The organism is Photobacterium sp. AWH4_225 (assembly GCF_056158405.1).
Genome location: NZ_JBSWTF010000001.1, coordinates 2,997,476 through 3,055,146, shown reverse-complemented (window position 1 = coordinate 3,055,146; position 57,671 = coordinate 2,997,476). Strand labels below are relative to the sequence as shown.

General features: G+C 43.2%; 48 protein-coding genes and 2 pseudogenes (2 of these 50 running past the window's edge). 41 read left to right on the top strand and 9 right to left on the bottom strand.

Annotated elements, in window-relative coordinates; genetic code table 11:
* The 21 genes from ACXAD4_RS14145 to ACXAD4_RS14045 form a co-directional block, all read left to right on the top strand.
* Window positions 1-905, top strand: the 3' portion of a protein-coding gene (locus ACXAD4_RS14145; RefSeq protein WP_475242284.1) for a glycosyltransferase family 4 protein. It extends 214 nt beyond the left edge of the window; 905 of the gene's 1,119 nt are visible here — the last part of the coding sequence; its start codon lies off the left edge, out of view; its stop codon occupies window positions 903-905.
* A gap of 8 nt (window positions 906-913) precedes the next feature.
* Window positions 914-2,020: a GDP-mannose 4,6-dehydratase gene (gmd, locus tag ACXAD4_RS14140; RefSeq protein ID WP_475242283.1), complete on the top strand. Its 1,107-nt coding sequence runs from the start codon at window positions 914-916 to the stop codon at window positions 2,018-2,020.
* A gap of 16 nt (window positions 2,021-2,036) precedes the next feature.
* Window positions 2,037-2,996, top strand: a complete 960-nt coding sequence (gene fcl / locus ACXAD4_RS14135) for a GDP-L-fucose synthase (protein WP_475242796.1) — start codon at window positions 2,037-2,039, stop codon at window positions 2,994-2,996.
* 9 nt (window positions 2,997-3,005) lie between these two features.
* Window positions 3,006-3,461, top strand: a complete 456-nt coding sequence (locus ACXAD4_RS14130; protein WP_475242282.1) for a GDP-mannose mannosyl hydrolase — start codon at window positions 3,006-3,008, stop codon at window positions 3,459-3,461.
* 18 nt (window positions 3,462-3,479) lie between these two features.
* Entirely contained in the window at window positions 3,480-4,916 is a 1,437-nt protein-coding gene (locus ACXAD4_RS14125; protein ID WP_475242281.1) for a mannose-1-phosphate guanylyltransferase/mannose-6-phosphate isomerase, read from the top strand.
* Window positions 4,909-5,655, top strand: coding sequence for a WecB/TagA/CpsF family glycosyltransferase (locus ACXAD4_RS14120; RefSeq protein WP_475242280.1), 747 nt, complete (start codon window positions 4,909-4,911; stop codon window positions 5,653-5,655). Before ACXAD4_RS14125 ends, ACXAD4_RS14120 begins: the two co-directional genes overlap by 8 nt.
* Entirely contained in the window at window positions 5,652-6,215 is a 564-nt protein-coding gene (locus tag ACXAD4_RS14115) for an acyltransferase (RefSeq protein ID WP_475242279.1), read from the top strand. Before ACXAD4_RS14120 ends, ACXAD4_RS14115 begins: the two co-directional genes overlap by 4 nt.
* Window positions 6,216-7,067 carry a polysaccharide deacetylase family protein gene (locus ACXAD4_RS14110; protein ID WP_475242277.1) on the top strand — a complete coding sequence of 284 codons (852 nt, stop codon included), beginning with the start codon at window positions 6,216-6,218 and terminating at the stop codon, window positions 7,065-7,067. It begins immediately after the preceding gene.
* A gap of 7 nt (window positions 7,068-7,074) precedes the next feature.
* Window positions 7,075-8,463 (top strand): phosphohexomutase domain-containing protein, encoded by a 1,389-nt coding sequence (locus ACXAD4_RS14105; protein WP_475242274.1) that lies wholly within the window; start codon window positions 7,075-7,077, stop codon window positions 8,461-8,463.
* Window positions 8,464-8,474: 11 nt separating this feature from the next.
* A complete protein-coding gene (locus ACXAD4_RS14100; protein WP_475242273.1) occupies window positions 8,475-9,641 on the top strand; it encodes a nucleotide sugar dehydrogenase in 1,167 nt (388 codons plus the stop codon).
* A 281-nt stretch (window positions 9,642-9,922) separates the two neighbouring features.
* A complete protein-coding gene (gene galU, locus ACXAD4_RS14095) occupies window positions 9,923-10,843 on the top strand; it encodes a UTP--glucose-1-phosphate uridylyltransferase GalU (protein ID WP_475242270.1) in 921 nt (306 codons plus the stop codon).
* Between the two features lie 66 nt (window positions 10,844-10,909).
* Entirely contained in the window at window positions 10,910-12,019 is a 1,110-nt protein-coding gene (wecA, locus tag ACXAD4_RS14090; RefSeq protein ID WP_475242268.1) for a UDP-N-acetylglucosamine--undecaprenyl-phosphate N-acetylglucosaminephosphotransferase, read from the top strand.
* A 94-nt stretch (window positions 12,020-12,113) separates the two neighbouring features.
* The gene (gene glmU, locus ACXAD4_RS14085; protein ID WP_475242265.1) at window positions 12,114-13,475 is read left to right on the top strand and encodes a bifunctional UDP-N-acetylglucosamine diphosphorylase/glucosamine-1-phosphate N-acetyltransferase GlmU; all 1,362 of its coding nucleotides are present in this window, start codon (window positions 12,114-12,116) and stop codon (window positions 13,473-13,475) included.
* A gap of 141 nt (window positions 13,476-13,616) precedes the next feature.
* Window positions 13,617-14,963 (top strand): phosphoglucosamine mutase, encoded by a 1,347-nt coding sequence (gene glmM / locus ACXAD4_RS14080; protein ID WP_475242263.1) that lies wholly within the window; start codon window positions 13,617-13,619, stop codon window positions 14,961-14,963.
* A 178-nt stretch (window positions 14,964-15,141) separates the two neighbouring features.
* Window positions 15,142-16,152 carry a dTDP-glucose 4,6-dehydratase gene (rfbB, locus tag ACXAD4_RS14075; protein WP_475242261.1) on the top strand — a complete coding sequence of 337 codons (1,011 nt, stop codon included), beginning with the start codon at window positions 15,142-15,144 and terminating at the stop codon, window positions 16,150-16,152.
* A 120-nt stretch (window positions 16,153-16,272) separates the two neighbouring features.
* Window positions 16,273-16,701: an arsenate reductase/protein-tyrosine-phosphatase family protein gene (locus ACXAD4_RS14070; protein ID WP_039467550.1), complete on the top strand. Its 429-nt coding sequence runs from the start codon at window positions 16,273-16,275 to the stop codon at window positions 16,699-16,701.
* A gap of 524 nt (window positions 16,702-17,225) precedes the next feature.
* Window positions 17,226-18,353, top strand: coding sequence for a UDP-N-acetylglucosamine--undecaprenyl-phosphate N-acetylglucosaminephosphotransferase (gene wecA, locus ACXAD4_RS14065; RefSeq protein ID WP_475242259.1), 1,128 nt, complete (start codon window positions 17,226-17,228; stop codon window positions 18,351-18,353).
* Window positions 18,354-19,239: 886 nt separating this feature from the next.
* Window positions 19,240-19,803 carry a hypothetical protein gene (locus ACXAD4_RS14060; RefSeq protein WP_475242257.1) on the top strand — a complete coding sequence of 188 codons (564 nt, stop codon included), beginning with the start codon at window positions 19,240-19,242 and terminating at the stop codon, window positions 19,801-19,803.
* A 103-nt stretch (window positions 19,804-19,906) separates the two neighbouring features.
* Window positions 19,907-22,150, top strand: a complete 2,244-nt coding sequence (locus ACXAD4_RS14055) for a hypothetical protein (RefSeq protein WP_475242255.1) — start codon at window positions 19,907-19,909, stop codon at window positions 22,148-22,150.
* The gene (locus tag ACXAD4_RS14050) at window positions 22,135-25,092 is read left to right on the top strand and encodes a tyrosine-type recombinase/integrase (protein ID WP_475242252.1); all 2,958 of its coding nucleotides are present in this window, start codon (window positions 22,135-22,137) and stop codon (window positions 25,090-25,092) included. The genes ACXAD4_RS14055 and ACXAD4_RS14050 overlap by 16 nt, the downstream gene beginning before the upstream one ends.
* 1 nt (window position 25,093) lies before the next feature.
* On the top strand, window positions 25,094-26,329 hold the full coding sequence (locus ACXAD4_RS14045; RefSeq protein ID WP_475242250.1) for a hypothetical protein: 1,236 nt from the start codon (window positions 25,094-25,096) through the stop codon (window positions 26,327-26,329).
* A gap of 51 nt (window positions 26,330-26,380) precedes the next feature.
* Here the strand turns inward: ACXAD4_RS14045 and ACXAD4_RS14040 are convergent, their stop codons facing one another.
* A complete protein-coding gene (locus ACXAD4_RS14040) occupies window positions 26,381-27,535 on the bottom strand; it encodes an Arm DNA-binding domain-containing protein (RefSeq protein ID WP_475242248.1) in 1,155 nt (384 codons plus the stop codon).
* Window positions 27,536-27,854: 319 nt separating this feature from the next.
* Between ACXAD4_RS14040 and ACXAD4_RS14035 the strand changes: the two genes are divergently transcribed.
* Window positions 27,855-28,001: a hypothetical protein gene (locus ACXAD4_RS14035; protein WP_475242247.1), complete on the top strand. Its 147-nt coding sequence runs from the start codon at window positions 27,855-27,857 to the stop codon at window positions 27,999-28,001.
* Window positions 28,002-28,295: 294 nt separating this feature from the next.
* Here ACXAD4_RS14035 and ACXAD4_RS14030 read toward each other — a convergent pair whose 3' ends face one another.
* Window positions 28,296-28,640: a hypothetical protein gene (locus ACXAD4_RS14030; RefSeq protein WP_475242246.1), complete on the bottom strand. Its 345-nt coding sequence runs from the start codon at window positions 28,638-28,640 to the stop codon at window positions 28,296-28,298.
* A 233-nt stretch (window positions 28,641-28,873) separates the two neighbouring features.
* On the opposite strand from ACXAD4_RS14030, the gene ACXAD4_RS14025 reads away from it, so the two are divergent.
* Complete coding sequence (locus tag ACXAD4_RS14025; protein ID WP_475242243.1) at window positions 28,874-29,131, top strand: type II toxin-antitoxin system Phd/YefM family antitoxin; 258 nt, start codon at window positions 28,874-28,876, stop codon at window positions 29,129-29,131.
* Window positions 29,119-29,418: a type II toxin-antitoxin system RelE/ParE family toxin gene (locus tag ACXAD4_RS14020; RefSeq protein WP_475242240.1), complete on the top strand. Its 300-nt coding sequence runs from the start codon at window positions 29,119-29,121 to the stop codon at window positions 29,416-29,418. The genes ACXAD4_RS14025 and ACXAD4_RS14020 overlap by 13 nt, the downstream gene beginning before the upstream one ends.
* A 174-nt stretch (window positions 29,419-29,592) precedes the next feature.
* Here the strand turns inward: ACXAD4_RS14020 and ACXAD4_RS14015 are convergent.
* The 5 genes and pseudogenes from ACXAD4_RS14015 to ACXAD4_RS13995 form a co-directional block, all read right to left on the bottom strand.
* Window positions 29,593-29,805 (bottom strand): annotated as a pseudogene (locus ACXAD4_RS14015) (Na+/H+ antiporter NhaC family protein); the annotation flags it as partial.
* 108 nt (window positions 29,806-29,913) lie between these two features.
* On the bottom strand, window positions 29,914-32,502 hold the full coding sequence (locus ACXAD4_RS14010; protein ID WP_475242239.1) for a S8 family serine peptidase: 2,589 nt from the start codon (window positions 32,500-32,502) through the stop codon (window positions 29,914-29,916).
* A 58-nt stretch (window positions 32,503-32,560) separates the two neighbouring features.
* Complete coding sequence (locus ACXAD4_RS14005; protein WP_475242237.1) at window positions 32,561-34,699, bottom strand: hypothetical protein; 2,139 nt, start codon at window positions 34,697-34,699, stop codon at window positions 32,561-32,563.
* A 19-nt stretch (window positions 34,700-34,718) separates the two neighbouring features.
* A complete protein-coding gene (locus ACXAD4_RS14000; RefSeq protein WP_475242235.1) occupies window positions 34,719-37,988 on the bottom strand; it encodes a PKD domain-containing protein in 3,270 nt (1,089 codons plus the stop codon).
* Between the two features lie 1,048 nt (window positions 37,989-39,036).
* On the bottom strand, window positions 39,037-39,246 hold the full coding sequence (locus ACXAD4_RS13995; RefSeq protein WP_475242795.1) for a Na+/H+ antiporter NhaC family protein: 210 nt from the start codon (window positions 39,244-39,246) through the stop codon (window positions 39,037-39,039).
* Between the two features lie 194 nt (window positions 39,247-39,440).
* Between ACXAD4_RS13995 and ACXAD4_RS13990 the strand changes: the two genes are divergently transcribed.
* The 16 genes and pseudogenes from ACXAD4_RS13990 to ACXAD4_RS13915 form a co-directional block, all read left to right on the top strand.
* Window positions 39,441-39,737: a hypothetical protein gene (locus ACXAD4_RS13990; protein ID WP_475242233.1), complete on the top strand. Its 297-nt coding sequence runs from the start codon at window positions 39,441-39,443 to the stop codon at window positions 39,735-39,737.
* A 330-nt stretch (window positions 39,738-40,067) separates the two neighbouring features.
* The gene (hipB, locus tag ACXAD4_RS13985) at window positions 40,068-40,313 is read left to right on the top strand and encodes a type II toxin-antitoxin system antitoxin HipB (protein ID WP_475242231.1); all 246 of its coding nucleotides are present in this window, start codon (window positions 40,068-40,070) and stop codon (window positions 40,311-40,313) included.
* On the top strand, window positions 40,313-41,626 hold the full coding sequence (locus tag ACXAD4_RS13980) for a type II toxin-antitoxin system HipA family toxin (protein ID WP_475242228.1): 1,314 nt from the start codon (window positions 40,313-40,315) through the stop codon (window positions 41,624-41,626). The genes hipB and ACXAD4_RS13980 overlap by 1 nt, the downstream gene beginning before the upstream one ends.
* A gap of 1,148 nt (window positions 41,627-42,774) precedes the next feature.
* Window positions 42,775-43,503 (top strand): ABC transporter permease, encoded by a 729-nt coding sequence (locus ACXAD4_RS13975; protein ID WP_475242226.1) that lies wholly within the window; start codon window positions 42,775-42,777, stop codon window positions 43,501-43,503.
* Window positions 43,500-44,162 carry an ABC transporter ATP-binding protein gene (locus tag ACXAD4_RS13970; RefSeq protein WP_475242225.1) on the top strand — a complete coding sequence of 221 codons (663 nt, stop codon included), beginning with the start codon at window positions 43,500-43,502 and terminating at the stop codon, window positions 44,160-44,162. The genes ACXAD4_RS13975 and ACXAD4_RS13970 overlap by 4 nt, the downstream gene beginning before the upstream one ends.
* Before the next feature lie 97 nt (window positions 44,163-44,259).
* A complete protein-coding gene (locus ACXAD4_RS13965) occupies window positions 44,260-44,952 on the top strand; it encodes an acylneuraminate cytidylyltransferase family protein (RefSeq protein WP_475242223.1) in 693 nt (230 codons plus the stop codon).
* 2 nt (window positions 44,953-44,954) lie between these two features.
* Window positions 44,955-46,274, top strand: coding sequence for a glycosyltransferase family 2 protein (locus tag ACXAD4_RS13960; protein ID WP_475242221.1), 1,320 nt, complete (start codon window positions 44,955-44,957; stop codon window positions 46,272-46,274).
* A gap of 1 nt (window position 46,275) precedes the next feature.
* Window positions 46,276-47,772 (top strand): UxaA family hydrolase, encoded by a 1,497-nt coding sequence (locus ACXAD4_RS13955; RefSeq protein WP_475242218.1) that lies wholly within the window; start codon window positions 46,276-46,278, stop codon window positions 47,770-47,772.
* Between the two features lie 8 nt (window positions 47,773-47,780).
* A complete protein-coding gene (locus ACXAD4_RS13950) occupies window positions 47,781-48,695 on the top strand; it encodes a Gfo/Idh/MocA family oxidoreductase (RefSeq protein WP_475242216.1) in 915 nt (304 codons plus the stop codon).
* Window positions 48,696-48,713: 18 nt separating this feature from the next.
* Window positions 48,714-50,252: a hypothetical protein gene (locus ACXAD4_RS13945; RefSeq protein WP_475242215.1), complete on the top strand. Its 1,539-nt coding sequence runs from the start codon at window positions 48,714-48,716 to the stop codon at window positions 50,250-50,252.
* Between the two features lie 58 nt (window positions 50,253-50,310).
* Entirely contained in the window at window positions 50,311-51,204 is an 894-nt protein-coding gene (locus tag ACXAD4_RS13940; RefSeq protein WP_475242213.1) for a glycosyltransferase family 2 protein, read from the top strand.
* The gene (locus ACXAD4_RS13935) at window positions 51,204-52,082 is read left to right on the top strand and encodes a glycosyltransferase family 2 protein (protein WP_475242212.1); all 879 of its coding nucleotides are present in this window, start codon (window positions 51,204-51,206) and stop codon (window positions 52,080-52,082) included. The genes ACXAD4_RS13940 and ACXAD4_RS13935 overlap by 1 nt, the downstream gene beginning before the upstream one ends.
* A complete protein-coding gene (glf, locus tag ACXAD4_RS13930; RefSeq protein ID WP_475242210.1) occupies window positions 52,063-53,229 on the top strand; it encodes a UDP-galactopyranose mutase in 1,167 nt (388 codons plus the stop codon). The genes ACXAD4_RS13935 and glf overlap by 20 nt, the downstream gene beginning before the upstream one ends.
* Window positions 53,230-53,276: 47 nt before the next feature.
* Entirely contained in the window at window positions 53,277-54,191 is a 915-nt protein-coding gene (locus tag ACXAD4_RS13925) for a glycosyltransferase (protein ID WP_475242209.1), read from the top strand.
* A gap of 346 nt (window positions 54,192-54,537) precedes the next feature.
* Window positions 54,538-55,104, top strand: coding sequence for a class I SAM-dependent methyltransferase (locus tag ACXAD4_RS13920; protein WP_475242793.1), 567 nt, complete (start codon window positions 54,538-54,540; stop codon window positions 55,102-55,104).
* Window positions 55,097-55,380 (top strand): annotated as a pseudogene (locus ACXAD4_RS13915) (arsenate reductase/protein-tyrosine-phosphatase family protein); the annotation flags it as partial. The gene ACXAD4_RS13920 and the pseudogene ACXAD4_RS13915, both read left to right, overlap by 8 nt.
* A 118-nt stretch (window positions 55,381-55,498) precedes the next feature.
* Here the strand turns inward: ACXAD4_RS13915 and ACXAD4_RS13910 are convergent.
* Window positions 55,499-55,666 carry a hypothetical protein gene (locus tag ACXAD4_RS13910; RefSeq protein ID WP_475242207.1) on the bottom strand — a complete coding sequence of 56 codons (168 nt, stop codon included), beginning with the start codon at window positions 55,664-55,666 and terminating at the stop codon, window positions 55,499-55,501.
* A gap of 156 nt (window positions 55,667-55,822) precedes the next feature.
* Window positions 55,823-56,938, bottom strand: a complete 1,116-nt coding sequence (wecA, locus tag ACXAD4_RS13905) for a UDP-N-acetylglucosamine--undecaprenyl-phosphate N-acetylglucosaminephosphotransferase (protein ID WP_475242206.1) — start codon at window positions 56,936-56,938, stop codon at window positions 55,823-55,825.
* 432 nt (window positions 56,939-57,370) lie between these two features.
* Here wecA (ACXAD4_RS13905) and ACXAD4_RS13900 point away from each other — a divergent pair, with 432 nt between their 5' ends.
* Window positions 57,371-57,671: the 5' end (the start) of an MBL fold metallo-hydrolase RNA specificity domain-containing protein gene (locus tag ACXAD4_RS13900; RefSeq protein ID WP_475242205.1), read on the top strand. Its footprint extends 1,085 nt past the window's final position; 301 of the gene's 1,386 nt are visible here — the first part of the coding sequence; its start codon is at window positions 57,371-57,373; its stop codon lies off the right edge, out of view.

The window sequence follows — 57,671 nt, the reverse complement described above, 5'->3', positions numbered from 1 at the left end:
ATTTAGTTAGGTTTAGACCTGATACAATTTATTTTACATCATCAGTAAAAGGTTTTGCATTCTATCGTGATCTTTTACTTTCATTATTTTGGAAAACATACAAAATATTTAAACCTAGAACTAAAGTTTTTTATCACTATCATACAAAGGGTGTAAAAAAATTCATAGGTAATAACAAAAATAGAAAGAGAGCCGTTAGTTACTTTCTTAATGATGTAAATGTTATAGTTCTATCTAAAGCTTTAACATTTGATTTTGATGATATTTGCTCTATCAAAAATATTTATATTCTTCCTAATGGAATAGAAGATAAAATTGATTGCGAATCATTTGAGTCAATTTTAACAAATCGTTCATCAAAAGACTCCATTGATGTATTGTATTTGTCAAACATGATACCTTCTAAAGGATGCTTTAGGGTTCTTCATTTAGCTAAACATTATAAAAATGATAAGTATAAGTTTCATTTTGCTGGTGGTTGGAAGTCTAATGATGATAAAAAATATTTTTTTGACTATGTAGAGCAAAATGACCTAAAAGATTCTGTTTTTTATCATGGTTTTGTAAGTGGAGAGAAAAAATCAAAGTTGCTATCTAATGCAAATGCGCTTGTTTTTCCTACAACTTACCCATTTGAAACTTTTGGCTTAGTATTAATTGAAGCATTATCCTTTGGTGTTCCTCTTGTTGCTAGCAATGAAGCATCAATCCCTCTTATTGTCGATAGATGCGGAGTTGTTATAAATAATGTCGATGATCATGAACAGCTAAAAAATGGTCTTGATAAAGTTATTATGGAGTATAATAACACTGAAGTTTATATGGATTGTAGAAATCGCTATTTGAATTTTTATAGTAGCAGTGTTTTTGAAGATAAATTTTTATCAATAATAAATATTGAATAGGTTATAGTGTGAAAAAAGCATTTATTACAGGTATTACTGGGCAAGACGGCTCTTATCTTGCCGAACTTCTTCTTGAAAAAGGCTATGAAGTACATGGGCTTATTCGTCGTGCCTCCTCTTTTAATACTGAGCGTGTAGATGAAGTTTGTAATACGAATGACAACATTCACCTGCACTATGGTGATCTGACTGATTCATCGAATCTAATCCGCTTGGTCAAAGAAATTCAGCCAGATGAGATTTATAATCTAGGTGCAATGTCTCATGTTGCGGTATCTTTCGAATCACCAGAATATGCTGCTGATGTCGATGCTATGGGGACAATTCGCCTGCTTGAAGCTATCCGTATTAATGGCCTTGAGAAGAAGACCCGTTTCTACCAGGCATCAACGTCTGAGCTATACGGTGAGGTACAGGAAATTCCTCAGCGTGAAACTACTCCATTCCACCCTCGCTCACCGTATGCTGTCGCTAAAATGTACGCTTACTGGATCACGGTTAACTACCGTGAGTCTTACGGCATGTATGCGTGTAACGGTATTCTGTTCAACCACGAATCACCGCGCCGTGGTGAAACTTTCGTGACCCGTAAAATCACCCGCACTATCGCGAACATCTCCCAGGGGCTGGAGTCTGGCTTGCAGCTAGGTAATATGGATGCACTGCGTGACTGGGGCCATGCCAAAGATTACGTACGCATGCAGTGGATGATGCTACAACAGGAGCAAGCTGACGATTTTGTTATTGCCACAGGCAAGCAAATTTCAGTTCGAGAGTTCGTGCGTATGTCTGCTAAAGAAGCAGGTATTGATCTTGAGTTTTCTGGTAAAGGTGTTGATGAGATTGCGACCGTTACAGCAGTCGATGCTGACAAAGCCCCAAGTGTTAAAATAGGTGATGTTATCGTTCGTGTTAATCCGAAATACTTCCGCCCGGCTGAAGTAGAAACCTTGCTTGGCGACCCTACAAAAGCGAAGCAAAAGCTGGGCTGGGTGCCAGAGATTACTGTTGAGCAGATGTGTGCCGAGATGGTTCAAGCAGATGTCTGCAAAGCGAAGCAGCATGCACTTTTGAAAGCCAACGGCTTTGATGTTGCGATTTCACTTGAGAACTAAGGTGAGCGACTTGTCGATTAAACGTGTATTTGTTGCCGGCCATAAGGGTATGGTGGGTTCGGCTATTGTCCGCCAATTGTCTCAGCGTGACGATATTGAATTGGTGGTTCGTGACCGCTCTGAATTAGACCTTACTAATCAGCAGGCTGTGTCTGAGTTTTTTGCTAAAGAGAACATTGATCAGGTGTATTTGGCTGCCGCCAAGGTGGGGGGCATTCATGCGAACAACACTTACCCAGCTGAGTTCATCTATGAAAACTTGGTGATGGAGTGCAACATTATCCATGCTTCACACCAGTCAGGTGTCCAAAACTTGCTGTTCCTCGGTTCGTCTTGCATTTATCCTAAATTGGCCGAGCAGCCAATGACAGAAACCACGCTGTTGACTGGAACATTAGAAGCAACTAATGAGCCGTATGCCATTGCCAAGATTGCCGGTATCAAGCTTTGCGAGTCGTACAACCGCCAGTATGGTCGTGACTACCGCAGTGTGATGCCGACCAATCTGTACGGTGAGAATGATAATTTCCATCCGGCTAACTCGCACGTTATCCCTGCCTTGATGCGCCGCTTCCATGAAGCCAAGCTTCGCGGTGATAAGGAAGTGGTTGTGTGGGGTACTGGCACACCGATGCGTGAATTCCTGTTTGTTGACGATATGGCAGCGGCTTCTATCCATGTGATGGAGTTGTCAACGGATGTGTATGAGGCCAATACTGAGCCGATGCTATCGCACATCAATGTGGGAACTGGCGTGGATTGTACTATCCGCGAGATGGCCGAAACCATGGCCCGTGTGGTGGGTTTTGAGGGCGATATCGTCTTTGATAGCACCAAGCCGGACGGTACGCCGCGTAAACTTATGGATGTCAGTCGCTTGGCTGACCTTGGCTGGCGCTACAGTGTCGAGCTGGAGCAAGGCCTAGCGCACACTTACCAGTGGTTCCTGGAAAACCAGGATAACTTCAGAGCCTAAGGGGGAGATATGGTACAACGTTTGGAGACAGAGTTATTCAAACAGGTTGTTGCCCTTACCCCGCTGGTTTCGATTGACTTGATTGTTCGCAATCAACAGGGACAGGTGCTGCTGGGGCAGCGCCTGAACCGTCCAGCTAAAGGGTATTGGTTCGTTCCCGGTGGACGAATTTGCAAGGACGAAACGATGGCCTCGGCCTTTACCCGCTTGGTTAAGGAAGAGCTGGGCATAGGGCGGGAGCTTACACAGGCAACGTGCCTGGGTCCTTATGAGCACTTCTATACCGATAATTTTTCGGGCACCGACTTTACCACTCACTATGTTGTTCTTGGCTACCGCTTAGACGCCGAGATTACATTAACCGATTTACCAAAAGAGCAGCATGGCCACTACCGGTGGTTTGATGTCGACGAGTTACTTCAAGCTGATGATGTCCATGACAATACCAAGCTGTACTTTCAATAATCTGATTCTGTTGATGATATGTTATTACCAGTAATTATGGCCGGTGGCTCGGGTAGCCGCCTTTGGCCGTTATCGCGTACCCTATACCCTAAACAGTTCCTAGCGTTGACAGGCCAGGAAACCATGCTTCAAGAAACTGTGAGCCGTTTGTCGGCTTTTCCTCATCAATCCCCGCTGTTTATCTGTAATGAAGAGCATCGTTTTATTGTTGCGGAGCAGCTGCGTCAAGCCAATATGGCCCATAGTGGAATTATTCTCGAGCCAGTAGGACGTAATACAGCTCCTGCAATTGCCTTAGCTGCTTTGCAAGCGACGCAGAATGGTGACGATCCGCTGTTATTGGTTCTAGCTGCAGACCATGTAATTCAGAATAACCAAGCTTTTGCCGATGCTGTGACTGAGGCCGTCCCTCAAGCTGAAGAGGGCAAATTGGTAACCTTTGGTATCATACCCACCGCACCTGAGACCGGTTATGGTTATATTCAGCAAGGGGGCGCGGTTTCTGAGTCAGCGTATGAAGTGGCGGCATTTGTGGAGAAGCCAAATCTTCAGACAGCGCAAGAGTATTTGGATACAGGCGGGTACTACTGGAACAGTGGGATGTTTCTGTTCCGTGCTTCACGCTATCTGGCCGAATTGGAAGTACACCGCCCGGAGATGCTATCAGCATGTCGTAAGGCGTTATCATGCTCGTTACTTGATCTTGATTTTATCAGACTAAATGCAGAGGCTTTCTCTTCTTGTCCTGATGACTCCATTGATTATGCAGTTATGGAGAAAACACGGGATGCCGTTGTTGTTCCAATGGATGCGAAATGGAGTGATGTTGGCTCTTGGTCGGCACTATGGGATGTTAACGCTAAAGATGAGCAAGGAAATGCTATTCGTGGTGATGTTCTTACCGTAGATACAACAGATAGCTACTTATACTCTCAAAATAAACTAGTTACAGCTGTTGGTGTTGATAATCTTGTGATCGTGGAGACTAAAGATGCGGTACTTGTTGCTAATAAAGATAAAGTTCAAGATGTAAAAGACATAGTATCATTACTAAAAGAAAAAAATAGAACCGAGTTTTTGCAACATCGAGAGGTATATCGACCATGGGGAACTCATGACGCAATTGCAGAAGGTGATAGATTTCATGTAAAGCATTTAAAAATTAAACCAGGTGAAAGTACGGCATTACAACTACATTACAATAGAGCTGAGCATTGGGTTGTTGTTCAAGGAACTGCAGTTGTAAAAAATGCTGAAGATACTTATATTTTAAGTGAGAATGAATCTACATACATACCAATTGGTTCTGCTCATCGTATTATAAATCCTGGGAAAGTTGAACTTCACTTAATAGAAGTTAAATCTGGGCCATATTTGGATGATGATGATGTGGTTAGGATAGAAGAATATAGCCAAAATAGTGAAGAAAAACTAAGAGAGGTGAGTTTTGAATAAAAACAATTTCATCGGTATTGATTTTTTGTTTAATGAAAAAGAAATTATCACTGCGGTTGAGCAAAGTGTGAAATCGGGAGAGGTTAAATATATTTGTGCTGTAAATGGAAATATTGCCTCTCTATGTAGACATGATAATGAATATAAAAGTATCATTAATAACTCTTACTTCAATTTATGCGATGGCTCAGTTTTAGCAAAATCATATAGTTTGCTCTATCGTGAGGATGTCGAATCATACCCTGGTCCTGATTTTTTTATTGATACTATTAAAAAGAAAAAATACAAATCATTTTTTCTAGGTACGTCAAATGAAGAGTTAGCAGGTTTAAAAAAACAATTGTCGGAAATTGATAATAATGTCCAGTCAATGACATTTTTCTCTCCTCCTTTTGCTGCAGTTGAAGATTTTGATTACCCAACTATTGCTAAAATGATAAATTCAAGTGGAGCAGATATTATTTGGGTCGCGCTTGGTGCTCCTAAACAAGAACGATTCATGTCTAAATTGAAGCCACACTTAAATAAAGGGGTAATGGTTGGTGTTGGCGCCGCTTTTGTCTTCTATAGTGGCGGTAATATTGAACGAGCACCTGAAATTATACGAAGATTGAAAATTGAATGGTTGTATCGACTATTTAAAGACCCTAAAAGAATACTTCCAAGGTTAAGACGTCAGTTTAGAGACCTCCCAATATTAATTGTTAATGAGTATTTAAAAATTAAGAGAGAGTCATGAGCCAGTCGATTACATTTAAATTTTTAAAATATATTGGTTTTAATCTATCAGAAGGTGAATACGGTAATATATCACTATTAAAAGCGGCAAAGCGAGGGATAGCTGGAGTTTTTAAAGCTATTGCATTGAAGTACTGTATGTACTCTGTGATATTAGCACCATTAAATTATCGTTTAATTCGGCCTTATCTTTGGCGTAAAATTGGAGCTAAAGTCGGAAAAGGTGTTTTTATTGGTTACGATGTTTGGATGGATTATACAAACTCCGAGTTGATAGAGGTTGGTGATGGAGCACATATAACAACTAGGTGCATAATTTTATGTCATCAAAGAGATTTGTCATCATACGCTCTGGGCAATGATTCAACTAAATTACCATATCTTAAGAAGAAAGTTTCTATCGGAAATAATGTTATGATTGGTATGGGTAGCATTATTATGCCAGGAGTTACAATAGGTGAGGGCTCAATTATTGGGGCCAACTCAACAGTTACTCGTGATATTCCACCATGGTCTATTGCAACAGGATCTCCTGCAAAAGTCGTAAAAAAGGTACAGTAAATGAAAGTATTAACTTTTGATATTGAAGAGTGGTTTCATATTCTTGATCATAATTCGACTAAAACGGTAGATTCATGGCGTAATTTCGAATACAGATTAGATATGAATATGGATAGAATATTTAATTTGTTAGAAAGTAACAATCAAAAGGCAACTTTTTTTTGCTTAGGATGGGTTGCTAGGGAGTTCCCTCATATAATAAGAAAAATTGACGAATTAGGTCATGAAGTGGCATGTCACTCAGATTTACATCAATTAGTATATGAGCAGGATAAAGCTGCTTTCTCGAATGACTTGCGAAGTTCTATATCAAGTATTGAGGATGTTGTTGGCAAGAAAGTTATATCATATAGAGCTCCTGGTTTTTCTGTCACTGAGGGTACAGAGTGGTTTTTTGAAGAGTTAATTCATAACGGCATTAAAAGTGACTCTTCAATTTTTCCTGCTGTTAGAGCTCATGGTGGTTATCCAAGTTTTGTGGACTCTAGCCCGACTTTAGTCGACTTTAAAGGGGAAGTTATTAAAGAATTCCCTATTAACTTATTTGAAGTTAATAAATTTAAGCTTGTTTTTTCTGGGGGAGGTTATTTTAGAATGTTACCATACCCTATTATCAAGTCATTATTTAATAAAAGTGACTATGTTATGACATATTTTCACCCTAGAGACTTTGACTCAACTCAGCCGATCATTGAAGATCTCAGTGTTTTTAGAAAGTTCAAGTCATATGTTGGCCTTAAAAAAGCTTATGGAAAATTAGAAAGCCTTCTTAATGATTTTGATTTTGTTGATCTTAAAGAGGCTGATTCATCAATTAATTGGACCGAAGTGAAAACTCTTTCTATTAAGTGAGCAGATTTTGAATAAACTAACATGTTTTAAAGCTTATGACATTCGCGGTAAGTTGGATGATGAGCTCAACGAAGATATTGCTTACCGCATTGGACGTGCTTACGGCGAACATTTGAATGATGGTTCATCTGAAAAGACTGTCGTATTAGGTGCCGATGTACGTTTAACCAGTGAGGCACTGAAACAATCACTGGCTAACGGTCTGCAAGATTCAGGAGTCAATGTTAAGGACATTGGCTTGACAGGCACTGAAGAGGTGTATTTTGCAACCTACCATCTTGGGGTTGATGGCGGTATCGAAGTAACGGCTAGTCATAATCCGATGAATTACAATGGTATGAAGTTAGTACGCGAACAAGCTAAGCCAATCAGTGGTGATACAGGCTTGCTTGATATAAAAGCGGCTGCTGAGCTGAATCAATTTGGTGAATTGGCGGAAAAACGCGGTACCTTTGAGAAAGTTTCGATACTCGATGCTTATGTTGAACACTTACTTGGCTATATACAGCCAGAGTATATTAAGCCGATGAAGCTTGTGATCAACTCAGGTAATGGGGCTGCAGGCCATGTGATTGATGCCCTTGAAGCAAAATTTGCTGAGCTAAATTTGCCTTTGGAGCTAATCAAGGTGCATAACGAGCCAGATGGCAACTTTCCGCACGGTATTCCTAACCCACTCTTACCTGAATGTCGTGAAGATACCGCTACAGCGGTTCGTGAACATGAAGCTGATATGGGCATCGCTTTTGATGGTGACTTTGATCGTTGTTTCTTGTTTGATGAGAAAGGCAATTTCATTGAAGGTTATTATATTGTAGGCTTATTGGCTGAAGCTTTCCTTGCCAAAGATAAGGGCGCTAAGATTATTCATGACCCTCGTCTATCTTGGAATACCATTGATGTGGTGAGACAATCTGGCGGCATGCCAATTATGTCGAAGACAGGTCATGCTTTTATTAAAGAGCGAATGCGTAAGGAAGATGCTGTTTATGGTGGTGAGATGAGTGCGCATCATTATTTCCGTGATTTTGCCTATTGTGATAGTGGTATGATCCCTTGGTTGTTAGTGACAGAGTTGATGTCTCGCTCAGGGTTATGTCTATCTGAGATGGTGGCGTCACGTATTGCAGCATACCCATCTTCAGGTGAAATAAATAGTACGCTCAAAAATCCCAAGAAGGCGATTGATGCTGTATTTGATAAATATAAGGGCGAAGCTAAAAACATTGATTATACAGACGGTATTAGCCTTGAGTTTAAAGAGTGGCGATTCAATCTAAGGACTTCTAATACAGAACCAGTCGTCAGGCTGAACGTTGAATCAAAAGGTTCGGCCCTATTGACACAATGTAAAACTAAAGAAATATTAGAGTTACTTAGAACAAAAAGCTCTTAAGTGTGGGATATATGAAAATTGCAGTTGCGGGTACAGGCTATGTTGGCTTGTCAAATGCTGTTCTATTAGCTCAGCACCATGAAGTTATCGCTGTTGATATCATCGAAGATAAAGTGAACATGCTTAATGACCGTGTTTCACCGATTGTTGATGCAGAAATTGAAGATTTCCTAGCGAATAAAGAGCTGAGCCTCACGGCGACTCTTGATAAACAACAAGCATACAAAGATGCTGAGTTTGTTATTATTGCGACACCAACCGACTATGACGTTGTTAATCACTACTTCAATACTTCATCTGTTGAGGCCGTGATTAAAGATGTTATGGCGATCAACCCAAATGCGGTAATGGTGATTAAGTCGACTATTCCTGTTGGGTACACTAAGCAAATTAAAAAGCAATTCGGTTGTGAGAATATTATTTTCTCGCCTGAGTTTTTGCGTGAAGGCCGCGCTTTGTTTGATAACCTCCATCCATCTCGTATTATTGTTGGCGAGCAAAGTGAACGTGCTAAGGTTTTTGCTAGTTTATTAGTAGAAGGCGCGATTAAAGAAGACATAGAGATCTTGTTCACTGACTCTACAGAAGCAGAAGCGGTTAAGTTGTTCTCTAACACTTACCTTGCAATGCGTGTTGCATACTTCAATGAGCTTGATTCCTATGCTGAGTCCCATGGTTTAGATTCGCGCCAAATCATCGAGGGTGTTGGCTTGGATCCGCGTATCGGTAGCCATTACAACAACCCATCATTTGGCTATGGCGGCTACTGCCTTCCAAAAGATACTAAGCAACTTCGTGCCAACTATCAGGAAGTTCCTAACTGCTTGATTGGTGCCATCGTTGACGCAAACACCACGCGTAAAGATTTTATCGCAGACTCCATTATTAGCCGTAAGCCAAAGACTGTTGGTATCTATCGTCTGATCATGAAGTCTGGTTCTGATAACTTCCGTGCTTCGAGTATCCAAGGCATCATGAAGCGTATCAAAGCTAAAGGTATTGATGTGGTTGTTTATGAGCCTGTGCTTGAGGAAAAGGAATTCTTCCATTCTGCTGTAATTGAAGACCTTGAACAATTCAAGGCGATGTCTGATGTTATCGTATCTAACCGTATGGCAGAAGAACTTGCTGATGTTGCAGACAAAGTCTACACACGTGATTTGTTCGGAAGCGATTAATTGTATGCTTTGAATGTGTAAATAGTTTGGCCTATTTGCACGATTAACGACTTCCACTTATATCGTTAAAATACTTCCCCTTTATCAAAGCTGGCTCAATTCTGAGCCATACATGAGACAGTTTGGCTCGCTTAATTTGGCTGTCTATGAATTGTCTTACCATACCTTTATGATGAACCGGTAGGTTTTGCTTACCGGCTAGTTTAGTACGCATAAATAACTGGTATTGTGAGCCTATCTCTATAGAGCGACAGGTACGTTAACTCTATTAAGGAAATATGATGAAAAAAATTACAAAAGCCGTCATCCCAGTGGCGGGGCTAGGTACGCGTATGCTTCCTGCAACGAAAGCTATTCCTAAAGAAATGCTGCCGTTGGTGGATAAGCCGCTTATTCAATACATCGTTAAAGAGTGTATTGAAGCTGGTATTAAAGAGATTGTTTTGGTCACGCACTCTTCAAAGAATGCTATCGAAAACCACTTCGATACTTCTTATGAGCTTGAAGCGACGCTTGAGAAGCGTGTTAAGCGCCAGCTGCTTGATGAAGTACAGTCTATTTGCCCATCAGATGTGACGATTATGCATGTGCGTCAAGGCCATGCTAAAGGCCTTGGTCATGCTGTTCTTTGTGCTAAACCTCTTGTGGGTGATGCGCCATTTGCTGTTGTTCTACCGGATGTCATTTTGGATGAGTACACTGCAGATCAGTCGGTTGAGAACTTGGCCGCAATGGTAAACCGTTTTGAAGAGTCTTCTGCTTCTCAGATCATGGTTGAACCTGTGCCAATGGCCGATGTGTCAAAGTACGGTGTTGTTGATTGTGAAGGGGCTGTGCTTGAAGGTGGCCAGTCCCATGCGATGAAGGCAATGGTAGAAAAACCAGCTATTGAAGATGCACCTTCTAACCTAGCGGTTGTTGGCCGTTATATTCTTTCATCAAAAATCTGGGATAAGCTGGCGATTACGCCTCCTGGTGCTGGCGATGAAATACAGCTAACTGATGCTATCGACATGTTGATGGCTGAAGAAACGGTTGAAGCTTTCCATATGACCGGTAAATCCCATGACTGTGGCGACAAGCTAGGTTATCTAAAGGCTTTTGTTGAATACGGTCTTCGTCATGACGCCTTAGGTGATGATTTCAAAGCCTACCTAGAAACACTCTTTAAGGCTGGTGATAATCTTAAACTGGTAGGTTAAAATCTGCTTCTAGTTAACCATTGATTAAAACGCTCTGTAGATTATTAAATTAAATAAGAAATAATGATGACAACTACCGCATTTATTTTTGTCTTTATCTTATCGTTTTGCAGCCTCTTTATCTTCCGTAAGGTTGCTAAGCGTATTGGTTTGGTGGATAAACCCAATGCAAGGAAATTGCATCAAGGGGTCATACCGCTTGTCGGTGGCATTTCTGTCGTATCTACGATAGTGATCAGCTTTCTGCTGTTCTTGCCGATATCAAATAACCTGATCCTGTTCTTAAGCTGTGCGGTGATCTTGGTCATTTTGGGTGCGCTGGATGATTTCTTTGATCTTAGCTTCAAGATCCGCCTTGTAGTTCAGGCGCTAATTTCTCTTGCTATGATCCATATTGGTGAACACAGCTTACATAATCTTGGCTACCTGATGGGCAGTGACACCATCATGCTTTCACCGCTTTTAAGTGGTGTTATCACGGTCTTTGGTGTGATAGGTGCTATCAATGCCTTTAATATGGTTGATGGCATCGACGGCCTGTTAGGCGGCTTGGCATCAGTGACCTTTGGCGCTCTAGGTTGGGTTTTCTATTACACCGGTAATGAATACCTAGCGACGGTTTGCCTGTTGATTGTGACAGCCTTAATCCCATACATCATGCTGAATTTGGGTATTCCGTTGGGCCGTCGTTTTAAAGTATTTATGGGTGATGCCGGTAGTATGTTTATTGGCTTCGCGGTGGTATGGATGCTTATCCGTGGTTCGCAAGAAGCCGATGCCTATGCCTTCCAGCCTGTTACTGCACTGTGGTTGATTGCCATTCCTCTAATGGACATGGTGACAATTATGATTCGCCGTATCCGTAAAGGGCACTCACCATTTAAGCCAGACAGAGAGCATTTGCACCATATCTGCCAACGCATTGGATTCTCATCACGTCAGTCATTGGTATTGATTTGTAGCTTAGCGATGATTATGGCTGCTATTGGTGTTTGGGCTGATATGAATGATGTGCGCGAGTCGGTAATGTTTATTGCCTTCTTATGTACTTTTGGTGTGTACTTCTTCGTCATTAGCCATATCTGGCGTATCACGACCTTTATTCATAAGTTGTTTGGTACCAATAAACCTATTGAGTTTAATATGGAAGCCACTCAAACCAACGCTGAAAAATAATATCTAATCATATTTCTTGCGGTAGCTTTATTAATTATTGTCTTTTAATGCTGTGACTAGCGATAGTCACAGCATTTTTTATTTGGAGTTTGATATGAATTTCAGTGCTGTCATTTTAGCCGCGGGTAAAGGTACGCGGATGTACTCGAACCTGCCAAAGGTATTACATACCCTTGCGGGTAAACCGATGGTCTCCCATGTAATGGATGCCTGTCGTGAACTTGATGCTAATCAGTTGCACCTCGTCTATGGCCATGGCGGTGACATGATGCAATCGGTATTGGCCGACCAAGTGGTGAATTGGGTCTTGCAAGCAGAGCAGCTTGGAACCGGCCATGCGGTTGACCAAGCGTCCTCACTTTTCTCTGATGATGAGAAGGTACTGGTGTTATATGGTGATGTACCTCTGATTAGTCCTGAGACCTTAAAGAATTTGATTGAAGCTCAGCCGACAGGGGGCATTGCTTTGCTAACTGTCGTGTTGGATGACCCAACGGGTTATGGCCGCATTATCCGTCGTAATGGTCCAGTGGTTGCCATTGTTGAGCAAAAGGATGCCTCTGAAGAGCAGAAGTTGATTAACGAAGTTAATACTGGAGTGCTGGTTGCAACGGGCAAAGACTTGAAACGATGGCTTTCAATGCTCAGCAATGACAATGCACAGGGTGAGTACTACCTAACAGATATTATATCTCTTGCTCATGATGAAGGCCGTGCAATTGAAGCGGTACACCCAGTCGATGCGATTGAAGTTGAAGGTGTGAATAACCGTATTCAGCTAGCAAAGCTAGAGCGCGCCTATCAAGAAAAACAAGCAGAGAAGCTACTGGCACAAGGTGTCATGCTTAAAGACCCTAGTCGTTTTGATTTGCGAGGTCAACTACAGTGCGGAACCGATGTCGATATCGATATCAATGTGGTTGTAGAGGGTAAGGTTACTTTAGGTAACAACGTTATCATTGGCGCAGGTTCGGTCTTGAAGAACTGTATTATTGCCGACAATACGTTAATCCGCCCATATAGCGTGATTGAAGATACCATCATTGGAGAAGCCTGTACTGTCGGTCCATTTAGCCGACTTCGCCCTGGCACAGAGCTGAAGAATGACGCTCATGTAGGTAACTTTGTTGAGACAAAGAAAGTCACTTTGGGCCAAGGCTCTAAAGCAAACCACCTGACTTACCTTGGTGATGCCGAAATTGGTGAGCGGGTGAACGTTGGGGCAGGCACCATTACCTGTAACTACGACGGCGCAAATAAATTTAAGACGACGATTGGCGATGATGTTTTTGTTGGTTCAGATAGCCAGTTAATTGCACCGGTTACTATTGCTGATGGCGCAACCATTGGTGCAGGCTCGACCATTAATAAAAATGTAGGTGAAAACGAACTGGTGATCACCCGCGTTGCACCAAAGGTTAAAAATGATTGGAAACGTCCAGTAAAAATCCAATAGCCAAGCCAAATAACATAAACAAATAATTTAGGCACCTTGCTCCATTTCGTAGCTGTTCACTAGCAAAGGCTATAGAGGGCAGGGTGATTCGATTTTTACCAGTTTTCACATATACAGAAGATACTTCAAAGATAAAAAATTATGACTAGAAAATATTTCGGCACCGACGGTGTGCGTGGCAAGGTGGGTGAGTACCCAATTACCCCTGATTTTGCATTAAAGCTTGGCTGGGCAGCAGGTCGTGTTCTCTCTCGTCAGGGCACCAAGAAAGTTATTATTGGTAAAGATACGCGTATTTCAGGCTACATGCTTGAGTCTGCTTTAGAAGCAGGTCTGTCAGCTGCAGGTATCAACGCTATTTTGACCGGACCAATTCCTACGCCAGCCGTGGCGTACCTGACCAAAACTTTCCGTGCGGAAGCCGGTATTGTCATTAGTGCTTCGCACAACCCGTATTACGATAACGGAATTAAGTTCTTCTCTGAAAGCGGTGAGAAACTGCCGGATGAGGTTGAACTAGCGATTGAAGCTGAGCTTGATAAAGATATTGAGTGTGTATCGTCTGATTTATTAGGTAAAGCGCGCCGTATGGAAGATGCGGCTGGTCGTTACATTGAATTCTGTAAGGGTACCTTCCCTTCAGCACTATCATTGGCGGGGATGAAGATTGTTGTCGATTCTGCCAATGGTGCTGCCTACCACATTGCCCCGTCGGTATTCAGTGAACTGGGTGCTGAAGTTATCGCGATTGGTAATCAGCCAAATGGTCTGAACATCAATGACAAGTGTGGTGCTACATCCATGGCGCTTATTCAGCAGGCTGTTGTTGAGCATAAAGCTGACTTGGGTATTGCCCTTGATGGTGATAGCGACCGTATCATGATGGTCGACAGTAAGGGCAATGTAGCTGATGGCGACCAAATCCTTTTCGTACTGGCTAAGCAAGCTTTGATTGATGGCCAGCTAAAAGGCGGTGTCGTCGGTACTTTGATGTCCAACATGGGCCTTGAAGTGGCGCTGGCGAAATTGGGTATTCCGTTTGTCCGTGCTAACGTGGGTGACCGTTACGTGATGGAGCAGTTGCTTGAGCGCAACTGGTGGCTTGGTGGTGAGAATTCAGGCCATGTTATCTGCCGTAACTTGGTGACCACCGGCGATGCTATCGTCGCAGCGCTGCAAGTGCTGGCGGTCATTCAGCGTAGTGGCAATACCCTAGATACGCTATTGGCCGATATGCCAATGATGCCACAGGTATTGATCAATGTTCGCTTTAGCGGAGACAATCAACCGCTTGAATCTGAACTGGTTAAGAACTCAGTAATCGAAGCGGAAAAAGCGATGGAAGTCGGTACTGAGACGCCGAAAGGCCGTGTCTTGCTGCGTAAATCTGGCACCGAGCCGTTGATCCGCGTGATGGTTGAAGCAGAATCAGCAGACATGGCGCAGCAGTGGGCTGAGCATATTGCCGAGGCAGTAAAAGCAGCTTAATTCAGAAAGCTGTATTTTTTTAAAGGGCGATATTCCTTAGGGGTATCGCCCTTTTTGCGTTTTAGGCCTGATGAAAAGTGTCAGGCTGTCCGTCATGACTGAAAATTATCATGATAATGGACGGATTCTTGTAAGATAAGGCTATTGATAAACACTTAGTGCAAAAAGAAAGCGTCCTATGAAAGTGTTAGTGACCGGTGGGGCTGGCTTTATTGGTTCAGCGCTTATTCGTTATATCATCGGTAATACCAATGACAGTGTAGTGAATATCGATAAGCTTACCTATGCGGGCAACTTGGCATCATTGACCGATGTCGAGTCACATTCACGCTATACATTCGAACAGCTCGATATTTGTGACCGAGAGGCGCTGAAAAGGGCCTTTGATCAATACCAGCCGGATGTCATTATGCATCTCGCAGCCGAAAGTCATGTTGATCGCTCCATTGGTGGCCCTGCTGCGTTTGTTGAAACCAATATCGTTGGCACATTTACGTTGTTAGAAGTGGCCAGAGAATACTGGTCAGGATTGAGTGCCGCCGCGAAATCAGCGTTTCGGTTTCACCATATATCGACCGATGAAGTTTTCGGTGATCTAGACGCCGAAAGTGACCCATTTACAGAACATTCCCCATACCTCCCGAGTAGCCCCTATTCGGCCTCGAAAGCGTCAAGTGATCATTTGGTCAGGGCGTGGCATCGTACATACGGTTTGCCTGTCGTACTGTCAAATTGCTCGAATAATTACGGCCCTTACCAGCACCGTGAAAAATTGATCCCCCTAATGATAAATCATGCACTAGAAGGGAAAGCGCTACCGGTTTATGGCAATGGTTTGCAAGTCAGGGACTGGCTTTATGTTGATGATCATGTCAAAGCGTTATATGCCCTTGTTACCAAGGGCAGGGTGGGGGAAACCTATAATGTTGGCGCGAGCAATGAAAAGAGTAATATCGACGTGGTGAGAGAGATTTGTGAAGTACTAGAAGAGCTTGCGCCGGATAAGCCGCAGGGAGTTGTAAGATATCAAGATCTCATTACTTATGTCACAGACCGCCCTGGCCATGATAAGCGTTATGCCATTGATGCATCGAAAATCATCCATGAACTTGGCTGGAAGCCTAAAGTTTCGTTCACTGAAGGGTTGCATAAAACGGTGGCATATTATCTGTCTACTCGGCGCCCTTAATGTGCTGAAAGTTTCAGGTTGTTACGTTAGAATCTGAGGCAGCGTAATTTGATGATAGTGATGGGCATGGCAACTCTATGCTGAGTTTCCCCTTCATTGCGTACATAAAAAAGGAACAGTATGTTTAATAAAATTCTGGTGGTTTGCGTTGGCAACATCTGCCGTTCTCCATCGGGTGAATACCTTTTGAAGCACCACCTACCTAACAAGCACATTGCCTCAGCAGGCGTTGGTGCATTGGTAGGTAAACCTGCTGATAAAACCGCGGCTGAAGTCGCGCTTGAGCACGGTGTTAGTCTGGAAGGGCACGTAGCCCAACAGCTTACTAGCGAGCTTTGCCGCGATTACGATTTGATTTTGGTGATGGAAAAAGGCCACATTGAAGCGGTGACTAATATCGCGCCGGAAGCCCGAGGCAAAACTATGCTGTTTGGCCAGTGGATTGGTCAAAAAGACATTCCTGACCCATACCGCCAGAGCCGTGAAGCGTTTGATTTTGCCTATGAGCTGATTGATGAATCAGCCAAAGCGTGGGCGAAGAAGCTGTAAAAAGAGATATGTAATAAGAAATTATTTTTTAATCATTCTCGTTATTAAAAAATAACCTCTGGCACAGGCAATATATATTAGAGCTAGAGGTTATACATTATATTATCTTTCAGTTAATAATATCTTTCTTCGTTAAATTTCTGCTAGATTATCTATTTTTAAATTTTTTAATTATAATTTCTTTAAAATATAGCAGGTAATGAAATTATCAATAATGTACTTAATGTATACCAGTGTGGTATGTATTGTTATTGTTTGATCTATATCAAATGATTACAAAGAAGAGGCGTTAATGTGGTATTCGCTTAGGGAATAGAGTGGCTGCATCGTAAAAGTAGATAGAGCGTTGATAGGAGTGACTGCGCATTGTTTATATTTTTTAGTATGTCTATGTGTAGATGATATCTATCGGGATTTTTACTTTTCACCAAAGCTTGCCATTTACAGGTCAGTCTATTCCTTAAAGCGAACCGGAAAACGGTTAAATACAACGTTATTCTTTAAAAAATAAAGAAGAGGTAATCATGACATTTACCGCATTGACGTCTGTTTTTTTATTATCGTTTTGCAATCTATTTATATTCCGTAAGGTGGCAAAGCGAATTGGCTTGGTGGATAAACCCAGTGCCCGAAAATTGCACCAAGGAGCGATCCCTCTCGTCGGGGGCATTTCTGTCGTCTCTACGATTGTGGCAGGCTTTCTTCTGTTCCTACCAATGACCTTGAATATGGCTTTGTTTTTGGGCTGCTCTGTGATTTTGGTGGTATTGGGCGCGCTGGACGATTTCTTCGACCTGAGTGTCAAGATCCGCCTTGTGGTCCAGGCGCTGATATCTCTTGCGATGTTCCATATTGGTGAACATAGCTTACATAAGCTCGGTTACCTTATGGGTAGTGATACGATCATGCTTTCACCGCTTTTAAGTGGTTTTATTACGGTCTTTGGTGTGATGGGGGCGATCAATGCCTTTAATATGGTAGATGGTATCGATGGCCTGTTAGGCGGCTTGGCTTCAGTGACCTTTGGTGCTCTGGGCTGGTTATTCTATTATTCAGGTCATGAATACTTAGCGACCGTATGCTTGTTGATTGTGACCGCTTTGATCCCATATATCATGCTTAACTTGGGTGTTCCTCTGGGGCGTCGCTTTAAAGTATTCATGGGCGATGCCGGCAGTATGTTCATTGGCTTTGCCGTGGTGTGGATGTTGATCCGTGGTTCCCAAGAAGCTGACGCCTATGCACTACAACCTGTCACCGCATTGTGGTTGATTGCCATTCCTCTGATGGACATGGTAACGATAATGATCCGTCGTATCTGTAAAGGCCAATCGCCATTCAAGCCTGACCGTGAACATTTACATCATATTTGTCTTCGCATTGGGCTCTCTTCTCGTCAATCGTTGGTTCTCATTTGTAGCGGGGCGGCGATTATGGCTTCGATTGGTATTTGGGCAGATTTAAATAATGTCCGCGAGTCAGTCATGTTTATTGCTTTCTTATGTCTCTTCGTCGTGTATTTCTTCGTGATCAGTCACATTTGGCGTATTACAACTCTGATCCACAAGTTAATGGGCATTAAGACACTAATTGATTCTGGTGTTAATTCAACACAACCCATCATTGAGGACAGCGTCAAATATGATAAATAGTGGTCGTTGGAATTTTGATACCTGTGCCAGAAGAGAAGACCTGCTCATATAAATCACTACTGAAATATGAGTTGTTAATTTATTAATGTTTTATTTCGTGAAAAGGAAGTAGAACATAAAAATTCTGTCGTCATGTTGTCAACATATGCAGATTAATGAATATTGCTGTTTCTTTGATTCATATCAATTTACAAGAAAGGTATTGCGGTAGTGTGATATTTATTCAGGGAGTGAATGTAAATATTGCGTTGTTTCATTTACATAAATGTGGCAGGCAGGCAGGCAGGCAGGGAGTGGCTATGTTTTTTTTATATTGTCCAGTATGTCAACGTGTTGAGCATGTTCATCGAATCAGAAGAAGTCCTATAGAGCATATTATCAGAAACAAGTATGGGAAATATCATTGCTCGTGTTGTTCGTCAGTGTTTCTTTCTCATCAAGCCAAGGGGGAGGTTATTCTTATCAAGCAGGGTAAGGTCAGCTTCGAGCATACGGAGTAACTGCGATGAATGATCCTGATGGAATTGATATAAGGTTCAAGAGGCGTTGCTATTTTCGACATTTTGTTGTCCTTCAGCAACATTATTGCAAAGCGATATCTGCGGATAATCGTACAGAGATGGAATATCTCAAACGTGTGATAGCGGAGGTCAAGCAAGTGTTGTTGAGTAAGCAATGTCGATGACATGTTGAGAATCTCATGGTTTGCTGTGATCTCACTCTGTCACCTTCAGTTCAAAGCCTCCTTTCTCGAAACCTCGAAGTGACTTGATACTTCAAATTTGGATCTTTTGAGTGTTCACTCGCAAAATTAAATTCAACTGGTTGCGCATTGTTGCGTATTGGCGTATGCCTTTAATAATACTTACCCGAACAAAGGACCGCCATGGAACAATGGGTTGTCAAATCGGTGTCGGTAACACAATTACGGTTGGTTGAACCACCTTTGCGCGATGAAACTCACCACGCTCGCTTAAAGGAATTGAGTTACACGGCTCCTACTTCTTTCCTGTCTACTTTAATCGATACAATAGCGCCTGTTCCTGTATTGGGCTTCAAGCGCCACTACTATCCGGTGCGCCATATTCCGGAGCTCAAGCTGCTCTCCCAGCTTTACCCAAATACATTGTTACCGGTTGCGGTAAAGGGTAGGGCGAATAGCCTAGAGGAGATCCAGCAGCACTGCGCTTCAGCTCAATGGTTTGATTTACTGCATAGCCATGACTGTAAGGATCTTTTTGGGCTTCAAACCGAGTGGCTGCATGCCTTTAATTTTCGGCCTCTATTAAATCAAAAACAGCTGTGTGAACTCTTGACGTGTGAGCGGACGACCTTGTACAAACGCCATGATCGTCTCTTGCCTCGTTGGCAGTCATGCGATGAAGCGATACCAATATCGCCGTCTTCCATCGATTTTGACAGCTTAACTGCGCATATTCCCGATAAGTAAGGGGGGACTCATGTACCCCATAGAACATATCGACGAAGCGCAGTTTCCACTGTCTCGCGAGGGGATCTACCTTAATTGCCCCGAGCGACAATTGTTGTGGGAGGTGCTCCGCATACCGCCGGACAACCCTTACGCCGAGCAGGCTATTCCGTTATACCTGCAGTTTCACCATTGTTGCTGTGCGTTCGAGCCTGATGCCAATATATACCATCGTCGACAGCGGCATTTGATAGCTTCGCAACTTGAGCAACTGCAGCCTACAACGGCAGAGGCACCGCCCTCCCTGCCTACTTCCCGCCAACAACTCCGCACGTATCTTACCCACTATCCACTGTTTAGCACGTTACTGCTCCTTGCCAATGAAAAGAGCACGATACAGCCTGACTGGTTATGGCTCTTGGTCCGGCTTTATCATGCGGTGGGGCCGGATGATTATCACGCCTATCTGTTGTTTGACCAATTGCGAAGCCGGTATCCCGAGCGAGCCCCTTTTATCTCCATGGGTGTGATGACTCAAGGGAGTAGTCGTGAACTTTCTTTGGCTCTTGAGCAACATAAGCACCTTAGTGAACTGGCCTCATTGATGGTACCCAGGCAAAAGCGGTCCTCCCGCCGTCCCTATCAGGCGGACAATACCCATACCGGCATTGCACTAGAGCGTGGCCTGGTGAAAGCGACCTACAATACGACGAGTGATACAGAAGGTCGTGAAGGCGAGAGCTGGCTGGTAATGACAGCTAATCAGCCGCTCACAACAAAAGCAGCTAGGCGGAAGTTTTCATTGCAAGGCAGTGGGATGGCCAGAGCGATAGGCCGTGCGAACCAGTCATTGCCGGCCAGTCAATCTGCTCTGACACCGGCTGAGCTGAGGCTCTTCATTCTTTATAGCTGTCCGGCCATGTTAGATGGTGAGTGGTTAGCCATTGAGCCTGATGAACGTAAACACTGGCTGATCTTCTGGTTGTCGCTATTAGGCTGGAGGGATTTGGATATTCCGGTCTATAACTTACGCGGAAAATCAAAACAGGCTATGTCAGCTCCGGTATTTCTATATGAGTTTGATAAGCTCGATGGCAGCGTCGTTTCCCTGCAACTGGGGGCGGAAGTCGTGAAGGGTGCCAAGCCTGAGCTCGGTGACAAACGGTATTGTTCCGCCCAGCCAGCTTGGTCGTTAATGTTACCTTGGCCCATCCAAAGCCTGTTTAATCTTGTGTTGCGCGAGTTGAAAAGTCACCAGCGAAATGGTCAGCCGCTGAGCCACGTGTTATTGGTGTCCCAAGTGCAGTACCGACGCTGGTTAAGGTCGACGATTCAGAGGGTCAAACCCCATGTTCCTTTTTCAATAACACCGTCAGCCATTGAAAAGGCATTTTTACACTTTGCCCATGAGCAGGTGCCCGATACTACCTTAGCGTTGTTGACGGGGAAAGGATGTATCCAGTCTCATTACATCAATCAGCAAATCACTGAGGTGAATGGACAAATCCGTCAGTGCTGGCAAGCATTTCTCACCGAGCTTGATGCGACCACAGCGCTTGATTCCAGCAGTGAAACGCATGTAAGTATGACGAGGCCTCCTCCGACGTATCATGAGCAGGTTGGCTCTGCACTGCCCCTCAGAAAAGAGTTATTACCGCCGATATTCTCCGCTATTTTGGCCCCTCTTAAGCCAGAAACCGTCACATCAAAACGTCTTCAACCCCATTTATGGCAAGAATCCAGCGAGCGATTGGCCTTGTACCTCCATGTGCGGGCGGCCATCACGATGGCATTGCGCCCGGTCAACTCTCCTTACCCAGATCTTAGCCATATGGCGTTCGAAACAGGGTTGCTCACGGTGCAGGATAAACGCAGCCACCATGAAGATGAACGTCGTGTGCTTGTGTCTGACCGCATGCTGATGGATCTGCTCAAGTTATACCTGCAATGGCAAGATCAGTGGATGCCATTGATAGTCCATCACCAACCACCGTCGTTTAGTGTTTTTGATGGTAAAAAGGCGGAGCCGGTCTCTGCAAGCGTGGTGAACCGTTTGTTTGAGACCTATGTGAGCAATCACCTGATAGAAGGATTCCGGCATCTTTCTGCGTCGCTATGGCTAGAGGAGAATAGTGCATCGTTTGATAGACCCTTTGTCCAATCCGGGCTCAATCAATTGCTTAATCATTTCCAACGTGGCCAAAGCCCATTGGGCACGTATTCCTTGGTCTCTCTTAATCAAGTAGCCGCTTATCAGCGCCAATGTTTGACGGAAGTGAACGCCCCGTTTGCTGAGTATGACCAGCAAGCATTGGGTGCACTGGAGAGCTTGTTAGCGTGTAAGGGGGGCGGATGGACGATTGGGTAGCGTATTTTGAAACTAACATGATGCAGGAGCCTTTGGGTGTTCGTGAAGCCATCTCCGACGCGTATTCTTGGCTCAATCAACATGCCCCGCAGACGTTGGGAGTAAAACCGCTGGTGGATAACGCCTTGGCGCGTGTGGCCGGCGGATTATATCGTCATGCAGCCACCCGAGATGAGCTGGTTGCTTTCCAGCAGGTGTTGTCACTGCTGTGGGAGCGGCAAGTAGAGCGTAATCCATCATTGCGTCAACCGGAAGTGTGGCGACCACTCCCACCGGAGCGCCCGACGGTGACTCAACAACAGCTACCGATTGGTTTGGTTGAGTGGTTGTTGTCTCATTTGCTGAGGCCGTCGACTGGACAAAGTGAAACAACGGATGACAAGGCTGAGGCTGGCCGTTGGTTATTGATTGTCGCTTGGGAGAGCGGAGTAGATTCATTGGCCATGTTGAAGGCGCTCGCCAAGGCACCTCTGTCGAGTTGGGTGAGTTTGCAATCACCCGCACTGCTGACGTTGTACTTGCCGGAACAAACCAGCAGGGTGTGGTTAGGAGCGGTGGGCAGTGCCTTGATGAGTTATTTAAAGTCTAAGCCCGTTTGGAAAACAGTACAACGCAACCCAGAGAAATGCATAGCGGCTTGGCTGGGACAGGTAAAAAACACAAGCTGCTCGTCGTGGAGGCAGGACGCCCTCTCAAAGATCCGAGTCAGTCAATTGGTAAGGGATATCGATTTGCTCAGCCGCAGCATTGGCTTGAGGGGGATTTGGCAACACTATACCCCCTTGGCAGATCCCGTGATGATTCGGGCATTCAGTGGGCAGTGCTTGCCGGTATTAAATGGGAGATCACATAGCCAACCCGTGCAGACATTGCCCGAGTGTCATCGCCAGTCCGCCTTTTCCAAAGAGGCACCCCAACACCGGCAGTTTTGCGCTTATTTGAGAGAATATCAGCGTATTAACCCTAAGGATACGCGCTCCCACCGAAGCTACAAACAAACGCTGGCCAAACTCCAAGCATTGAGCGCCCTGCCTTTGTCACGGGCCAGTATCTTGGCGTTGCGCTGGTTGACGGCGTTGTTTGCCTTCGGATCCGCGTGGAAGGAAAAGTTGGCGCCCGGTACATTGCTAACTTATCACTCGAATATCACTAACTTCATCAAGTTTGCCTGGCCTGATGATGAGGTATTTGAGGTGCCAGCCGAGGACTTTCAGGTTATTTGCCAACAGGGGCTCGCACATTTTGAACACGCCGATGCGCAATATACCGTTCTGCGTTTTTTGCAGTTTTGTCAGCGCCACCCTGAAATGCCCGCCTTTGAGCTTGAGGAACTCAGTCTTCTTAGTGCAAAAGGGGTAGTGCGTGCTAACTATTTGGCGCCTGCCCATTTTGATGATATTTGCCGGCAATTTGGACAGGGGAAAGGGGCTTTCGAGCAGCAAATAGTGTTATTCATGCAGCTTTGTTACTACGCAGCACTGCGTGAGGATGAAGCGCTTTCGTTGCAGTGTCAGGATATTTGCTTTGATACCGGGATGATCTATATCACGGCGGCCAAGCGACGAAAGTCACCCCATGCGGTTCGTAAAATCCCAATGGCATTACTGCCCCCTTTCGTTATAAAAGCATTGGGAAGTCAATGCTCGGTTCAACAAAGTCAATCATCTCCTGAAGGTACCTTGCTGTTTGACCATTGGCATTACCCATCGTTGGAAGGGCAGTTTATTCATTTTGCCCGTGAAGCCTTAGATGATGCGACCTTGGTAACACATAGCTTACGTCATAGTGGTGCCAATAATTGGGTGGTGATGATCAGCATGCTGGCCTTTGAGTACCAGCCGGATGAAACGGATCGCCCTTTTTTTCTCCGCCACCTTCTGTTTGAGGCTGAGCAGTTGCAAGGTATTAAAGCCATGCTGGCGTCAATGGGGTATCCCATGTCGTTGTACTTTCCCGTATTGGAGTGGGTCAGTGAGCGGGTTGGCCATGCCGGGCCGGCAACCACCTTTACGGTCTACCTTCATCTGCTCGACTGGTTATGCTTGGCGTTGACCGCTGAACCTATTACGTTATTAAAGCGAGATGTTAGGCGGTGGTTATCGCCGTCAAATTATGCGTTTGAATTACAAAAAACGATTTTTATCCCGCAACACCCGATACCGTTGCCAGAGCCAGGCCAGTTTCACCAGTTATTGAATGATCCCTATGACCACCAGAGTAAAAGCGCCCACCTAGCAGGAGTTATCGCACCTGATACCTTACAACGGGTTGCGCTTAAGCGATTGAAAGGCGTGCAACGCTATGACGTAAAAGTGTTTCCCAAAGAGTCGCTTTGCCTTGAAAAAGCCATCACATTTAGCCAATTTGTGGCGGCAATTCGCCATATCCGTTTAGGGGGCGACGATGCACCTTTACCTGAAATGTTAAAGGGATGGCTCTTGAGTTATGAGTCGCCTTTACCTTGTTTAGTGTTATCTGCCCGTCAGCAGCCTGCCTGGTTAAGGTTATGCCAATGCCTTGAAAATGGATGGTCAACACGTACGTTGCTGATGATGAATAGTCTTCGGCATTTGCGAGAGGCTTGCCTCAATGGAGAGGCCATGACGACAATTCGGCAAATGAATAGAGTGCTACGTGGCTATCGAGCCTTAGGGTTGCAGAACTTGACGATAGTGGTTCATGCCTGTGAATCAGAACAAACGATGATGGCAAAGTGGCAAGGTTTGATTGAGCGATATGGCTATCAGGTAGAGTGGAAGCCGAGTGAGCATAAACGGATCAGCGCGGTGCTAAAACCTTACCGTTTGGGGTGGCCGTTATGGCCTGAGTTAGGCGCCATCTTGGATTTGATAGTGGCCTATGACGATTATTGCCAGTCGTTAAGCAATGAAGCCATTTCGATAGGGCATGGCGATGTCAGCATATTGGTTGGGGAGGAATGATATGAGTATGACATTGACCCTAGCACCCAAATGGGATGGGGACATTTTTAATTTTCTTCAGCGGGAGGTGGTGGAGAAAGACCACCCATTCGTGATGATGAGTGTAGAGCCCGGGGCACAATATTTATCATTGACCTCAAGCCTTGGTTCGCTGTCTGGATTTCAAGTGACTTACCTCTGGCAATTACTGGATAACCCCGTCACAGGAACGTTGTGTTACAAAATAGCCGCTGACGGACTTACCAAGATCCTCAAATTATTACAGCATGATCTCCCCGTTGCGATGACGATTCGCGAAGGTCAAATATACCTCCAGTCAAGTGAGTATGCCGATCTGCTCGGAGACTTTAATTTGGCCGACGATGGCGTTGAGTACTGGCTAGAATGGGTGTCTGATAAGGCAGAACGCAACTTTGAACAAATACCGGTAAAAGATCCTTGGGTATATATGATATCAGCCTCGGAGCTAGGACGTGATCTGAAAACGGTGGCAAAATACGTAAAGTTGACACCGAAGGGCCAGCAACATTCATCGTCTAATAAGTCACAGATCCTACAATTAGCCTTTTCGGATGAAACGGCATTGATACAGGGGCAAGCAAATGGCAATACGGTCTCTATCGCGTTACCTACTCATCAGCTTTATCGTGAAACCGTGCATACGATGGTCTCTGTCGTCCCGCTAGGTATCGATACTGCGGTCAAATTGGCGGGATTACTCGTGCTATGTGCTGGAGACGTGAGGGTTAAGTTAACGGCGAACCAGCTGCGAATAAAGCGGGAAAGCTGGGAGTTATCAGTGAAGGTGGTAAGTGCTTGCTGGGATTGTGAAACGATAGCCAAAACCTTTGGCCAGTTACCCGAGTCTATTTGGTGTGAGTTACCTGCGACGACATTAAGCAGTGTATTGCCAAAGTTGGCGGTGACTAACACCCCTGAAAAAGAAAAGCTGAATGTGGAAACGCACGAGGCTTCCAGTATGCATTATTCCGATGAGTTCAGGTTGAAGGTCAATCAGGATCATGTCGGGGCCATGATACCCGTCAAGGCTGCTCACCCGTTCCCGCCCAATATTGATATCAGCTTCAACTACGCCTGCTTTGAGCACATCCTCAATGCATTACCGTTTTCGTCGTATTGGGCTTATTTACACCGAATTCGGGGGCTGGTTTTTTGTAACAGGTCAAGAACAATCTATTTTTCAATGGCTTGTTCTGATGGTAAACGTGGCCGATAAAAAGGTCTTGCTAGAGGCCACTTAGCAAGACCTATCTCTTCTTGTTGATTATCAGGTTGCTGACGTCATCATGGCATCAAACGCACTGCCATCTTTCCTTGCGGCATTAATGACATACGGGGCATACACTTCGTAGAGCATCTGGGTCGAGCTATGGCCGAGCAGACGCGAGACATAAAGTGGGTTTTCGTGCGCTGCTAGATGCAGTACCGCTGCGGTATGGCGGGTTTCGTATCCTCGGCGTTTTGGCAGGCCCACCTTTTTCAACGTCGGATACCAGACTTTCTTGTTGATAAAACGGGTGTCGAGTGGACATCCTTTGGGATGGGTGAAGACAAAATCAGACGGGCTCTTTTCCACCGCTCTTCGCAGAGCGGCTTCTACAGTTGGTGTCATGATAATGTCTCGGTTGGATTTGGGCGTCTTCACGGTCGTGAGTTCACCTGCCACCCAATTACGTCTGACTCGGATAAGCCCATGGTTGAAGTCGACGCAGTCTTTTTTCAATCCGTGTACTTCACAGCTGCGCATGCCGGTATGAAAGCGGATAAGGTAATAGTCATACCATTGGTGAGGAACTGCCGCCATGAAGCGCTGGACTTCCTCTTGGGTCATCGGGTTGGGATCGCTCGGCTCTTCCCGCAGAGGCTGTAGCCGCTCGAGCGGGTAGGGAAAACCAAATTCATCTGCCGCACTGTGTAGGATACTGATAAGCGGGACAAAAATGATATTGATCCGTTTGTTGCTGAGCTTTCTCTTGCCATCTTGGTTGGTCAGAGCGCAAAGCTGACTGCGCAGGGTTTGCACATCCTTGAGAGTGATGGCATCGACCAAGGTGTTCTTGAACGCTGGCAGCAGGTAGTTGTTCAAGATGCTGTGTACAGCTTTGAGGTAGCTGTTTTTCCATTGGTGGCTGTTTCGCTCCAGCCAGGCCTCGGTGTACGTATCAAAGTAGGGCTCAGCGATTGCCGGGTTTCGCGCTCTGACTAACAGCTCAAACTTCTCGACTTTCTTGCTGTGGGGGAAGAAGTCCTTGTAATCAAAACTGCCCAGCGCCAGCTCAGCATTGAGGCGTTTGAGAACGGCTTTGGCTTTCTTGATATTGGACGGGGTAGCAGGCATGCCTGAGGTTTCACGGAAGCGGACACCAAAGACACAGAGATCATATTGGATGATCCCGTTGGGGCGAATACGGATATTGGCCATCGGTTAACTCCATACAAAATAGTGTTTTACCGACAGGATCGCGTATACTCATCCCGTCGGCTGGTTACGGGTTCTGTAAGGACTATTGGGTGGGCAGCCGACACGGGCTGAGATGGTTGCCGCCATCTCAGCCCAGCTGCAGTGCACCAAGTTTTCTATACTTGGCCCATCAAGACTAGTACATGCCTGTTTATTTATCCAGTGTTTTCGCTCCCCCTTTTGCTATAGTTATTGGCATAAAGGTTCAACCGCTTTGTTGTGGAATTATTACTTCATCTTTAGTCTTCACAAGAAATATCAATTAGGGTGGTAAGGTTATATGGATAAACAAGAAAGAGAGGCACATGCCTTACTAGAGCTGGTTAAAATGTCCAAACGGGATGTGGAGCAGGGAAGGGTTTATACAGTCAGTGAAGTTAAGGAAAGGCTGAAGCTGCGCCGTGAAAAACTCAAGTCCAGAAAATAAATAGTGTGTCTTCTTATTCTGATAGCCTAGCTTGCCAAACCGATACAATTCTAGTCTTTAGTGTTCAGCGTTTGATTTAAGGGCTGCAAAAATCCCTATGTTTCAGTTAGGTGCCGCTGGCTCATTACAGCCTTAAGGCGTACCATACATTTGCCCATTTCTTCTTAGAGCCAACTTGCTCATTGAGGAAACGGACTAACGTCTCAGGCTGAATCCAATCAATTTGGTGACTGCTTATTGCGAAATTACGAACAACCAGTTTCGAGTCATTGGCTAAATCTTGACTACACAATGTTACTCTGTAGAAAGCGCAGCAATCACTTCTTTTGCTATATTTTCTGGGCAATGACCATAGCACTCTTCCAAAGCGTGGAACTGCTCTAGTGTGAAACATGCGGCCAGAGAATTTAAGCGATTGCCTTTTAAGGTTTCCAGAGGAAAGGCTACGATAGAACAACTTATATCGGCTTGATTCCAAATAATACGCTGACCACAGCGCCTTTTATATCGTTTATCTTGCTTGCCGTCGCAACTGCCTTTCAAAACATCAAGAACGACGCCAAGGGGGAGATCGTTTATCTTTGCTAAATGTAGTAGTGTGTTGATCTTCTTTTTGTAGCGCTTACTAAAATACCGCATAACGTTGCCTGATACAGTTTCATGAGCGTTTGTGTAGTTTAGCAACTAACTACCGACGGTTAAATTGCAACTTGATAGCCTGTCTTTTCTCATACCTAATCTAATGATCTGCACCAGTAAGACTGGACACTCTGCTAAGCGATATGTTGCAGTTCAAAGTTAGGTGTTATGGAGCTTGTTATACTCAAAGTGATAGAATAGTATCACTTTAGTCTTCCTTTGGAGCTGCACTCATGAAAGTAGAACTAGTTACATCACTCAAACGTCAAGCAACTAAGATTCTTGCCGAGCTCCACGACACCAAAGAACCCGTGTTAATTACTGAACATGGTAAGCCTTCGGCATATCTGGTTGATGTCGATGATTACGAATTTATGCAAAATCGTTTGGCTATTCTTGAGGGAATTGCGCGAGGCGAACGTGCATTAGCTGACGGCAAAGTGGTAAGTCACGAGCAAGCCAAGGACAAAATGTCAAAATGGCTGACATAATCTGGACTGAGCCAGCGCTATCTGATCTCAATGATATCGCTGAGTATATCGCACTTGAAAATGTCGTAGCCGCAAAACAATTGGTTCAAACCATCTTTTCTAAAGTCGAACGCCTGGAGTTCTTCCCTGAATCGGGCCGCATTCCGCCTGAGCTAGAACATCTTAGTTATCGTGAAGTTGTCGTTAATCCGTGCCGTGTTATCTATAAACAGGGCGGCGACAAAGTGTTTATTCTGTTTGTTATGCGTGCCGAGAGAGACTTACGTAAGTTCCTGTTGAGTAAGTGATAGAATTTAGTTTAGGGCAGGATTTGGCTTTAATTTCTATCTTTTCAATGAGTTGCCATGTCATGGCACAATCTCGCAAGGGTCATTACAGCCTAGGAAAATTGATGCCTGAGTTGTTTCTAACGAAAAGGGGTCGCTTTGAAGCGAACCCTTTGAGTATTAATAAATGTGTACTTACAGAACTATTGCCGCTACCCAGGCAAACAACACCATGCCAAAGTTCGCATGGGTGAAGGTCGGGATCACCGAGTCTTTAATGTGGTGGTGCTGCCCGTCGGCATTCAGGCCTGAGGTTACGCCCAAGGAAATCGTTGAAGCGGGGGAGCCTGCATCCCCCAAGGCCGCCGAGTCACCCAAAAGTGCATAGTTGCTGCCACTTGAATACCCCCCTAGACTGTCAGCAGCATGAAGCCCACCATCGCCCCGATTAGCAGTGAGTCGAACAGGCTTTGGCATAGCAGGGCAACAGCGATAGCGCCTAAGGCAACCCCATCTTTACGCAGGCTCAATTGTATCCGATAGGCTACCTTGAAACGTGGCTTGACGCTTCATAATAAGTTTTTGCACTCCCTGTAGTCTAATAATTACCAAGCTAAATAATAACAATAAAATCAATTTGAAATTTAAAGCTAAGTAATAAAACGCCTCCAATATTACCCACATAGCCGATTTAAGCTGAGGGTATGACTCTGCTTTTACGACCCACGTTGGCGACCAACGATAGTAATAATCAACCAACTGCTCACCCAATGGCAACTTGATGAGTATGTTGTCACGGAAGCCTCGGAAAAATGTCAGCTTCTCCGGCTGGTCTGTATAGACCGCACTCGCAATAAAACAACGGCTATCACTGCTACTGCTTGCGATGGCTCTGCTTGAGTTGCTATCGATGTGCATTCTTATTGAAAAGCTATCCTCCTTATCAAATGCAGGGGCAATGGTGATATGACTATTGTGGGTTTGGACGTTTTCGTCTGGCAGGCTAATAGCATTCAATTCAGCGCCGGATAAAGACAGCTCGGCAGTATTATTGAGCGATTCTATCTGTAAAAAGGAATCCTCACTGGTGGGTTTACCTGTCAGGTAGATACTGTCGTCATTGAACTTTTGGACAGATGTGATGGCTAGGTTGTTGCCAATAAATACCAGATCTTCTAATTGCCAGTGTTCATCGTCGATGACATTGACGGAATAGGTTTGCCTTTCCTCTTCGGTGAATACCGTTATGTTTGTTTCGGTGGCTCTGTCTGTTGCCACACTCAAGGTATTGCTATTTTCAATCTGGGCTATGTGCTTTTCATCTTCTGCAAAGAGCAGGTTATCGATAGGGTTTTCGTTTTGGTCAAAAAGCGGAAAATGTGCTTCTACACCAACGGGAATATCTGCCAATAGCTGGCTGAGCCAAGGTGAAGTAGGGGTGACAGGTTGGCTGTTTACAGATAATGGATCACTATAATCAGACCATACTGTTTCACTGTAGCTCTCTATCACTATTTGATAGCTTGAGCGTAGTTTGTAACGCCTATTATCCTTGGTTGATGTGTCAAGGTATTGGTTTGTGGGAGAGTGGACGTCTGTGAGCTTGCGGTAAGGGCCGTTATCATCGCTATAGTAGAGGTGATAGGTATCGACATAAGTTTTACCCTGCCAGCTGAGCAGCGCCCCGCTGTCAATGGAGGTTGCCTGGATTTCGTTAGGTGCAGGCAGTTGGGGGGACAGCATATATCGGACTTCACGGCCTTGTTCTGTTTCGCCGACGACCCAGCCAGTAGCGGCATCACGAGATACGAACGATACCTGGTCTGCCTGATGGCTTGTTGGCGTTAACTCTTCAATTACCCCGTTGGTTTTGGCTTCTTGATACCACCACTGGGAAATACGATCTAGGTGAGTGCCCACAATTGTCAGGGTGGTATCTGACTGTTTTGCGGTGAGTAACATGGGTTGCTCGGCATTGAGCGCCATAGCTGAGGGCGCATTCAGTCGACGTTGTTGCTGGAGCTTTCCTGCTAGCGACGGTGTGTAGCTTGCTCCGGCAAGAATTTGAGCGCGTATTTCTTTGTTGGTTTTATCTGGGTATTGTTGCCTCAGCATGGCTGCAAGGGCTGTTACCAAGGGCGTAGCCATTGATGTACCACTCTCAGTACGGGTCTGATCATTGGGAACTAGGCTGAGAATATCGGTTCCTGGTGCTGCGATATCGACACTGGCCGCACCATGATTGCTGGTGGTGTTGAGTGATTGTTTAGCGATATCCCAGTTAGCGACGGCTATAGCGCCGGGCAGTTGCTGGGCAAAGGAGGCTGGATAGGCATTGGAACGGTTGAGGTTTAGGTTACTGTTGCCAGCGGCCAAGACCTGAACAATATTTTGTTGGTCGGCATCCTCCATAACGTCGAAAAGAGCTTGTGAATACCGGCTAACGGCCCATGAGTGATTGAGGATAGTAGCGTGATGATCAATAGCCCACTGAATCCCTTTGATGGCATCGGATATGTTGCCACCACCAAAACGGTTAAGGAACTTAATAGGCATGACAGTTGCTGAAGTACAGGCCCCTTGTGTCCCTAGGCTGTTGTTAGCGGCAATTATCCCTGCAACATGGGTACCGTGACCGTATTCATCGGTGACCAAACTTGAGTCTTGCGTTGCATTATAGGGGGTGACAAAGCTGATGTGGGAAAAGGCTGCATGGCTTTCATCCACCCCGGAATCAAGAACTGCGACGGTTGTTTCTTCACATCTTCGTTGGCCGGGAAGAAGCTCATTAAATCCTGCATCTTTTAATCCATCTTGTGTCGCAGAGGCCAAGCCGCTTATTTGGCTTGGGGTAATGACAAGCGGAATGTCATCAACTAGATAACGTAATCCGGGTTCATGCAGGAATGGTTTAATGGTATGTGTTTCACTGTTTAAGGCAATTAGCCGATCGTTATCGGAGAAGGTGTACAGGGGGGCGAGTTCAGAAAAACTGATTTCATACAGGAGGGGGGAAACCCTGGCGACCCAAGTACCGGCAAATACGGCAGGGGCAATAGACAGTCCTATTACTAATAAGGCAAGGGCTTTAGTTTTGTTTTTCATGCGTTATTCCATTAACAACAAAAGGGAGCCGAGGCTCCCTGTGTATAGCAGCATGGCTTTAGTCAATAATGACGTTGCCATCGGTTGGGTATTCGATGCTCAATTCAGAGGCCTTGAGGGTAAATGGCTGGGCACAGATAGTGAAGCTGCCCTCCGTTGAATCTGCCCGCACGGTAGTGGAAACCACAGGGGCATTGTCACATGACATTGAGTATTCCATATATTCGTTTTGAAGTTCCTCATCCCAAATGTAATTCCATGTCAGCTCGCAGGTGTCACCATAATAATCATTGTCTAGGTAAACGCCTGTTTCAATTAACTCCGCTTCTCCATCGCCATTGAGATCGGCTCGAAGCATGTATTCATTTTCAATTTCTTGTAGCTGATTGAGGTCCCCTTGGTATTGGGCGATATAGCCCTCAGAGTTGGCAATATTGTCCCTTCTCCAGGTGATTTCCCAATCCTCCTCGCTAACGCCCTGATTAAGCAAGTCGGCGATTTCCAGTTCAACTGTTGTAATGTATTCTTGCTGGTAAGCAATGTTGTCGTTGTGTTGACTGCGCTGACGATTCAAGTCATAGAAGAAATTACTCCAGCCGTTGTACACAGAGGCTAGGTAGGGGTTGAGCACGCCCGCAACCCACTGGCTGCCCTCTTCGTCCCAGATGTATTCGTTGCTATAGTATTGATTGCTGAAGTCACCCACCTTGCAGCTTTCGGCGGATAGCGCTTGGGCTTGAAGCCCTTGTTGGACGGCAATCTCATTGAGCGCGGCATTGAGGAAGATAGCCGGTGTCACATCTTGCCCAGATCGAGTGTTGGTTTCCAAAATTTCAATCAGGTGGCCGGTAATGGTGCTGCCATCAACCACTACATTGGCCTTGTTTTCCAATAGTTCAAAGAAGACCTGGCTCCAACCGCTTTCTGACATCGAAGTATTGATCTGTGCCCGTTTAACCGTAGTAGGTATCCACTCTTGTAGGCGGTAGTCATAATACTCTGTATTGGTTTCTTCATAGGATACAAAGCGCTCTGTATTTTCAGCCTCTTCATTAACAGGTGGTGTTGTCAGCCCAAGGCGAACTTCGGCATAGCTGCCTAGGCTGCTTGTGTCTGTTTCTTGGAAGCGGTAGACACTTCGCAGGCCAAGATCCATAAAGCTGCGGTTCACTCCCTCGGAGTAGTCTTGGAAATGACCGGCAAGAGAGCTGTATAGAGAAAACGCGTTGTAGTAGTCTTCACTATCGCTGATGTATTCAGCAGAAAGGTGCAGGTCTTTTTCTCCATTGCCGTCTTTTAGGCGCCACACAGGGGCGAAGACGGCAGATTGATCTTCCCAGTTCCACCATCTGGTAGTGAGAACTTCAGTGGCAAATGCCATCGAACCCTCCCACAGGCTGTCATTTGGCATACCGTCTGGGTAGTTCATTAAGCTAGGTAAGTGCAAGCCGAGGATCTCACTGGTGACTCCCAAGGCCTCGGCGGCACTTTGTATTCCATCAACTCTTGGATCCCAGTCAATATTGTCGTCATTGGTGTTGACCAACTGCAGGGTTAGCGGGGATGTGGCGGTCCAGGTGGCAGACATTCCTCGCAGTGCAATGTTATGGCTACCTTCGGTGATGGTGATATAGCTCACGCTGGTTTCACGGATTTCGTCTTTATCGTCAAAAAATACCGCTTCTACCCGATACTTGCCGGGCACGAGGTTGATGGTTGCCGAAGGCGATTCAGGTTCAAGTTCAACGATTTTGGCAAAGCGCTGCTTGTAATAGTTATCGTTGTTGATATCCCAGCAGTTTAGCTCCCTATCACCGATAGTGAATGATTCTTCCCACGGATAGTAATCGTTGTAGTTAAAACATTGTTGATTGGCGTTAGCTAGTTCTTGGGCCTCATCGAGGGTACCCACGAAGTCATTGCGGAAAAACTTCACTTCAATCAGCTGGCTGTTGCCCACCCAAGCAGGGGTGATCTCAGGCTCTGGGAATTTGGCGGCGATATTGATCTTTGCGGTTTCTTGCTCTTCAGTCGGTGGGGTTTGGCCGCCCTGATCTCCTGGGTTGGTTGTTGAACCATTATTCGAGCCTGGATCCTGGCTTTTTACCGTATCATCAGAGCCGGAGTTACATCCAGCCAATACCAGGGCTGAAGTTATTAGGATTACAAGTGGTTTAATTTTAAATTGAGTATTCATAACATATCCCTGTCGATAATTAGTCAATGATAATTCCTACGTTCCCTTCAAAGTCGAGCACCGAGAACGTAATTGATTGTGAGGTTGATTGGCCCTGGCTGTCTGTTACCGTCACCTGGGCTTGGTAATGGCCGATAGCCAATTGGCTAGCTGGAATGACGGCTGTTGCTGTAGGTGTAATGGAGAGTGAAGGGGTTGTTTGCCATTCAATCGTAACGTCACCATTATCATCCATCGCATTCACAGAGAGAGTGACATCTTGACTAATCACGCCATCTTCATCAGCTCGCTGGCTTTGAGGTGTTGCGCTTAGGCTACTAATCACTGGTTTTTTATCTTCGGTCACACTCAACAGGGTTTGGGCTTCTGACTGAAGACCTGCGCTGTCGGTGGCCGTGACTGCAACAAGGTAATTTCCTGCCGTCAGAGAAGTTGATTTGATTTTTGCACTCAAACCATCTGCGGCAACGTCTAACCACTGAGTTAACTCTTCGCCATTAACGGTTAACGTCCATGATAGTGAGACATTGTCGATACCGTCATCGTCCATAACATTGGCTGTAAACTGCACATCTGTGTTGGCGGTTTGCCCTTCCAGTACTGTCAGGCTATTGGTATCGGCACTTAAAGAGAGCGTAGGTGGAGTATTTTCCAGAATGTAAAAATCAGTCGAGCGGGGGGTTGAGTTCCCATCAATAGCATCACTGACAGTCACTGTTAAAGTATATTTACCAACCGGAAGCGTATTGGCTGGAATAGTAAAGCTATCGGTATTGTCCTCTGGTAATAGATCCTGATAGTTCATGTCGTCTTCGCCCGTTAGCAACCAATCGTAAATGAGGTCAGCTTGCGCGGTGAAATCGTCTGAAGCGTTAACCAGTACCCGGATTGGGCTAAGGTTTACGCTACCGTCACTACCAATCCTATAGTTTGATAAGAACAGCTCAGCTTCAGGAGGGGTATCTTCCTGCACCAAAACATTGAGCCAACTTTGAACACTTAATGGGTTTTGGCTGTGATCATCTTCAACCTTCAGGCTAACCTTATCCTGCTGCGATGCTGTAAATGTACAGTTGCTATCTGTTGTGGCGTCACATCCGCTCCACATGAAATTGATGTTATCGCCATTTCGGTCGCGGACTATGGCTTCAATGCTCACCTCGTCGTCAGCCAAGACAAGAAGCTGATCATCTTGGTTGTAGCGGTTTCCGCCGACGTTGAACCCTAAGATTTCAGGTGCAATGTTATCCAACTCGTCGACTGTGATACCGAACGATTTGGTAACCGCAGGGTTGATGTTATCGGTCGCGGATATAACCACCGTTTTGCTACCCGCGGTGGCAAAACTGGCCGTAGCCTGGCTATTAACGATATCGATAGTACAGTTATCGGTCTCATTACAGGCAACAGAGACGGAGACATCATCGCCGTCAGCATCGGAGGTAGACCAGCGGAACTGGACAGATTGATCGACCTTGATAGCACTTCCCCCCAGCCTGATTGCAGACAGGACTGGTGGTACGTTAGCCTGAGTGAAATCGACCCTTGCTGGGGTTGATGAAGATGCAGTGGTTTCTTTGTCGGTAGCCAGTGCATTGACCGTAATATCGGTGTTACAAGGGACAGTTGTTTCGTAATAACCAGAGTCGTTACTCAATACATATCCCCTGCCGAAGGTATGTGACAGACTGATAGTGGTACCACTAACGGGGGTTTCACCATCCGACTCATAGATATAACCGCTTAGTTGGCACTGGAACGGATTGAACAATTCATGATTCACGACGTTACAGTTATCGATGCCGTCTGTTAGGTTTCCGGTATGGGAAAGGCTTTCTTTCTTTCCAGTTTTCGGGTTAAGCACCGACATTACCCAATTACTTGGGTCCAATAATGTAGTGGTGTCGTAGTCGTCGGTAAATGAGGCTATAAACTCATAACTGCCATTGTTGACATTGACCCAGCGGGAGCCCCCATCCGGTAGTTGTGTATTGAATTGGCCCGAATAGTTTTCACCATTGCCGTAGTCAATTTGGCCCGTGATGCAGACACTCAAGACCTCATCCGCTGCTTTGATTGGCCAATCGAGGTTAATCCATTTGATCCAGTTATTGGCTTCGGTGATTTCGACTTTTACATAGAGGGGGGAGTTATATCCAGTGAGATCAATCTTTCCATCATCGCCGATGGTAATATGGTTTTCTGTCGTGGGTTCATCGCCGTTGGCATCATTGACAAGCAGGCCGTTCCCCACGTATTGCCAACCCACGTTGGATTTATACACATAGATAGGGATTTGAATCCCATCAACGGAAAGGTCAAAGTCCTTTTGAATCGTTTTGTAGGAGCCTGTTGGTACGCTCATGATAATGGACGGGTTATTATCACTGGCTGCTTGCAAGTCGGATAGTGGCAGATCTTGCTGATCTTGATTGGTCAGCTTTATCTGGCTAAATGTACTTGAGATCAAGCGGTAAGAACTATCGTCGTCATCCCTGTTGAATGATATGCCTTGACCTTGAGCGTCAGTTTCACCTTGTCCGGTAAATTCCCCTGGGAAATTCTGCAAATCTTGTGCGTTGCTTGAATCGAAGTAGGCGACCTCACTATTTATCGCCTCAACGTCCTCAGGGATACTACTGATTGGCAGGCTCAGTGATAGTTGGGTGGACTCACCTGAGGCCGCCTGGGTATCGTCGGTAAGCAGCCTTTGCTGGCCGGTGCTATTTTTGACTAATGTAAATTTCAGACTTGGTACACCATTGGCAGAAACTGCAATTGCTTCGAAGTCTTCTCTCTTGACGGTTTGCACGCTGACGGGTGTCAGGGTGGCATTGATACTGACCAAAGTGGATGATTCATCGATAGCAATGACTTTCTCATTGTTGGTGTAACCATCTTTATCGATTGAGATAGTCAGTTTTGTCGCCAGATGGCTATCGGCCTCTAAAGTAGGGATCTGAACCTGATAGTAACCATCGCTATCAGTATCAGCAGAAAGGGTTAGCAAGAGGTTTTGGTTGCCATCAAAAAAACTAAGAGTTAAGTCAGCGTCGGCAATGGCAGAGTTATCAGGGGCTGTAACCCGTCCAGCAACAATATCTGTAGCAATGGCCGCTACTTTTTCAGTTGGTAATTCAGTATTGCCTCCACCGCTACCTCCGGGGTCAGTTGGTGGTGGTGTTTCTCCTGATCCTGACGATGTATTGTCGCCGTCGCTACCACCACCGCATCCAGCCAAAGCTGATGCGATGAGTAAGCAAAGTATCCGTTTGCGAAATATGTCCATCTTTTTTACCTAGCGTTATCAATATGTGCGCAGTTTTTATACATATGATTGCTTATGTGGGCAAATTACCCGTTTATTTTATGTGGTCAGTGCCATATGGGGATGATAGAAGGGGGTATCATTAAGTCTATGATTTTTAATGTTTTATTTTGTATGTCTAATTTTGGGGAAGTTTAGATGAGGATTATGAAATGCTAAATTTGAAGGGATGTCCCACTTTTTGCTACTTCATATTGAAACGGTATGTTTATCTAATACTGAAAGCCAAAGCCAGATAAAGTATTGAGTGAGGAGGGTGTTATTAACTAATTCGTATGTTTTTTGGGGTGGTTTGTTACGAAAAGTAATTTTCTAAATGTTGGTATTAAATAATGAAAAAGTTATAAATTTTTTTACAAAAAGTCATCTTAAATACTTTGTGAAGTAGCTAGCAAAAAAATTGAAGAATAATTTTAATCTTTATTCGTTAATAAGTGTTTACTCAATATTGGGTGCCTAAAAATATAGGCACTACTGTATGCTTGGTTAATTGATAAATTTTATCACCTTGATGGTAAAAAGCTGCGCTTTATTTTGAATTTATGAGTTTTGAAGTGCTGGGGGTATTTTTATAGGGGGGTATAATGCTTTTTACCCTTTATTTTTTAGTCTTGCGCATTGCTAGTCCAAAAATGCTTCTGGAGTGGTTAGCTAACACAAAATCAGCTTTACTGGTTCATAAGAGGTTATGGGGAGACACCGAGTATGGGTAGATTGATAAAGTCGCAAGGACAAAATGACATCAGGTGATTTATATCTAGTTATATTTTTATAAGCCTGCCTAATGCTTGAGGGAGGTATAATATTGCTATTGATTTATAGTTTTAGGTCTTTAAAAAATCAATCTATTTTTATTTGGCAGCTAAATATTGCCTCTTATTTTGTAGGTTATTTTCACTCTTATTGAAATTACAAAATCAAATAGTGCAGATGGTATACGAACGCAGGATTTTATATTTATGGATGAGGGTGGGGCTAGAAGCTAGCCCCAGTTATAGACAGAAACCTCTTAAAGCACCAACGCCGCGACCCAGGCAAACAACACCATGCCAAAGTTCGCATGGGTGAAGGTCGGGATCACCGAGTCTTTAATGTGGTCGTGCTGCCCGTCGGCATTAAGGCCTGAGGTTACGCCCAAGGAAATCGTCGAGGCCGGTGAGCCTGCATCCCCCAAGGCTCTTCCATTTGCCCACATTTTGGACAGGGTGAAACTTGGCAATCGCAAATGTAGTCGCTCAAAGTAATACCAATCTGGAAAATTAACTGGTCAGGTTAATCCAGTCTCTGGTGCACATTTTGGTCAGGGCGGGATCGCACTTTGTTAAAGCTATTGATTTACCAAATAAGGTAATGATCTAATAGGGAAAACATCCACTCGGTTTCTCTATTGCGCCAATCGCTTCATTAGTTGTCATGCCACTGTTGATGGCTCCCACCATTGCGAAACTGGATGAAAGCTTCTTCCGTGTTCGATTTGATAGGCTAACGCCAAATGAAAAAGCATATCTTTATGCAATGGCCAAACTAGGTGCAGGTCCTCACCGCTCTGGTGATATAGCTGACTCAATGAGTAAGAAAGTGTCTGATGTCGCTCCAGTTCGAAACAGTTTGATAAAAAAAGGTATGGTCTGGGCGCCAAGTCATGGTGATACGGCTTTCACAGTGCCGCTCTTTGATGAGTTTATGATTCGAATTATGGGAGATAGTTAATACCGATGATCGATAACTTTCTGCAAACACTCACAGAGCCACAGACTTACAAAAGACGAAAGGCTGTATGAGGCAGGCAAGGTTAGGATAGAGCAGAATCGTGATAGCAAAGAGATTGCCAAGGTGATGGGTACCAAGGCTTATTCTGTGGTGGTGCGTAATCCTCTCCGATAGATTGATAGGTAGGGAGAGCATATTGGAGTTTTAGTTGGCAGTGATAGGATTGTTTGCTTATCCCTTGTAGGGGATATAAAATCAAATATCCCCTACAAGGGATAACGTGTTTGATATCCTTTGTAGGGGATATCATCGAATAGTAAGAGATAGCAAATGATCTATAGTCCAAGCCAGTTGGCTAATCATATAAAACTCATTAGAACCAAGCATAAGCTGACACAAGCCGAGTTAGCGAAGAAAGTTGGGCTTAAACAGTCGACTTTATCAGGGTTTGAAACTAATCCTGAGACAACTCAATTAAAGACGTTTTTTAAAATTTTACAGGCCTTAGAGTTGAAACTAGACATATATGAATCGGTAACAGCTCAGACCCATGATAATGATGATGAGGCTTGGTAATGGAACAACTTATCGCTTATATGAATGGTGAGCGTGTTGGGGTGTTTACTAAGCTCACCAATGGTGCCCATCAGTTCCTTTATGACAAAGAGTGGATAGAAAGTAAAAAGGGAAGGCCGCTTTCATTGTCACTGCCTCTGCAGTATCAAGCGCATACCTCGAGTTGTGTTCTTAATTATTTTGACAACTTATTACCCGACCTCAATGAAGTCAGAGACCGAATTGTTGCTAGATATCAGGCTGACTCTAGGTTGGCTTTTGATCTTTTGAAGCAAGTGGGAAAAGACTGTGTCGGAGCCATTTCTCTTCATGCCACAGAGGGAACACCGAATCCAAGAAAGCTGGATTATGAGGTCTTAACTCCAGAGCACTTAGGTAAGGTGTTGGCTGCCTATAAAGCTGATTTGCCTTTAGGAATGCTGAGAGAAGATCATGACTTTCGTATTTCTGTCGCTGGGGTTCAGGAAAAAACCGCTCTGCTAAAAAAAGGTGATCAATGGTGTATCCCGAAAGGGGCGACACCCACGACACACATTATCAAGTTACCTATTGGAGAAATAAAGCAACCTAATGCAATACTGGATATGACGGATAGTGTGGAGAATGAATATCTTTGTATATTGCTAGCAAAAGAACTCGGTTTTTCGGTTCCCCATGCAGAAATTATCCATTGTGAGGACACGAAAGCCATTGCAATTGAGAGGTTTGATCGCCGGTGGGGAAAAGATAACTCTTGGCTGATCAGGCTTCCTCAAGAAGATATGTGCCAGGCATTTGGTAAACCGTCAGCAATCAAATATGAAAGTGATGGTGGTCCGGGTATTGCGGAAATAATGGATCTGCTACTTGGCTCTAGTAATGCCTTGGCTGACAGGGAGGCGTTTATGCGCTTTCAGGTGTTCCAGTGGATCATTGGGGCGACAGATGGCCATGCGAAGAATTTTTCATTGTTTCTCGAGCCTAGTGGAACGTACAGGCTGACCCCATTTTACGATATCCTTTCCGCTTACCCTATCCTCGGAGGAAAGGGACTAAATGTCCGTTCGCTTAAACTAGCAATGGGGTTGAAAGCGTCAAAAGGCAAAAAATACCAATTAGATAAGATTTATGCGCGTCACTTTATTGACACAGCCAAAAGTGTAGGCTTCCCTTTGGATAAGATGAATGTCATCTTGGATGATTTCATAGAAAAGTTGCCCACGGCTATTGAAGCTGTGAGCCAACAATTACCGGAGGGGTTTCCCGAGCATATTTCGTCTACTGTATTCCGTGAGTCAATGAAAAGGGTGAGGCGCCTGTCGTTAGGGCGTTAGCTAAAAGCAGAGCAGCGACCTTCTATCGATGGTGTTATTTGAGTTAGAAATTTTGTGTTTTACGCGTACTAACACGTAATCAGTATCACTTTTTTGCTTTTAAATGTTGAGCTTTATCAACACAAGAACTCAGTTTTCTATACACAGAAAAACAAAAAGCGTTTGTCTCATTGAGCGCTAAAAATGTCTCAATGAGATTTGGTATGATTTTAAATTATTGATTTTATGCGGATATTAGAGGCGTGTGGTGAGGTGGCTGATAGCCCAGGCTATGTGCCCGTGGCATTATATTCAGATTTTCAGATTTTCAGATTTTCAGATTTTCAGATTTTCAGATTTTCAGATTTTCAGATTTTCAGATTTTCAGATTTTGACCCAGGCTATCAACTGTTCTAACGTACAAAGCAGTTAAAAGTCATGCCTTACTTTGTCTTGTGGCTTGTTATCAAACGGCCATTATGCCTGCTTCCACTAACCTCCTTTTGTATTCAGCGCTATAACTATAGCGGCATAAATTACGCCGAAAGCGCCCTGACTAAAGCGCTATCAGTGTAATTAATTCGTGTAATAGTCCTTACCTCACGGTAATAATGAAACTACTGGTTGAACCGTCTATAAGGAAAGCTAAGGTATCTAGCGCTCCAGGATTTAAGTTATTGATATATATGGATTAGTAGCCTGTTTAACATCTTGATAACCAGCTCAGAAGGAACTGTAAGACGTAGCTTGCTTGTACTTTAGTAACCTAAGTTTACGAACAAAAGCAGATGGTTCAGTACTAGTCGCTTTGCTCTCCTACAGAATCATTCACCAGCAGAATGGAAGATCCAGTGTAGTAACAATGTGGAAAATACAAACACTGTGTGATTGAATGCCTATTGACACTTTTGTCAACTGGTTGTCAGAACTTGCTTGCCGAATCACCAATTGGTTTAAGTTTGTTTCTAATTGCGATCTTTTTATGAAACAATTACGTGTAAATTGCTAGAATGCTGCTGTTGGGGGATCCCAAGGGCGGTAGCGTGGGAAAATGATCTCATGTTTAGCTCAAAGCAGGTAGCGCAAAGGCGCCTACTTTGTAAATATATTCAAGCGGAGAATGACAGTTGTCTTTGCAATACTTTCAATTGATAGACATGCAAGCCAAGATGAAAATGAAGGCTCAGGCTAACAAATTAGTCTTGAGTTATCTTTGGTGGGTGTTGGAACCCTTGCTTTTTGTAAGTCTGTTCTATTTTGTTTTTGAGTTCCTTTTACAGCGTGGTGGAGAAAACTACCTTCTATTTTTGGTGGTAGGAAAAATTGTATATTTATGGTTTTCCAAGAGTATTATCACGGCATCAAATGGGATCGTACATAATCGAGGAATTATTGGGCAGCGCTCTATCCCTAAATGGATATTTCCATTGGTTAACATTCAAGAGACTTTTTATAAATCACTGATATCTTTTGCATTACTTTTTGGCATGCTGTGGTTAATGGGACATGAACCCTGGTTTGGCTACTGGCAATTAGTGCCTTTAATGCTCATTACGTACATTTTAATTTGTGCGATAGGGTTGTTCTGTTCGATATTAGTTACTTTTGCACGAGACTTTGCAAATTTAATTAACTTAGGAATGATGGGATTGATGTTTGGGTCAGGTGTGTTCTGGGATATTAATAAAATACAAGATCCTGCTGTCAGAGAGATGATTTTCGAGTTTAATCCTCTTGCTGCCATATTGAATGGGTTTAGAGAAATATTAATTTGGCACAATAATATTGACTTATTATCTTACATTCCAGCATTTATTTTCTCGGTTCTTATGCTCTGTATCAGTTTATGGATAATTCAGCGTTATAACAACCAACTAACAAGAGTATTATTTTCATGAGTGATATTATTCTAAAAGTTGAAAATGTTAGCTTGGAGTATAAAACTCGAACCAAGATATTTAAGACCTTTCGTCATAAAGCACTCGATAATGTGTCATTTACGGTAAAACGAGGTGAGGTCGTTGGTATTACAGGTGGTAATGGCGCTGGTAAGTCAACGTTACTAAGAGTTGTTGCGGGAGTTTTTGCGCCTGATTCGGGGCGAATTTGGACGCCGGAAGGAACAACTCGATCGTTGCTATCTCTTGGTTTAGGTTTCAATGGCGAATTGACTGGGCGTGACAATGTAATATTGAGCTCGATGTTCAATGGCTACTCAAAAGATGAAGCAATTGAAGCGGCTGAAGAAGTTAAAGATTTTTGCCAACTGGGCGAGTTTTTTGAACAACCGGTGAGAACCTACTCATCGGGTATGAGATCCAAACTAGGATTTTCAGCTGGGATCATTACTCATGTTGACTTACTTATGATCGATGAAGTGCTTTCTGTTGGTGACAAGAATTTTAAAGCAAAAGCAGAAAAAGCAATGCTGGAAAAAATAGGAGGAAGCGAGCAAACGGTGTTGTTCGTTTCACATAGCGAAAAACAAGTCAAAAGAATTTGTAATAGGGCGATTGATCTTTCTAATAATTTGAAAGAAACTATTTTCGAAGATTAATGATTAAAAGCTAATACTTTTATAAGTAATTGTAAATGCTAGTAAATCAGCAAGATACTCATATCGATATGAAACTTTAAGGGTGAGGGATTTGACAATGAAAAAAGTGGCGTTTATTCCAGCAAGAGGTGGGTCTAAAGGTTTACCAAGAAAAAATATTAAGGTTTTTAATGGTGAACCTTTGATATCGCGCACTATTCGTGTTGCAAAGGAAAGTGGTATTTTCGATTTGATTATTGTGAATACTGACGATGAAGAAATTGCAAACGTCGCAAGTCAAGACGATGTTGAAGTTATCCTTCGCCCTAAGGATATGGGAAGTGATACCGCTGAAATTGATCCGTTGATGATCTGGACGATTGAAAATTACAAAGAAGTTTATCCGGGCTTAGAAGATTGTGAAATGGCTCTGCTGTATTGCACGGCTCCGCTACGTTTACCTGAAGATATTACAGGTACTTATCAGCAGTTTAAGCTGCCTTCTGTTGATACTGCGCTTTCTTTGTGTGAAACCAGTGATTACTTGTGGCAACGTACTGGCGACTTTTTCGAGCCAACAAATTACGACCCAAAGAATCGTGCAGCTCGACAAACAGAGAACTGGAATCAGTATAAAGAAAACAAAGCAGTTTACTTTTTCTACAGCAAGAACTTAGTCGAAAGTAAATGCCGCATTTATGGGAATGTGGCTTGTCACCCAATGCCTCAGGTACGTTCTATCGACGTAGATGAGTTGGATGATTTCATCTTGGCTGAAGCAATTGATCAAGTCAAAATCCAAGGTAAGTAGTAATGAGCAAGGTTTCAGTAATTGTACGCACAAAAAACGAAGAGTTTTGGATTGAGCGTTGTTTGAGAGCTATTTTTACACAAAAGACGCAGTATGAAGTTGAAGTTGTCTTAGTAGACAATAACAGCACTGATGCAACAATTGAGCGTGCAAAAAGTGTTAACGATGCAATTACCATTGTGACACTCGAAAAGTACAACCCTTCAGTGTCTCTAAACCTAGGTATTAGAGCTGCTACTGGAGACTATTGTGTGTGTATCAGTGCGCATTGTGTGCCTGCTGACGAGAATTGGTTAGAAAACCTTATCAAGCCGCTTTCAGACCCAGAGCTATGTGCAGTATATGGTCGTCAAATACCACTATTGACCTCAAATCCTAATGATAAGCGAGACTTGTGGCTAACCTTTGGTCTTGATGATGTTGTACAGAAGAATGATCCTTTCATCCATAATGCGAATGCGGCTTACCGCACGAAGGATCTTTTAGCCTACCCATTCGATGAGAAGCTGACCAATATCGAAGATAGATCTTGGGGACAGACTCAGATAAATCTTGGAAACAAGATTTATTACAAGTCAAATGCGGTGGTTTATCATGACCATGGTATACATCAAACGGGAAGCCTTTCGCGTTTGAGAGGTGTCATTGGAATGATGGATATCATCCATAGAAATGATTCTGATATTTCTATGTACTATGGTAATCCTGATATCTACACGACGCCGAAAAAAGCGTTGTTTATTCTTGTATCTGAGCGATATGGTGCCTCTGATGCGGAGAACTTAAAGGAAAAGTATCAGGAAATTGAGCGTGCCTTCGAAGGGTGGGAGATTATTTGCTTCCCGACAACAGCTTCTTTAAGAGAGCAGTTGAAAGATATTTCTACTCTTCAAATTCGAGATAATCGGATTACCCAGCAGGGCAAGTATGCCAAGAGCCTGCTTAAAGATCTGTCTAACCTATATTTGGAAATGTGTGAAGAAAATCATTTTTATGATTTTGTAGGTTACTTTGACATCCGAGAAGAAGTACCTAGTAAAGAAGTTGTCGTTGAAAGTATCGAACAGTTAATGTTGCAGGATACTGATTGGGCGTTTGCGGGTGAGGAAACGTTCGTGGCTTCTTCTAGTCAAGAAGATGAAACTACACATATTTTGGCCGAGAGCGGTTGGACGAGTTACTTCGAACCGGAAAACCTTGAGTCGATTGTTCAGTTACAACCAAACAAGCTATTGTTTGCGAAAGCTTATGCTCTTCGAGAAATCATCGACCCGCTTAATAATTATTCTGTGATCGATATTAAACACTCGATGAATAAATAATATGAAGGTATTAATACTCAACTCGCAAGACAATATCGCTGTAGTCAAATCACCTGAGGGACTTGCTAAGGGTGACTTGATTTTGAGCAGTTTGCTGGCAAGAGATTCTGTCGACTTTGGTAACAAGGTTGCCATCTTGGATATCAAAGCGGGTCAACCGATTATAAAAAGCGGATGTCATATTTCTGATGCCTTGTTTGATATCCCAGCAGGCTCTTTGGTCAATGAAACTAACACGATTCAGTTTGCGCAGTTTGCTTTAGACAAACTGCCATACAATCGAAAGCCTTCGATATTGTCTCCGTCTAAAGATTCACGTACGTTTATGGGGTACAGGAATCAAGATGGTAGTGTTGGTACTCGAAATTTGCTAGCCGTAACGACAACGGTCCAGTGTGTGGCAGGTGTTGTTGAGCGAGCTTGTGAGATTGTCGAGAAAGAACACTTACCTAGGTTTGCTAATGTTGATGGCATCGTACCCCTTACTCATGCGTATGGTTGCGGTGTGGCTATCGATGCAGACGATGCAGAAATTCCGATTCGCACAGTAAGAAACATCTCTAGAAACCCTAACTTTGGTGGTTGTCGAGTTGTGGTTGGGCTAGGTTGTGAAAAGCTCACTCAGGATAGACTTGCCCTTGAAAACGCTACTTATATTAAGCTGCAGGATATAAATAACTATCAGCAAATTATCCAAGACTTGGTCGCAGTATTGGTGAGTAAGTTAGAGGTATTGAATCAGAGAACACGAACTCCTTGTCCATTGGAAGATCTGGTTATCGCCACTCAATGCGGAGGAAGTGATGCATTTTCTGGTTTAACTGCAAACCCTTTGGTTGGAAAGATTGCCGATAAAGTTACTTCTGTCGGAGGTACTGCCTTATTCTCTGAGCTTACAGAAGTTAGAGATGCTGTTGAATTTTTGGCAGATCGCTGTCAAAACCAGGCGACGTTTGACAAGCTAATTACCGGTATAAATTGGTATGAAGAGTATCTCAGAAAAGGTGGTGTAGATACATCTGCGAACACGACTCCTGGTAATAAGGCTGGTGGGCTTTCGAATATCCGCGAGAAATCCTTAGGCTCAATAATGAAGTCAGGTAGTGCAGATATTGTTGATGTACTATTCCCCGGACAAGCTTATTTCAAGAAGGGCCTTAACTTTTTGGCAGGTCCTTCGTCAGACTTTGTTTGCGGTACGTTGTATTTGGCTGCGGGTGCAAACCTTCAGCTGTTTACCACAGGCCGTGGCACGCCTTACGCCTTGAGGGCTCTACCTACCCTTAAAATTTCGAGCAATAGTAAGCTATATGGAAAGTGGGATCAGATCATCGACTTCGATGCTGGGAAATTACTATCTTCAGACTGTGATCTAGATGAGTTATCTGAAGAATTGTTAGAGCACATTATTCGCGTAGCAAGCGGAGAAGATACCCTCTCTGAGGTGAATAAGACATTTAATCACCTAACTCTATTTAACCCTGCCCCCATCACATAGGATAGCAAATGAAAGTTTTAATCTGTGGCTTTGGACACGCTGGTAAAGCTTACTATGCAGCGGTTAAAAACTGTTGCCCGGTTGCAGAAATAACGGTTTATGACTCCAACAGTAGCGCGGTTGAAGGTGTTGATTGCAATATCATAACTAGCCTGAAATCGTTTAGTGAAGAAGCCTTTGATGTAGGGATCGTTGCGACGCCACCTGCTAGCCATTATGAAGTTTTGAATTCCATTCATAGTGCGTGTAAGAAAACAATTGTAGAGAAACCCATTGCTACGACCGAAGCCGATTATCAGAAGATTGTTTCAATAGCTGAAAGTAGCGATGTCTATTTTTCTTTTCATGCCTATTTTGGCAAAGAGCTTTCACTTGCACCTAGAGGTCAAATACATAATGCTGCAAATGTCGAAGTATCGCATTTGTTCTCAGACCCGTATGGCTGTTCAAAATCTCATCTAGGCGGGCCTTTTTGGGATAGTATTTATAACGTTGTTAGCGTGTTTGTAAATGTATTTGAACAAGACCTAAAAGTTAGCAATATTGACGTTTTAGTGGACTCTGAGCAAACATTTAAAGCTGTTCTAACATACTCTCATGAACAACAAGGTACTATCAGACAAAATATTTCAATTGATTGGGGACTCAATTTAAACCTTAAGGTAAGTCAATTTGTGGTAGATACACATACTTTTACCTTAAATCACAGTCAACAGTCTGGTTACTCCGCTGATGGTTTAACTAGTTCCGTAATTCCTTTTGAACTTGATAGATTATCGGAACATTATCGTTCTGTCGTACAAGATGTTCTTGATGCGTCCAGTAACTGTAAAAACAAGCAAGTAGAACAAAGAATATCCCACATAGTTTGGGAGATAGAGCGTGCTCGACAAAATAGTTCTGCTTCTAATACCTTAGGGTAAACTAAATTGGGAAGTTTAATGAAACAACTTAAGCGTGCTGATTATGATCTTGATAAATCATTGCTACGGCTGTCGAAATATACTAAGAGCCAAGAAGACTCTAAGATTGTAGATTACATAAAGAGTATCAGCGAAGAACGCACGTGGAAGTTAAAAGACCCGCTATTTGATGAAGTATCATACTGTGTTGGAAGCCACACATTTCATATGTCGAATATTCTTAGTTTTTATTCTGAGAAGAATGACAATATATGGTATTTACTTCAGTTTCACTGCTTTGCCGATGTTATTGCAACCAAAGATGGATATTTTTCCCTCCATGGTAATATCAACCAGCAAATGATTCTTGACACAGTTGGCAGCTTAGATTTTAAAGTGAAGCAAAAAAGACCTTTAGAATTTGGCGGCTTATTGTTATCCCAGTCTCGTCCTTTCCATTATTTCTTTGATCAGCTTAAAAATATACCTGAAATACAAGAAAAAGTTCCAGGAATATCTTTAAACTATAATAAGAAGAATTTTTGGACTGTTGGAAATGAGCTAAATATTGCTGATGACAGCAAGTTCTATCTATATCCAACGTTGACAGCATGGTACAAAAATTTTATCGGAAAAGATGAAGAAAAACTAAATAAGCTCAAACAAATACTTTTGACTGATGTTAGCCAAGATCATCGTGTTATGCTACCTAATAGTGATTTAAATATTTGGTTTAGCATTACTGGTCAAAGACGAAGTTGGATCGAACAGATAGATGGCATTAGTTTAATCGTAAAAGAGCTAAATAAATACTTCCCAAGAATTAATGTACTATTAGACGGTTGGACAAACTGGGAAGGCGATAATGCTGTTAATGCTGATGATGATGTAGTCGCAGGGAAAATTAAAGCTAACTTTGAGTCGGATCCTTATAAAGAAAATATTAATGTTGTTAGCTTAGTATCCAAAACATACAAAGATAAGCTCAAGTTTGCACTTGAATGTGATTATCATATTAGTGATGCGGGTACTGGTTGTTTTATACCTATGTTTATCTGTGGTCTGAAGGGAGTATTGCATTCCAATTATCATATTAATTCTTTTTTTGTAGAATCTGACACACAAACAACTATTCTTAACACTCCTGAGCAGGGAGTGAAAGATATTCCCACTGATGGGAAAGCAAGTATATATACAAGTTATAGTGTTTGCTGGGAAAGAGTCTTTAACGCTCTAGCTGATAAAATTAACGCTGATGATAAAGCAGCTATTAAGCCTGTGGAGTTGCCTTCATTAGATGAGTCATTAGAGCAGCTGTCAGCTTTTCGTACTTTAATTAACGGAATGGAGAGCTATGAATCGGCTGTTATTTTAAGAGAGGTCGCGTTATCGTTTGAGAAAATCGGCGATACTATCACTGCCGAGAAGATCATGTATCAGGCTCACCTCCAAAAGCCTTGTGAGTCTTTCTACAATAAAAAGTTGAAAGAGTGGACAGCACTTAATGCTCCAGAACCGTCTATTTATATTAAGGTTAGACGACTAGCTGGTAGAATAAAGCGCAAGTTATTAAGTTAAATAAAGTATTTATTGGTTCCTAAGAATCATCGGAATATTTAGTTAAAGGAAAAAAGAAATGACAGTCGCTATTATCACAAGGACCAAGGATCGTCCAATTACTCTTGAAAGAGCGATGGAAAGTGTTTTAAAACAAACACATAATGATTGGTTGCATGTAATAGTTAACGATGGTGGTGAGCAGACTTGCGTAGATAAACTTGTCGAGAAATATAAAGATCAATATAAAGGACGAGTAAACGTAATTCACAACCCTAAGTCTCTTGGTATGGAAGCGGCGTCAAACGTTGGTTTGAAGTCATGCGAATCAAAACACGTATTGATTCATGATGATGATGATAGTTTGGATCCAAGATTTCTAGAGGTATCTGTTAAGGCGCTTGAAGAATGCACAATTCCAAGTGTTAAAGGCGTTGTTACTCATACGACGCAGATCTTTGAAGAAGTAACTGAGCAAAATATTACATTCGGTCACTCTCAACCATTTGACCCACATTTAGCATCGATATCTCTTCAAAAAACTTGTGAGATTAACAAGTTTATGCCGATATCTTTTCTATATGAAAGAAATGTTTTTGAAACCGTAGGCTACTATGACGAGTCGCTGCCTGTGTGTGGTGATTGGGACTTCAATATTCGTTTCCTTACTAAATTTGATATCTTGGTCGTGCAAGAAGAGCTGGCAAACTATCATATTAGAACAAATCAAACTGGGAACTATGGAAATACGGTAACTCAAGGGAAGGACAAACACCGATTCTACCGTTCACTTATAATTAACAAACACATTCGTGAGGATATTGAAAAAGGTAACATTTCAATTTCTCATTTGCTTTCTCTTGGTGAAGCTACCCATGACATTACAGCTAATACCTGGGTGATTGCCAGAATTGTAAATAAACTGATTGGCTCAAAATTCTTATCTCCAGTTAAAAGGTTGTTCAGAAAATAATGAAAGTTTCTGCTGTTGTAGTGACATTTAATCGAAAAGAAATGTTACTAGATTGTCTAGAGGGATTACTAAAACAGTCTCGTCCTGTTGATGAGATTATTCTAGTAAACAATGCTTCTACAGATGGTACAAGTGAATTACTAAAAGAGAGTGGTTATCTTGACAACGAGCTCATTCATTACTGTGAATTAGCGGAAAACACAGGTGGAGCTGGCGGCTTTTATCATGGAATGAAGGTTGCTCTAGAGAGAGGTGCCGACTGGATTTGGACCATGGATGATGATATTGAGCCTGATCCAAAAACGCTTGAAATCCAATTGTCTTATACTGATATCTCTGAATGTATAAATGCGACTAAGATTTTTACTGAAAATGGTGAAACTCAATATTGGGAGCAGTTTTACGACCCATTTACTGCAAGATTGTTTGATCTTAAAAACAGAGCGTTTGAAAATGGCAGAGAATGGTGTTGTGTGAATGTTGCCTGCTTTGAAGGGATGTTGGTTAGTCGAACACTGATAGATAAGATAGGTTTACCTGATCCAGATTACTTCATTTATCAAGATGATACGGTATATGGTATTAAAGCATCATACTTTACTAATGTGCTTTATGTTAAGTCAGCAATTTTCAGAAAGAAAATTTATGGCTATGGAAATATGAACCCGTTTAGGGTTTATTATACTTTGAGGAATAACTTTAAAGTAAAAAGAGATATCGCTCACTTTAATCAAGTAGGAGCGGGTGATAGGCTTTCAAACTTTATTTTTATGCTTTCACAGATCAGAGTAAGCGTGCAAGGGTTAAAGTTTGAGTTCAGTAAAAACATGTTTAAGTCAATTATCAAAGGGTGGATGCATGGCTTCCAAGGAAAATAAATATTTATTTGTTGGCGCTGGCTTTTCTTGTGCCGTGATTGCTCGTGCTTTTGCAGAAGCCGGATTGAAAGTAATGGTGATCGACTCTCGAGAACATGTTGCTGGTAACTGCCACTCTACTCGTGATCAAGAAACCAATGTTATGGTTCATACTTATGGGCCACATATTTTTCACACTGATGACGAAGAGGTGTGGAACTATGTTAATAAGTGGGTAGAATTCAAACCTTACATCAATCGCGTCAAGACTACGAGTCAAGGTGCGGTTTATTCATTGCCTATTAATCTTCATACAATTAATCAGTATTTTGGTAAGACGCTGAATCCAGAAGAAGCAAAAGTGTTTCTAGAATCTCAAGCCGATACCTCGATTACTGATCCTAAGACCTTTGAAGAGCAGGCTATGCGTTTTGTTGGAAAAGACTTTTATGAAGCTTTTTTCAAGGGCTATACGCAGAAACAGTGGGGTGTAGAGCCTTCTACTTTGCCTGCTAGTATATTGAAACGACTACCAGTGCGTTTTAATTATGATGACAACTATTTTAACCATAAATATCAAGGTATGCCAGTTAATGGTTATACTGAAATTGTTGAAAAAATCTTAGAGCACGAAAATATTGAGCTTCGTTTAGGTGTTTCTTTTGAAGCGTCAATGGCTGATGAGTTTGAACATGTTTATTACTCGGGGCCGATTGATGCGTTTTTCGACTACGAATTTGGGCGTCTAGGTTACCGAACTCTAGACTTCAAAGAAGAAAGACATACTGGTGACTACCAGGGAACTGCAGTGATGAATTATGGGGATGTTGAAGTACCCTATACTCGAATCACAGAACACAAGTACTTTTCTCCATGGGAATCTCACGAAAAGACAATTATTTATAAAGAGTACAGCCGCTTAGCTGAAGAGAATGACATCCCATACTACCCTATTAGATTTGCCGGAGGAGCAGGGGTCGAACAGTTAGAGCGTTATGTGGACCTTGCTAGCCAGCAAAATAAAGTAACGTTTGTCGGTCGACTTGGCACTTATCGTTATTTAGATATGGATGTGACTATTCGAGAAGCGATGAACGTAGCGAATGAATCACTTCAGTTAATTAAAAACTCCAAAGAAATCCCAAGTTTCTTTGTAAACGTTGTTTAGACGTATATTAAGCGAGAAGGGGCTTGAGATGGCCCCTAAATTATTTGATGAAGAAAACTAAAATTGCAGTTGTCCTCGTGACTTTTAACCGCAGTGAGATGCTTAAGCAAAACCTCGATTCCTTGAAAAAACAAGGACCTTTGACGTATTTTGTTATTGATAATGATAGCTCCGATAACACGCAAGATGTTGTAAGAGAGTTTGATCAAACGACAAGTGATGAGGTTATTTACTATAATACTCAAGCTAATTTAGGTGGTGCTGGTGGCTTTGCTTTTGGCTGTGAAAAAGCGTTGGAGCATCCAGAGTCTTTTACTCATCTTTGGTTAGCTGACGATGATGTCACTTTTGCTGAAGATTGCCTGGAATCGTTGGCGCCTTATATTGATAATAAGACGGTTCTTCAACCGATGCGTTACGATCAAAATGGCATTAATGCTGAAGCTTCTTCAACAGAAATAGACCTTGATAGCATCTTTATTCTGAATCACAAGCGCAACTCGGTTATGAATACTTCATTTAAGGATGCAAAAACACCATTTGATGTCCAAAACATTCCATTTGAAGGCCCGTTGATTCCAAGAGAAATTTTTGATGTGGTCGGAATTCCAGATAAGAGATACTTCATATTTAGTGATGACTTAGACTTTTCTTTGCAAGCTCTAAGAAATGGCTTTGATATAAAATGTATTCCAGATGCTAAGATGACTCGGCTAAGGCCTGCGGAGCCTAATTTCAAGCCTTCTGACTGGAAGAGTTATTTTGTTTATAGAAACTTTTTCCATATCCATAAAAAATTTGGGAATAACTGGTTTGTAAGAAAAAGACCATATCTTCTAGCTCTACTAGTGTCAGGATATTGTGTGTTAACCGGGAACTTTAAAGGGGTTACCATAATAAAGGATGCTTTAGTTGATGGGATGTCAGACGATTTCAATTTAAATGCCAAATATGTACCATAAGTAATGTGAATTGATAATAGCAATATGCATTTGATGTCTAGCATTGATAAATATAATAAGGTGTGTTGTGTTAAAACGTATTTATAATAAATTTGCTAATGGAATTGCAATTAGAGTTGCGAAAATTCTTGAGGAAAGTTTTAATGAAAAACTGATACAAGATCAGGATTCATTTCGAAAAATCGCGAGTCAGTTATCTGAATTGTCTTCAACGGTAGCGAGTCTGCCTAATGCAGGTAGAGTAAAAGGGCTTGTACATGAGGCCTTATGGGAAAAGTCAAAAGATTTAGAATACTCTTTGTCTTTGTCGGCGAGAGAATCAAGTCAGGCTTATGTTAAGAAGCATATGTCACGTTTAGTGTCATTCTCAAACAAGTTTGACTTGTTAGAATTTGCGTTGAAAAACGTTAGTGATAATCGTGGTTTGTTCTTAGAGTTTGGGGTTTTCCAAGGAGAAACAATCAATTTTATTTCGTCGAGAACTAATAGCCTAGTGCATGGTTTTGATAGCTTTGAAGGTCTGCCTGAGTTTTGGCGCGATGGATTTGATAAAGGTGCATTTGGTATAGACGGCTTACCAAAAGTAAACGACAATGTATGTTTATACAAAGGTTGGTTCAATGAGTCTTTGCCTTTATTTATCTCCCAGCATGATGACTCTAATGTTGCATTCCTCCATGTTGACTGCGATCTTTATAGCTCAACAAAAACTATTTTTGACTTGTTAGAAAAACGCATTATTGATGGTACGGTAATTGTTTTCGATGAATACTTTAATTATGACGGTTGGGAGCAAGGTGAATTTAAAGCATTTAGAAAGTTCCTAAATAGTCGTAACCTTACTTACGATTACCTCTCCTACAATCGTTATAATGAACAGGTTGCTGTTGTTATAAAGAAAAACGGCTGTTGAAGCTTCACTTGAGCTCGGTGTTAGCTTTGAAGGACACGTTGCTCAACAGCTTACCAGCGAGCTTTGCCTCGAGTACGATTTGATTTTGTGATGAAAAAAGGCCATATCGAGGCGGTTACCAATATAGCTCCGGAAGCCAGTTGTACAACTATGTTGTTCGGTCAGTGGATTGATCAGAAAGATATTCCCGATCCTTACCGCCAGAGCTGTAAAACGTTCGACTTTGGCTATGAGCTGATGGATGAGTCAGTTAAAGCGTGGGCGAAGAAGTTGTAAGCTTGTTTTTCAAACTCAAAAGGCTGCTAAAATTCTCACAGTACTTTCGCAGCCTTTTGTTTAATTTTTCTTCTATATTAATTCTTAAGGGTTGTGTGTACTTAATTGCTATTTAGGATTACACGCTATTCTTCCTATCTTCCCTTCGAATCGCTTTGGCTTCCCGGTCAAATGTTTCCAGCTCATCCATAAACAAACTTACTTTAAATAAGATCATAAAAAGCAAATCCATAGTGCTATGTGCAAGCATAAAATGGCGGGGTGGGGTGATTGCAGGTTGAATCATAGCGCCTCCTTCTTTGCTTTTGTAACATCTTGCTTTTAAAGGTGTTATTCAAAGTATAGAAGGATTAGCGCCGTTAGCCAGTGAGATGGTGTCTTTTTATTGCAAAGTTGTGATGGATAGATGGCAAACCCATCACAATTTTGCGTTTCATTTCATTTACTGATGATCGCCATCAGAGACGGGAGGCGTATTTTTTGTGCTTGTAAGTAAGTTGTTGAGCTTTCGAATAAAAGTCGTAATACGCCAAATGTGGCAGATAGCAGCATAGTAACAGGCGAACATCAGGATAAAACCGACAAACATGATACTTTCACTGATGTTGTATTCTTCACCAACAATACCGATGGAGGCCAAGGCTATAGCAATACAGCAGATGGTTAATAAGGTCATTTTTGAACTAAGCCCGATTCGCTGGCAGATGTGGTGCAGGTGCTCGCGATCGGGTTTGAAAGGTGATTGGCCTTTCCTTACCCTGCGGATCATAATTGCGGCCATGTCCATTAAAGGTAGGGCAATTAGCCAAAGTGCTGTTACGGGGCGAAAGCTGCTTTCTATAGATTGGCTTCCGGACAGTAATAGCCATACAACGGTAAAACCGATGAACATACTTCCCGCATCACCCATAAAAATCTTCAGACGAGTTCCAAATGGAAAGCCGAGATTTAGGAGGATGTAAGGAAGGATGGCAAAGACTATCAGCAGGCAGAATTGATAAAGCGCAATGTCGCCATTGAAGTAGAACAGGTATGCCATTGACGAGAATGTGATGGTTGCCAAGCCACCTAGCAATCCGTCGATACCATCAACCATGTTAAAGGCATTGATAGCGCCGGCGACGGCCAGGAAAGTAATAAGAAAACTGGTTACCGAGCCAAAGCTTAGCTCTCCCCATCCGATAATTTCACCTAAAGTCACCAGCTGGATATCGCAAAATTTGAACATCACCAAGGTAACAATCAGTTGGATTAACAACCGAGATTTGACACTGATATCGAACCTGTCATCCAATGCACCGGTCAGTACCAGCATACCTGCACACAAAAGATAGAGCGGTGTGCTGAAAACAGGTTCCAGAGGCTCAACGACTTGGGTTTCAATCAGGAAGAGAGAAATCGTCGTGAAAATCGCGATGCCTCCCACAAGTGGGATGCTGCCGAGGTGTTGCTTTCGTGCTGATGGCTTATCAATGAGGTTGATAGCGATCGCAATTCTTCTTAGCGCAATCAGACTTAAGAATGACACCAACGCAATAGCGGTCAATCTGCTGTCCATAAATAACCCCTATCAAAATTTGACAACTCACGAATACTATACCTGTGGCATATAACAATAAAGTTAAACCCATTTAACTTCATTTATTCTGGATAACGCTCACAGATTGTAGGGGGAGATCAATTAAGTTCATGTTTAGTTTAGTCACTTTTTTGACGTTTTTCATAGTTAGCTTATGGTTATTTTGTTGTAGATAGAGGTGAAAATTCTTCAACTGCTTCACTCTACTTTATAAATGGGCTTCTTAAGGTAGGGGTGAGTGATTCGAAAGTGGCTTTTTAGTCTTTAAATGGATGAGGTTTGAGTAAATATGCATTTGAGATGATTATTAGCAGCTTTTTTCGTGAACTCGCTCGGGCTTGTTTGGTGAATGCCTGTTGCCTCACGATGATTTAGCGAAGATCTCCCAAAGAAATTAAAAGGGGCTCGAACATGCAAATCATTCATCATGGTGCTTATCAAGGTGTCACTGGCTCATGCCATGAGCTGCGTTGGCAGCAGTACGGAATTTTGGTTGACTGTGGTTTGTTTCAGGGCGAAGAAGCACCGGCGTCTTTGGATATTGAGTTTCCTATCGAACACATACAAGCTTTGGTGATCACGCATTGCCATATTGATCACATTGGGCGGATCCCCTGGTTGTTGGCTGCCGGGTTCAGGGGGCCTATCTATGCAACAGAAGCGACAGCGGCTCTGCTTCCTCTCATGCTCGATGACGGCTTGAAAATCCAGT

Bases quoted from the DNA above. Each gene is read 5' to 3' on its own strand.
- ACXAD4_RS14005 (WP_475242237.1), bottom strand. From the start codon at position 34,699: ATGAATACTCAATTTAAAATTAAACCACTTGTAATCCTAATAACTTCA.
- ACXAD4_RS13950 (WP_475242216.1), top strand. From the start codon at position 47,781: ATGAAAGTTTTAATCTGTGGCTTTGGACACGCTGGTAAAGCTTACTAT.
- ACXAD4_RS13980 (WP_475242228.1), top strand. From the start codon at position 40,313: ATGGAACAACTTATCGCTTATATGAATGGTGAGCGTGTTGGGGTGTTT.
- ACXAD4_RS14100 (WP_475242273.1), top strand. From the start codon at position 8,475: ATGAAAATTGCAGTTGCGGGTACAGGCTATGTTGGCTTGTCAAATGCT.
- rfbB (WP_475242261.1), top strand. From the start codon at position 15,142: ATGAAAGTGTTAGTGACCGGTGGGGCTGGCTTTATTGGTTCAGCGCTT.
- ACXAD4_RS13920 (WP_475242793.1), top strand. From the start codon at position 54,538: ATGTCACGTTTAGTGTCATTCTCAAACAAGTTTGACTTGTTAGAATTT.
- ACXAD4_RS13925 (WP_475242209.1), top strand. From the start codon at position 53,277: ATGAAGAAAACTAAAATTGCAGTTGTCCTCGTGACTTTTAACCGCAGT.
- wecA (WP_475242206.1), bottom strand. From the start codon at position 56,938: ATGGACAGCAGATTGACCGCTATTGCGTTGGTGTCATTCTTAAGTCTG.
- ACXAD4_RS14060 (WP_475242257.1), top strand. From the start codon at position 19,240: ATGGAACAATGGGTTGTCAAATCGGTGTCGGTAACACAATTACGGTTG.
- ACXAD4_RS14025 (WP_475242243.1), top strand. From the start codon at position 28,874: ATGAAAGTAGAACTAGTTACATCACTCAAACGTCAAGCAACTAAGATT.
- ACXAD4_RS14010 (WP_475242239.1), bottom strand. From the start codon at position 32,502: ATGAAAAACAAAACTAAAGCCCTTGCCTTATTAGTAATAGGACTGTCT.
- ACXAD4_RS13975 (WP_475242226.1), top strand. From the start codon at position 42,775: ATGAAAATGAAGGCTCAGGCTAACAAATTAGTCTTGAGTTATCTTTGG.
- glf (WP_475242210.1), top strand. From the start codon at position 52,063: ATGGCTTCCAAGGAAAATAAATATTTATTTGTTGGCGCTGGCTTTTCT.
- ACXAD4_RS14050 (WP_475242252.1), top strand. From the start codon at position 22,135: ATGGACGATTGGGTAGCGTATTTTGAAACTAACATGATGCAGGAGCCT.
- ACXAD4_RS14130 (WP_475242282.1), top strand. From the start codon at position 3,006: ATGGTACAACGTTTGGAGACAGAGTTATTCAAACAGGTTGTTGCCCTT.
- ACXAD4_RS14020 (WP_475242240.1), top strand. From the start codon at position 29,119: ATGGCTGACATAATCTGGACTGAGCCAGCGCTATCTGATCTCAATGAT.
- galU (WP_475242270.1), top strand. From the start codon at position 9,923: ATGAAAAAAATTACAAAAGCCGTCATCCCAGTGGCGGGGCTAGGTACG.
- ACXAD4_RS13940 (WP_475242213.1), top strand. From the start codon at position 50,311: ATGACAGTCGCTATTATCACAAGGACCAAGGATCGTCCAATTACTCTT.
- ACXAD4_RS14070 (WP_039467550.1), top strand. From the start codon at position 16,273: ATGTTTAATAAAATTCTGGTGGTTTGCGTTGGCAACATCTGCCGTTCT.
- ACXAD4_RS14115 (WP_475242279.1), top strand. From the start codon at position 5,652: ATGAGCCAGTCGATTACATTTAAATTTTTAAAATATATTGGTTTTAAT.
- ACXAD4_RS14040 (WP_475242248.1), bottom strand. From the start codon at position 27,535: ATGGCCAATATCCGTATTCGCCCCAACGGGATCATCCAATATGATCTC.
- wecA (WP_475242268.1), top strand. From the start codon at position 10,910: ATGACAACTACCGCATTTATTTTTGTCTTTATCTTATCGTTTTGCAGC.
- ACXAD4_RS13945 (WP_475242215.1), top strand. From the start codon at position 48,714: ATGAAACAACTTAAGCGTGCTGATTATGATCTTGATAAATCATTGCTA.
- glmU (WP_475242265.1), top strand. From the start codon at position 12,114: ATGAATTTCAGTGCTGTCATTTTAGCCGCGGGTAAAGGTACGCGGATG.
- ACXAD4_RS13965 (WP_475242223.1), top strand. From the start codon at position 44,260: ATGAAAAAAGTGGCGTTTATTCCAGCAAGAGGTGGGTCTAAAGGTTTA.
- ACXAD4_RS14030 (WP_475242246.1), bottom strand. From the start codon at position 28,640: ATGCGGTATTTTAGTAAGCGCTACAAAAAGAAGATCAACACACTACTA.
- ACXAD4_RS14045 (WP_475242250.1), top strand. From the start codon at position 25,094: ATGAGTATGACATTGACCCTAGCACCCAAATGGGATGGGGACATTTTT.
- ACXAD4_RS13910 (WP_475242207.1), bottom strand. From the start codon at position 55,666: ATGATTCAACCTGCAATCACCCCACCCCGCCATTTTATGCTTGCACAT.
- ACXAD4_RS13955 (WP_475242218.1), top strand. From the start codon at position 46,276: ATGAAGGTATTAATACTCAACTCGCAAGACAATATCGCTGTAGTCAAA.
- ACXAD4_RS14000 (WP_475242235.1), bottom strand. From the start codon at position 37,988: ATGGACATATTTCGCAAACGGATACTTTGCTTACTCATCGCATCAGCT.
- ACXAD4_RS13970 (WP_475242225.1), top strand. From the start codon at position 43,500: ATGAGTGATATTATTCTAAAAGTTGAAAATGTTAGCTTGGAGTATAAA.
- wecA (WP_475242259.1), top strand. From the start codon at position 17,226: ATGACATTTACCGCATTGACGTCTGTTTTTTTATTATCGTTTTGCAAT.
- ACXAD4_RS14035 (WP_475242247.1), top strand. From the start codon at position 27,855: ATGGATAAACAAGAAAGAGAGGCACATGCCTTACTAGAGCTGGTTAAA.
- ACXAD4_RS14110 (WP_475242277.1), top strand. From the start codon at position 6,216: ATGAAAGTATTAACTTTTGATATTGAAGAGTGGTTTCATATTCTTGAT.
- ACXAD4_RS13935 (WP_475242212.1), top strand. From the start codon at position 51,204: ATGAAAGTTTCTGCTGTTGTAGTGACATTTAATCGAAAAGAAATGTTA.
- ACXAD4_RS13990 (WP_475242233.1), top strand. From the start codon at position 39,441: ATGCCACTGTTGATGGCTCCCACCATTGCGAAACTGGATGAAAGCTTC.
- ACXAD4_RS14125 (WP_475242281.1), top strand. From the start codon at position 3,480: ATGTTATTACCAGTAATTATGGCCGGTGGCTCGGGTAGCCGCCTTTGG.
- glmM (WP_475242263.1), top strand. From the start codon at position 13,617: ATGACTAGAAAATATTTCGGCACCGACGGTGTGCGTGGCAAGGTGGGT.
- hipB (WP_475242231.1), top strand. From the start codon at position 40,068: ATGATCTATAGTCCAAGCCAGTTGGCTAATCATATAAAACTCATTAGA.
- ACXAD4_RS13960 (WP_475242221.1), top strand. From the start codon at position 44,955: ATGAGCAAGGTTTCAGTAATTGTACGCACAAAAAACGAAGAGTTTTGG.